Annotated in this window: 47 protein-coding genes; 34 read left to right on the top strand and 13 right to left on the bottom strand. The window is 38.7% G+C overall.

All coding sequences use genetic code 11. The features are described from left to right. The first annotated feature begins 422 nt into the window (after positions 1 to 422). From AC4GZ8_RS14280 to AC4GZ8_RS14270, 3 genes are all read left to right on the top strand, one after another. Positions 423 to 2009 carry an extracellular solute-binding protein gene (locus AC4GZ8_RS14280; protein WP_491082562.1) on the top strand — a complete coding sequence of 529 codons (1587 nt, stop codon included), beginning with the start codon at positions 423 to 425 and terminating at the stop codon, positions 2007 to 2009. Positions 2010 to 2181: 172 nt separating this feature from the next. Beyond that, entirely contained in the window at positions 2182 to 3096 is a 915-nt protein-coding gene (locus tag AC4GZ8_RS14275; protein ID WP_491082706.1) for an ABC transporter permease, read from the top strand. Positions 3097 to 3108: 12 nt separating this feature from the next. Continuing rightward, positions 3109 to 3987, top strand: coding sequence for a carbohydrate ABC transporter permease (locus AC4GZ8_RS14270; RefSeq protein ID WP_491082561.1), 879 nt, complete (start codon positions 3109 to 3111; stop codon positions 3985 to 3987). A 58-nt stretch (positions 3988 to 4045) separates the two neighbouring features. Here the strand turns inward: AC4GZ8_RS14270 and iadA are convergent, their stop codons facing one another. From iadA to treP, 5 genes are all read right to left on the bottom strand, one after another. Continuing rightward, positions 4046 to 5215, bottom strand: coding sequence for a beta-aspartyl-peptidase (gene iadA / locus AC4GZ8_RS14265; RefSeq protein WP_491082705.1), 1170 nt, complete (start codon positions 5213 to 5215; stop codon positions 4046 to 4048). An 18-nt stretch (positions 5216 to 5233) separates the two neighbouring features. Further along, positions 5234 to 6466 carry a peptidase T gene (pepT, locus tag AC4GZ8_RS14260; protein ID WP_491082560.1) on the bottom strand — a complete coding sequence of 411 codons (1233 nt, stop codon included), beginning with the start codon at positions 6464 to 6466 and terminating at the stop codon, positions 5234 to 5236. A gap of 119 nt (positions 6467 to 6585) precedes the next feature. After that, a complete protein-coding gene (treR, locus tag AC4GZ8_RS14255) occupies positions 6586 to 7305 on the bottom strand; it encodes a trehalose operon repressor (RefSeq protein WP_491082559.1) in 720 nt (239 codons plus the stop codon). Between the two features lie 78 nt (positions 7306 to 7383). Continuing rightward, positions 7384 to 9069, bottom strand: a complete 1686-nt coding sequence (gene treC, locus AC4GZ8_RS14250; RefSeq protein ID WP_491082558.1) for an alpha,alpha-phosphotrehalase — start codon at positions 9067 to 9069, stop codon at positions 7384 to 7386. A 91-nt stretch (positions 9070 to 9160) separates the two neighbouring features. Then, the gene (gene treP / locus AC4GZ8_RS14245) at positions 9161 to 10558 is read right to left on the bottom strand and encodes a PTS system trehalose-specific EIIBC component (RefSeq protein ID WP_491082557.1); all 1398 of its coding nucleotides are present in this window, start codon (positions 10556 to 10558) and stop codon (positions 9161 to 9163) included. Positions 10559 to 10776: 218 nt separating this feature from the next. On the opposite strand from treP, the gene AC4GZ8_RS14240 reads away from it, so the two are divergent. Continuing rightward, positions 10777 to 11802 (top strand): zinc chelation protein SecC, encoded by a 1026-nt coding sequence (locus AC4GZ8_RS14240; protein WP_491082555.1) that lies wholly within the window; start codon positions 10777 to 10779, stop codon positions 11800 to 11802. Positions 11803 to 11975: 173 nt separating this feature from the next. Here AC4GZ8_RS14240 and ade read toward each other — a convergent pair whose 3' ends face one another. Next, entirely contained in the window at positions 11976 to 13754 is a 1779-nt protein-coding gene (gene ade / locus AC4GZ8_RS14235) for an adenine deaminase (protein WP_491082554.1), read from the bottom strand. A 277-nt stretch (positions 13755 to 14031) separates the two neighbouring features. Here ade and AC4GZ8_RS14230 point away from each other — a divergent pair, with 277 nt between their 5' ends. From AC4GZ8_RS14230 to AC4GZ8_RS14215, 4 genes are all read left to right on the top strand, one after another. Further along, the gene (locus tag AC4GZ8_RS14230; protein ID WP_491082553.1) at positions 14032 to 14799 is read left to right on the top strand and encodes a threonine/serine exporter family protein; all 768 of its coding nucleotides are present in this window, start codon (positions 14032 to 14034) and stop codon (positions 14797 to 14799) included. Positions 14800 to 15111: 312 nt separating this feature from the next. Beyond that, positions 15112 to 15576: a threonine/serine exporter family protein gene (locus AC4GZ8_RS14225; RefSeq protein ID WP_491082552.1), complete on the top strand. Its 465-nt coding sequence runs from the start codon at positions 15112 to 15114 to the stop codon at positions 15574 to 15576. 69 nt (positions 15577 to 15645) lie between these two features. Then, positions 15646 to 16545: a formyltetrahydrofolate deformylase gene (purU, locus tag AC4GZ8_RS14220; RefSeq protein WP_491082551.1), complete on the top strand. Its 900-nt coding sequence runs from the start codon at positions 15646 to 15648 to the stop codon at positions 16543 to 16545. Positions 16546 to 17062: 517 nt separating this feature from the next. After that, the gene (locus AC4GZ8_RS14215) at positions 17063 to 17884 is read left to right on the top strand and encodes a uroporphyrinogen-III synthase (RefSeq protein ID WP_491082550.1); all 822 of its coding nucleotides are present in this window, start codon (positions 17063 to 17065) and stop codon (positions 17882 to 17884) included. A 224-nt stretch (positions 17885 to 18108) separates the two neighbouring features. Here AC4GZ8_RS14215 and AC4GZ8_RS14210 read toward each other — a convergent pair whose 3' ends face one another. Next, positions 18109 to 18570 (bottom strand): DinB family protein, encoded by a 462-nt coding sequence (locus tag AC4GZ8_RS14210; protein WP_491082549.1) that lies wholly within the window; start codon positions 18568 to 18570, stop codon positions 18109 to 18111. A 347-nt stretch (positions 18571 to 18917) separates the two neighbouring features. On the opposite strand from AC4GZ8_RS14210, the gene AC4GZ8_RS14205 reads away from it, so the two are divergent. The 7 genes from AC4GZ8_RS14205 to AC4GZ8_RS14175 all read left to right on the top strand — a co-directional run bounded on the left by AC4GZ8_RS14205 (position 18918) and on the right by AC4GZ8_RS14175 (position 26066). Continuing rightward, positions 18918 to 19931, top strand: coding sequence for a BMP family ABC transporter substrate-binding protein (locus AC4GZ8_RS14205; protein WP_491082548.1), 1014 nt, complete (start codon positions 18918 to 18920; stop codon positions 19929 to 19931). 79 nt (positions 19932 to 20010) lie between these two features. Continuing rightward, a complete protein-coding gene (locus tag AC4GZ8_RS14200; protein ID WP_491082547.1) occupies positions 20011 to 21531 on the top strand; it encodes an ABC transporter ATP-binding protein in 1521 nt (506 codons plus the stop codon). Further along, entirely contained in the window at positions 21515 to 22591 is a 1077-nt protein-coding gene (locus tag AC4GZ8_RS14195) for an ABC transporter permease (RefSeq protein ID WP_491082546.1), read from the top strand. Before AC4GZ8_RS14200 ends, AC4GZ8_RS14195 begins: the two co-directional genes overlap by 17 nt. Then, positions 22578 to 23495 carry an ABC transporter permease gene (locus tag AC4GZ8_RS14190; RefSeq protein ID WP_491082545.1) on the top strand — a complete coding sequence of 306 codons (918 nt, stop codon included), beginning with the start codon at positions 22578 to 22580 and terminating at the stop codon, positions 23493 to 23495. Before AC4GZ8_RS14195 ends, AC4GZ8_RS14190 begins: the two co-directional genes overlap by 14 nt. A gap of 68 nt (positions 23496 to 23563) precedes the next feature. Further along, on the top strand, positions 23564 to 24226 hold the full coding sequence (locus AC4GZ8_RS14185; RefSeq protein ID WP_491082544.1) for a sulfite oxidase-like oxidoreductase: 663 nt from the start codon (positions 23564 to 23566) through the stop codon (positions 24224 to 24226). Beyond that, positions 24219 to 24941: a nucleoside phosphorylase gene (locus tag AC4GZ8_RS14180; protein WP_491082543.1), complete on the top strand. Its 723-nt coding sequence runs from the start codon at positions 24219 to 24221 to the stop codon at positions 24939 to 24941. Before AC4GZ8_RS14185 ends, AC4GZ8_RS14180 begins: the two co-directional genes overlap by 8 nt. Positions 24942 to 25082: 141 nt before the next feature. Next, positions 25083 to 26066 carry an aldo/keto reductase gene (locus AC4GZ8_RS14175; protein WP_491082542.1) on the top strand — a complete coding sequence of 328 codons (984 nt, stop codon included), beginning with the start codon at positions 25083 to 25085 and terminating at the stop codon, positions 26064 to 26066. 226 nt (positions 26067 to 26292) lie between these two features. Here the strand turns inward: AC4GZ8_RS14175 and AC4GZ8_RS14170 are convergent, their stop codons facing one another. From AC4GZ8_RS14170 to AC4GZ8_RS14160, 3 genes are all read right to left on the bottom strand, one after another. Then, positions 26293 to 27501, bottom strand: a complete 1209-nt coding sequence (locus AC4GZ8_RS14170; RefSeq protein ID WP_491082541.1) for an MFS transporter — start codon at positions 27499 to 27501, stop codon at positions 26293 to 26295. Positions 27502 to 27527: 26 nt separating this feature from the next. After that, a complete protein-coding gene (locus AC4GZ8_RS14165) occupies positions 27528 to 27944 on the bottom strand; it encodes a MarR family winged helix-turn-helix transcriptional regulator (protein ID WP_491082540.1) in 417 nt (138 codons plus the stop codon). Positions 27945 to 28227: 283 nt separating this feature from the next. Further along, entirely contained in the window at positions 28228 to 29433 is a 1206-nt protein-coding gene (locus AC4GZ8_RS14160) for an MFS transporter (RefSeq protein WP_491082539.1), read from the bottom strand. Between the two features lie 431 nt (positions 29434 to 29864). Between AC4GZ8_RS14160 and nirB (AC4GZ8_RS14155) the strand changes: the two genes are divergently transcribed. The 5 genes from nirB (AC4GZ8_RS14155) to cobA all read left to right on the top strand — a co-directional run bounded on the left by nirB (AC4GZ8_RS14155) (position 29865) and on the right by cobA (position 39323). Next, entirely contained in the window at positions 29865 to 32207 is a 2343-nt protein-coding gene (gene nirB / locus AC4GZ8_RS14155; RefSeq protein WP_491082538.1) for a nitrite reductase large subunit NirB, read from the top strand. Positions 32208 to 32242: 35 nt separating this feature from the next. Then, the gene (nasC, locus tag AC4GZ8_RS14150; protein WP_491082537.1) at positions 32243 to 34375 is read left to right on the top strand and encodes an assimilatory nitrate reductase catalytic subunit NasC; all 2133 of its coding nucleotides are present in this window, start codon (positions 32243 to 32245) and stop codon (positions 34373 to 34375) included. Between the two features lie 306 nt (positions 34376 to 34681). After that, entirely contained in the window at positions 34682 to 37093 is a 2412-nt protein-coding gene (gene nirB, locus AC4GZ8_RS14145; RefSeq protein WP_491082536.1) for a nitrite reductase large subunit NirB, read from the top strand. A 420-nt stretch (positions 37094 to 37513) separates the two neighbouring features. After that, entirely contained in the window at positions 37514 to 37837 is a 324-nt protein-coding gene (nirD, locus tag AC4GZ8_RS14140; RefSeq protein WP_491082535.1) for a nitrite reductase small subunit NirD, read from the top strand. Between the two features lie 79 nt (positions 37838 to 37916). After that, positions 37917 to 39323, top strand: coding sequence for a uroporphyrinogen-III C-methyltransferase (gene cobA, locus AC4GZ8_RS14135; protein ID WP_491082534.1), 1407 nt, complete (start codon positions 37917 to 37919; stop codon positions 39321 to 39323). 296 nt (positions 39324 to 39619) lie between these two features. On the opposite strand, the gene AC4GZ8_RS14130 is transcribed toward cobA, so the two are convergent. Next, the gene (locus AC4GZ8_RS14130) at positions 39620 to 39769 is read right to left on the bottom strand and encodes a hypothetical protein (RefSeq protein WP_491082533.1); all 150 of its coding nucleotides are present in this window, start codon (positions 39767 to 39769) and stop codon (positions 39620 to 39622) included. Between the two features lie 215 nt (positions 39770 to 39984). Here AC4GZ8_RS14130 and desB point away from each other — a divergent pair, with 215 nt between their 5' ends. Then, a complete protein-coding gene (desB, locus tag AC4GZ8_RS14125; RefSeq protein ID WP_491082532.1) occupies positions 39985 to 41088 on the top strand; it encodes a Delta(10) desaturase DesB in 1104 nt (367 codons plus the stop codon). A 114-nt stretch (positions 41089 to 41202) separates the two neighbouring features. Here desB and AC4GZ8_RS14120 read toward each other — a convergent pair whose 3' ends face one another. Continuing rightward, the gene (locus AC4GZ8_RS14120) at positions 41203 to 42741 is read right to left on the bottom strand and encodes an FAD-dependent oxidoreductase (RefSeq protein ID WP_491082531.1); all 1539 of its coding nucleotides are present in this window, start codon (positions 42739 to 42741) and stop codon (positions 41203 to 41205) included. A gap of 216 nt (positions 42742 to 42957) precedes the next feature. Here AC4GZ8_RS14120 and AC4GZ8_RS14115 point away from each other — a divergent pair, with 216 nt between their 5' ends. The 6 genes from AC4GZ8_RS14115 to AC4GZ8_RS14090 all read left to right on the top strand — a co-directional run bounded on the left by AC4GZ8_RS14115 (position 42958) and on the right by AC4GZ8_RS14090 (position 47387). After that, entirely contained in the window at positions 42958 to 43308 is a 351-nt protein-coding gene (locus AC4GZ8_RS14115) for a lmo0954 family membrane protein (RefSeq protein WP_491082530.1), read from the top strand. 30 nt (positions 43309 to 43338) lie between these two features. Then, positions 43339 to 43986, top strand: coding sequence for a PspA/IM30 family protein (locus AC4GZ8_RS14110; protein WP_491082529.1), 648 nt, complete (start codon positions 43339 to 43341; stop codon positions 43984 to 43986). A gap of 133 nt (positions 43987 to 44119) precedes the next feature. Continuing rightward, positions 44120 to 44854 (top strand): cell wall-active antibiotics response protein LiaF, encoded by a 735-nt coding sequence (liaF, locus tag AC4GZ8_RS14105; protein WP_491082528.1) that lies wholly within the window; start codon positions 44120 to 44122, stop codon positions 44852 to 44854. Then, positions 44851 to 45894, top strand: coding sequence for a sensor histidine kinase (locus AC4GZ8_RS14100; protein ID WP_491082527.1), 1044 nt, complete (start codon positions 44851 to 44853; stop codon positions 45892 to 45894). Before liaF ends, AC4GZ8_RS14100 begins: the two co-directional genes overlap by 4 nt. Then, entirely contained in the window at positions 45887 to 46519 is a 633-nt protein-coding gene (locus AC4GZ8_RS14095; protein ID WP_491082526.1) for a response regulator transcription factor, read from the top strand. The genes AC4GZ8_RS14100 and AC4GZ8_RS14095 overlap by 8 nt, the downstream gene beginning before the upstream one ends. A gap of 25 nt (positions 46520 to 46544) precedes the next feature. Then, the gene (locus AC4GZ8_RS14090; RefSeq protein WP_491082525.1) at positions 46545 to 47387 is read left to right on the top strand and encodes an STAS domain-containing protein; all 843 of its coding nucleotides are present in this window, start codon (positions 46545 to 46547) and stop codon (positions 47385 to 47387) included. Between the two features lie 156 nt (positions 47388 to 47543). On the opposite strand, the gene AC4GZ8_RS14085 is transcribed toward AC4GZ8_RS14090, so the two are convergent. Further along, positions 47544 to 49091 (bottom strand): ABC-F family ATP-binding cassette domain-containing protein, encoded by a 1548-nt coding sequence (locus AC4GZ8_RS14085; RefSeq protein WP_491082524.1) that lies wholly within the window; start codon positions 49089 to 49091, stop codon positions 47544 to 47546. A 201-nt stretch (positions 49092 to 49292) separates the two neighbouring features. Here AC4GZ8_RS14085 and AC4GZ8_RS14080 point away from each other — a divergent pair, with 201 nt between their 5' ends. The 7 genes from AC4GZ8_RS14080 to qoxD all read left to right on the top strand — a co-directional run bounded on the left by AC4GZ8_RS14080 (position 49293) and on the right by qoxD (position 57330). Next, positions 49293 to 51470, top strand: coding sequence for a DNA topoisomerase III (locus AC4GZ8_RS14080; protein ID WP_491082523.1), 2178 nt, complete (start codon positions 49293 to 49295; stop codon positions 51468 to 51470). Between the two features lie 62 nt (positions 51471 to 51532). Further along, positions 51533 to 51973 carry an SRPBCC family protein gene (locus AC4GZ8_RS14075; protein WP_491082704.1) on the top strand — a complete coding sequence of 147 codons (441 nt, stop codon included), beginning with the start codon at positions 51533 to 51535 and terminating at the stop codon, positions 51971 to 51973. A gap of 257 nt (positions 51974 to 52230) precedes the next feature. Further along, positions 52231 to 53205 carry a nuclease-related domain-containing protein gene (locus AC4GZ8_RS14070; protein ID WP_491082522.1) on the top strand — a complete coding sequence of 325 codons (975 nt, stop codon included), beginning with the start codon at positions 52231 to 52233 and terminating at the stop codon, positions 53203 to 53205. A gap of 312 nt (positions 53206 to 53517) precedes the next feature. Further along, complete coding sequence (qoxA, locus tag AC4GZ8_RS14065) at positions 53518 to 54432, top strand: cytochrome aa3 quinol oxidase subunit II (protein ID WP_491082521.1); 915 nt, start codon at positions 53518 to 53520, stop codon at positions 54430 to 54432. Positions 54433 to 54500: 68 nt separating this feature from the next. Beyond that, the gene (gene qoxB, locus AC4GZ8_RS14060; protein ID WP_491082520.1) at positions 54501 to 56444 is read left to right on the top strand and encodes a cytochrome aa3 quinol oxidase subunit I; all 1944 of its coding nucleotides are present in this window, start codon (positions 54501 to 54503) and stop codon (positions 56442 to 56444) included. A 2-nt stretch (positions 56445 to 56446) separates the two neighbouring features. After that, on the top strand, positions 56447 to 57043 hold the full coding sequence (gene qoxC, locus AC4GZ8_RS14055) for a cytochrome aa3 quinol oxidase subunit III (protein ID WP_491082519.1): 597 nt from the start codon (positions 56447 to 56449) through the stop codon (positions 57041 to 57043). A gap of 2 nt (positions 57044 to 57045) precedes the next feature. Next, positions 57046 to 57330 carry a cytochrome aa3 quinol oxidase subunit IV gene (gene qoxD / locus AC4GZ8_RS14050; RefSeq protein WP_491082518.1) on the top strand — a complete coding sequence of 95 codons (285 nt, stop codon included), beginning with the start codon at positions 57046 to 57048 and terminating at the stop codon, positions 57328 to 57330. Positions 57331 to 57671: the final 341 nt, after the last annotated feature.

Below are 57671 nucleotides of genomic sequence, written 5' to 3'. Positions count from 1 at the left end.
TGTGTTGTTATAACAGTATACTAAAATCTTAATTTAAATTTTGAATATTAAAAAAATTGCAAAAATAATATTGCGTTTATTTATTGATGAATATAAAATGAAGGAGTGATTAACCCATCATAGATTGAGCTTGGATCATTGTTAAAGGGGGAATACCAATTATTTTTGAATAGTGTATATGTTGTGTATAGTACATGAACATGCTTTTGAAGAGGGGAAAAGTGATGTATTTTCGCTGCAAAAAGGATAAATGAAAATAGCAATTCATAGCTTTATAACTAAGTTTACCCAAAATACAAGTTTAATAAATTACCTTTTGTAAGCGTATACATAACTAATCGATTGCTTATTAGTGGTAAAGGGGATAAGCTGCTGCACTTAGGGGATTGGTGAGATGAATTCAAACAATAGGGGGAAAACGTATGAAAAAGGGTTTATTAGCTAGTTTGGCGATTTCATTAACTTTATCATCATTTTTAATGGCTTGTTCAAATGAAGAAGCGAGTAAAGAAGCTCAGAAAAGCGACGGTACAGGACCTTTAGAGGTTAGTCTAGCCCTAATGGGAGGGCCAAAGACTCCGAATGCATGGGTTGAAACAGCATTAGAAGAAGATTTGACGAGTCATATTGGTAGAGATGTGAATATTGAAAACGTTTTTTTACCTGGATGGGAAGAAGCAAAAACAAAGATTAATTTATTAATGAGCGACACTAGTCAGATGCCTGATGTCATGTGGCACTGGGATATGAATAAGGAGTTTCAAAGTTGGGTAAAAGCAGGTGCGGTTCAGGACATGACCCCTTATTTACAGGAAAACGGGAAAAATATTATTAATTATTACTCAAAAGAAACAATGTTTTATCATTGGGATCCAAGCGGCAAAATCTTTAGAATACCTGGAGATGTTTCCGAACCGGGTACGATGACTACTATTATTCGTAAAGACTGGTTGGAGAATTTAGGGTTGGAAGTTCCAACAACTGTAGAAGAGTATATCGATGTTTTAAAAGCATTTACACATGATGACCCTGATGGAAATGGAAAAGATGATACGTACGGACTTTCCGGGGAAAATCTATACCGAGCATTTGCTCCTTTCTTTTTAGCATACGGAGTTGACCCAGATCAATTTATGATTACAGAAGACGGTACCGTAAAATATGGTTCTACACTTCCACAGGTAAAAGAAGTATTGAAGATTTTACAAAATTTATATAAAGATGGTGTGATAGATCCTCGTATGCTATCACCAATTGAACAGGCAAAAGTAGATGAAATTATGGCTAATGGTAAAATCGGCTCGATATATCGTTGGGTAGCATTCTTTAATCCTGATTTCAATCACCATATGTCATTTAAGGCTATCAATCCAGACGGAGAGTATATGCCGATTGAGCCAATTAAAGGGCCGGATGGATTCGCTTCTGACCTGCCGGCAGATGAAATTGGCTGGTCATACTTATCTGTGACAGCTGCAGCGAAGGAACCAGGAGAAGTGGTGAAAGTTATTGATCGTATCGCATCACCTGAAACGTATAAACTTGTGACGTATGGTAAAGAAGGAGAACACTATGAAATCAAGGATGGTCAATATAAAAGCTTAGTTAATCCAGATGAAATGAACAAACTAGGATTAGGTAACTATAACTGGTATGTTCAAAGAAAAGATGAAGCAAATATCCAAAATACACCGGAAGTTATTGAATTGTTTAATAAACGAGCAGAAACTTCAATGCCGATTAGAGAGAAAACAGTATTCTTTAAAGCCATCTCTCGACCTGCTTGGACTGAATATGGAACAGATATTAATACATTAAGGGATGAAACGTTCTGGGGAATTATTTCCGGAAACTTAGATATTAGTGCATTTGATGAGTTTGTAGCGAAGTATCCTGAGCTTGGTGGAACTGAAGTAGATAAAGAAGCAAATAAGCTTTATAAAGACCAAGAGAAGGAATTTGAAGAGTTCAGCAAATGGTATGACGAAAACATTGAGACTTATAAATAAGAGATTCCGAGAGTTAAATACAACGTATCGATGAAAGGTCTAACGGCTGGCTCAGGTATCCATCATTTGAGTCAGCTGTTATCGTCTGCAAGTAAATAGTCAGGATGATGAACAGATCGGAGTGAAATACGTGGAACTTCAAAAAGAACGAAATGTCAGCACTAAAGTTGTAATGAAAACAAAAAGGGGTTTATGGAAGGACTTAAGTCGTGATAAGTATTTGTATCTTTTACTACTTCCAGGTCTTATCTACTTATTAGTGTTCAAATACTTGCCGATGTACGGGATTGTCATTGCCTTTAAAGACTATAACATTATTACAGGGATCATGAATAGCCCTTGGGTAGGATTTGAACAATTTGAAAGATTATTTCGAACGCCGGATTTTTCCCAGATCTTTTTTAATACACTCATCATCAGTGGATTAAAACTATTGATAGGCTTTCCGGCACCAATCATTTTAGCCCTATTATTAAATGAAATGCGCCATATGGTATTTAAGCGATTTACTCAATCGATCATTTATTTACCTCATTTTGTTTCTTGGGTTATCTTCGCTGGAATCATAATGACTTTTTTAAATCCAGTAGATGGATTTGTCAATCATATCATCAAAGCATTTGGTGGAGATCCTGTTAGCTTCTTAACAAGCAAAGAACATTTTCGCTCGATCTTAGTCATATCGGATGTGTATAAGGAAATGGGTTGGGGAACGATTATTTATTTAGCGGCAATGACGGGGGTGAATCCTGACCTCTATGAGGCATCACGTATGGATGGGGCCAATAAGTTTAAGCAAATGTGGCATGTCACACTTCCGTCTATACGACCTGTTATATTGATCATGCTTATATTGAGTCTCGGCAATATCCTTGAAGCAGGCTTCCTGCAAATCTATTTATTGTATAGCCCTCTTGTTTATGATGTGGCAGATGTTATTGATACATATGTTTATAGAAGAGGGATACAAGAAGCAAATTACAGTTTAGCTACAGCTGCTGGTTTATTTAAATCACTTATTGCTTTAGTGCTCATTGTTACCGCAAATAAAATTGTGAAGAAATCTGGGCAAGAAGGACTCTGGTAGGAGGTAAAAACAATGGTTGGAATGACAAGGGGAGAACGGATTTTTCTTATATGTAACTATATTTTTATGTCATTGCTAATAGTGATTATGGTCTTTCCATTTTGGTATCTTATTATGGGGTCGTTAAGTGATGCAAAGCTGGCTGCTGGAGGGGGATTGTTTCTATTACCGGCAGGGTTTTCACTAGATTCTTATACAGCCATTTTGCAAAATAACTCTTTTTTAAGTGGATTCAAAACGACTGTAATTACAACAGTGGCTGGAACGTTTTTTGGAACTTTTTTCACAGCCACAACTGCTTATGCTATATCTAAAAAGAGGCTGCGAGGAGCAAAGTTATTTTCATTTCTTATTCTTTTTACGATGTTATTTAATGGAGGGCTTATCCCGAATTATTTACTAGTAAAAGAGCTGGGGATGATGAACACATTGTGGGCGTTAATTTTGCCAAATGCGATTAGTGCCTTTAATATCTTTGTGATGACAAGCTTTTTTAGAGGGATTCCAGATACGTTAGAGGAAGTGGCGAAAATTGATGGTGCCAATGATTTAACGATTTTCTTTCGTATTGTACTGCCGTTATCAAAACCTGTGTTAGCAACAATTGGTTTGTTTATTGCTGTGTTCTACTGGAATGATTTTTTCTCAACCGTCCTTTATATTACCGACAAGGAAAATTGGCAATTGCAGGCTGTTCTAAGGGATTTAATTAGCAATACATCTCAAGTACTTCAAAGCTCAGGAACTACAATAGGATTCCAGAAAAACATCTCTGAATCGACGGTACGTATGGCAGCGATTATTGTTTCGACAATACCAATTCTTATTGTATACCCTTTCCTTCAAAAACACTTTGCTAAAGGGGCCATGATTGGGTCGATAAAAGGATAAAAGAGGCAATTTTTTTGCCTCTTTGGTAAGTTTTTTTAGACTTATTGAGAACAATAAGCTATTCAAACGTGCCTTTGACCAGCGCTACACCGTCTTTCACCATGTGCCTGCCCTTTGCCCATACTGATTGGATGTTGAGATCAGAATCTAGTAACACGACATCAGCATCCTTACCAGGCTTTAGTTCTCCTTTTTGATGAAGCTTTAAGATTTTCGCGGGATTGCTTGTTATGACGTTTAGTGCCATTTCTAAAGGAATATGTTCTTTTTGAACGGCTTCCTTAACCGCTTTAAAAAGCGTATCTACTTTGCCGAGCTTTAAGCCGACCATTTCACCCTCAGCATTAAAATCAGGAAGCCTTGCTTGTCCATCAGATGTGAAGGTAATTTGATTAATTGGGACACCAGCCTCTAGCATTCTTTTCAATCCGCGGCTGCTGGCCACTTCTCCTTCAGCAAGAAATTTAGGGATGGTACTAGTCGTAAAATCAACCCATCCTCCTTTTTTAGCATAGTCAATGCCTGCCTCGAAAAGATGTGGATTCCGGTTGATATGGGTTGGATAAAACTGCTTAATGGGCAAATCAGTAGAAGAGACCACGTCTAAAATAAGGTTCAGATGCTGACGGCTGTCCCCAACGTGGACATTGACGATTCCGGCTTTACCAGACAGCATCCCGCCAATTCTTGCAGCAGATGCAAGCTTCGCCAATTCTTCAACGGTAGGTTGTGAGGATCTGTGATCACTTATCGCGATTTCTCCAACGCCAATGATCTTATCAATTAAGATAAGATCATCTTCTATTTTGCCTGTTAGTGTTTTAACAGGAACTTGATAAGAGCCCGTATGTACATAACAAGTAATGCCTTCTTCCTCAAGTGCACGTGATTTAGCGATTAAATTTGTCATTGTACGAGTTGTTCCGTCTGTCCCAATGACCCCTACTAATGTCGTAATACCTGATAAGGTTGCATCTGTTAATTGAAGCTCAGGTGTTCTTGTTTTGTAGCTTCCTTCTCCGCCTCCGCCTGTAATGTGAACATGAGAATCGATAAATCCGGGAACAACCTTCATTTCCGATGCATCAAAAACAGTGATATCAACAAAATTTGTTGGTACGTCAATTTTATCTTTTATAAAGCCGATTTTATCGTGAACAAGAAGAATGTCCTTTTTTCCTACATAATCAGGAGCATATACGTCTCCATTTTGTATAAGTGTTAATATATGACATGCTCCTTTCTACTAGGACCTTTTTTCTAATAGCTTACAAATTTCCACAATGGTATTTGTTGCTTTTACCATATTATCCACGGAAATAAATTCAAATTTTCCATGGAAGTTTTCACCGCCTGTGAAAACATTTGGAGTTGGTAAGCCCATATAAGAAAGCTGTGAGCCATCAGTTCCACCTCGAATTGGTTCCACAATAGGTGTTATACCTAAGCTCTCCATTGCTTGATAAGCGATGTCTACTATGTATTTAACAGGTTCAATTTTGTCTTTCATATTATAATATTGGTCTTTCATTTCAAACACAATCGCTTCTTCTCCATAGACCTGCTTGAATTCATTAACAAGGTTGGTTATTGTTTGTTTTCTGGATTCAAAAATTTCCTTATCATGGTCACGGATGATGTAATGGACATTGGTTTGTTCTACATCCCCAGTGAAGGAGATAAGATGATAAAATCCCTCATAGCCTTCTGTAAATTCAGGTGATTCCATCGCTGGTAGCTTTGATTGGAAAGCCATGGCCATTTTTGCTGAATTCACCATTTTACCTTTTGCTGTCCCAGGATGAACATTATTTCCTTTAAATGTAATTTTTGCAGCAGCGGCATTAAAGCTTTCATATTGAAGCTCTCCAAGTGGACCGCCATCAATCGTGTAGGCAAAGTCTGCTCCAAATGTTTCAACATCAAACTTATGAGGACCTCTTCCAATTTCTTCGTCAGGAGTGAAGGCTACTCTGATTTTTCCATGTTTAATGTCGGGATTGGCAATAAGATAGTGCATAGCTGTCATGATTTCTGCAATCCCTGCTTTATTATCAGCCCCTAACAGAGTTTTACCATCTGTTGTAATGAGAGTATGGCCGTGATAATTTTCTAGGTTAGGAAATTGGTTCGGAGAAAGGGTGACGCCAAGCTCTTTATTAAGTGTAATGTCCCCGCCGGCATAGGAATCAATAATTTGAGGGTTTACATTTTTACCTGTAAAATCAGTTGCTGTGTCAAGATGAGCTAAAAAACCGACGGTAGGGATTTTTTTGTCTGTATTAGCAGGTAAAGTGGCCATCACATAGCCGTTCTCATCCATTGTCACATCTTCCATACCAATGCTCTTGAGTTCGTCAACTAAAAGCTCTCCTAATGTGAGTTGACCAGGTGTTGATGGACAAGTGTCATTGTTTTCATTTGATTGGGTATCGATGACAGCATAGCTTGTAAATCGCTCTATGATTTCTTTTTTCATATACAATTCCTTCCTTATTTCAGAGTTACTTTTATACTATCATGCTAGAAAGTATTCTTGCCAACTTGGAGTAAGAGTAAAATAAAAATAAGCATCGAGCAAAAAATGCCCAATGCTTGTTAAACACCGCGTCTTGCAAAGTCGATAAATTGAAATTTATCAAGGCGATGTCGTGATTCAGTATATTGAAACAAACTGGTGTTTTCTAAGTACACATAGTTTTTAACAACAACAATATGAGAGAAGCCTTCTAAATCAAGATGCTTTCTATCTTCATCTGTACAATTCTCTACAACAATTTCCTTTTTGGCAAAGCTGATATTTAAATGCAGCTGCTTTTCAAGGTACTCATAAATAGAACCTTCACAAATTTCCTTTGTAAGAGTAGGGACATATTTTTTCAAAAAATAATCCTTGTCCAAAATGATTTTTTCTCCATTTATTTCACGTGAACGAGTAACCTTCCATACCTCGTCCTTACTTGAAGCATCTAATTGTTGTTTCAAAAAATCATCAGGCTTAATAAGTCCAAAATCATGAACCGTTGTCACGACAGATTGCATTTGAAGGTTTTGGGATACTTCCTTAAAGCTCACTAGCCCTGAGATTGGAAAGTTCAACTTTTGAACATCAATCACAACAGATCCTTTACCTTTAATTTTTTGGATAAAGCCATTTTGAGATAAAAGGTTAAGAGCCTTCCGGATGGTTTCCCTGCTTGTATTATATTGAATGGTCAGATCATTTTCGGAAGGTAAAACATCACCGGGCTTTACCTCTCCGGATTTGATCTGCTTTGTTAATTCTTTATATATTGTAAGGTATTTATTTTGTCTCAAATTCATCACCATCCTTATCTTACCATGAACGCTTGAAGGATGCAGTGCATGTTAAAAGAGATCCCAGGTTGTGAAGTTCTATTTCGTTAAATGGTAAACAACAGATTCATAAGGGCGTAATGACATGTTTTCAAATGACAATTCAGTATCTTTGTAATTTGATAGCAAAATGTTTTTCTTATACCCGCTTATGTCTACATGTTGAGGTAAGACAAACGTTGCTGGCTTGTCATAAAAATTATTTATCACTAAAAGCTTCTCTGTTTCCGTAGTTCGTAAATAGGCAAAAATGGATGGATCATTTTCTAGTAACAGCTCATAATCACCAGATGTGATGATATCATACTCTTTACGTAAAGAGATTAGCTTTTGGTAATGATAAAAAATTGAATTTTCTTCAGCAACTGCTTTTTCTGCATTAATTTGTTGGTAATTATTTGCTACATCGATCCATGGAGTGCCCATAGTGAAGCCAGCGTGTTTTGAATCATTCCATTGTACAGGTGTTCTGGAATTATCACGTGATTTATGTCTCAGAATTTCAAGAATTTCTTCCTCTGACATGCCTTTTTCTTGTAAAATCTTGTACATGTTTAATGATTCAACATCACGATATTCGTCTATAGAGGTGAACTTAGGATCAGTCATCCCGAATTCCTCACCTTGATAAATATAAGGAGTCCCCTGCATCATATGAATGGTTGTAGCAAGCATCTTAGCTGATTCGTTATGAAATTCTTCATCATTTCCATAGCGGGACACTACTCTTGGTTGGTCATGGTTGCACCAGAATAAAGCGTTCCAGCCTCCACCAGCATGCATTTCTGTTTGCCAGGTTGAAAGAATTTTTTTCAACGCAAGGAAATCCATATCCCCGATTGCCCATTTCTCGCCATTCGGGTAATCAACCTTTAAGTGATGAAAATTAAAGGTCATGCTTAATTCTTCACGCTCAGGATTGGAGTATTGGATACAGTGATCAATCGTTGTTGACGACATTTCACCAACAGTCATGCTGTCATGCTTTGAAAAGACTTCACTGTTCATTTCGTGAATAAATTCATGAACGCGGGGACCGTCTGTATAGAATCTTCTTCCGTCACCAGGAGGGATTGAACCATCATCATCCGGGAAGCTTTGATCTTTTGAAATTAAGTTAATAACATCAAGTCGGAAGCCATCGACCCCTTTTTTAAACCAGAAGCTCATCATGTTGAAAACTTCTTTTCGAAGCTCCTCATTTTCCCAATTAAGATCAGCCTGTGTCACATCGAAGAGATGGAGGTAGTACTGTTCTGTTTCTTCATCATACTCCCATGCAGGACCGCCGAATTTTGATACCCAGTTTGTTGGTTCAGATCCATCTTCTCTTGGATCCTTCCAAATATAATAATCACGATAGGGACTTGTTTTGGACTTTTTAGCTTCTTTAAACCACTTGTGTTCTGTTGATGTATGGTTTACGACGATATCCATAATGACCTTAATGCCAAGCTGATGAGCTTTTTCCAGTAATTCATCAAAGTCATTCATTGTACCGTATTCCTCATGGATTGAGTAATAATCACTAATATCATAGCCATTATCTTTTTGAGGTGAAGCATAGATAGGAGTTAACCAGATAACATCAACACCAAGATTTTTTAAGTAGGTTAGCTTGCTAATAATTCCTTGCAGATCACCTACACCATTTCCGGTTGTATCACAAAAGCTTTTTGGGTAAATTTGATAAACAACTGACTTTTTCCACCAAGGATTATTCAATATAAGCACCACCGATGTATTTTTTTCTGAGTTTTTTCAATTGTTTAAATGGACATGAAAGAAAAGGGACAAAGTTGCTCATCCCTTTTTCCTAATCTTTTTTCATCTTCGCAAGAATATATGTCAAAACAAATGGTACGACGAGGACAATTCCCATTCCGATAAAGAATGAACCCCAGAATTGTGAGTCGATAGATAAGAATCCGGGTACTCCGCCAACTCCAATAGAAAATGCCTTAACACCATTAATCGAGATAAATAATCCAGCGATACCAGAGCCAATTAATGCTGCAATGAATGGGTAACGGTAACGAAGGTTAACACCAAACATCGCAGGTTCTGTAATACCAAGCCATGCTGAAATACCTGATGTTAGCGCCAAGCCCTTTTGTTTTTCTTCTTTTAAAATCAGCATCATCGCAAAAGCAGCTGAACCTTGTGCAATATTTGATAGAGCAAGCATTGGCCAGAGGAATGTACCTCCCGCATTTGCTAATTGAATATCAACTGCCAGGAACGTATGATGCATACCTGTTACAACTAATAAGGCATATAAACCACCATAGATAAGACCGCCAAGTGCAGCAAAATTGTCAAAAATCGCGATAACTCCATTTGTTAACACATTTCCCACTGCAAATGTCACAGGTCCAATCACGATGAATGAAGCAAAGCCAGTGATTAAAAGTGTTAATGGAGGAACGATTAATAATTGAAGCCCATCTGGAACACGTTTGCGTAAAAAGATTTCTACTTTGGCTAATAAGAATGATGCTACTAAAATCGGTAAAACTTGACCTTGATAGCCAATTTTTTCAACTTCTAATCCGAATAAGTTCCATGTAGGAATTTCTTCAGCTGAACCATATCCCCAAGCATTTAACAAATCAGGATGAACTAACATTAAACCAAGAACAATCCCTAGTAACGGACTTCCTCCAAAACGATTAACAGCTGACCATCCGATGAGACCAGGTAAAAAGACGAAGGCTGTATTCGCAATCAAGTTAATGATGCTGGCTAAATCTGCCCACTGCGGATGAACATCAATGAGGGATTGCTCATCATAGAAAATGCCTGGTCCTGTTAAGATGTTGTTAATTCCCATTAATAAACCAGCAGTTACAATGGCCGGGAGGATTGGAATGAAGATGTCAGCTAATGTTTTGATCGCACGCTGTATTGGATTTAAATGTTTCTCAGAAGCTTTCTTAACATCTTCCTTCGACGCCTCTCCTGCTCCAGTTTGTTGAACGAGCTCTTTATAAACTTTATCAACGGTTCCTTGACCGATAACAACTTGATATTGACCATTTGTTGAAAAAGATCCTTTTACTAGCGGAATTTCTTCTAGTGCATCTTTATTTACTTTTCCTTCATCAACCAACGCGAAGCGTAAACGAGTTACACAGTGTGTGGCTGCGGAAATATTTTCTTTTCCACCAATGGCATCAATGATTTGACTTACTTGTTTTTGATCGACACTCATTGTTTTCCCTCCTATAAGAATCATTTGACTCGGAAATAGCGTTTTCATTTCGGAGCCAATCCTCAAAATCTGTATATACAAATACCTTAACATCATAAACTTGTATATACATGTTGTCAATAAAAAATAAATCGTTTCCACCAGTTAAATTGAAATACCTCTTCATTACATGATAAAACTGAGAGAGGATCTTTGATTGAGGAAAGGAATACAAAAAAATGCTGAATTATGAAAATAGAATTAACCAATATTTACTAAAAGATGACTGTTTTCTTCAAGAGTTTATTGCTCAAACTCTTCATGACTATCCAAATAAAAAGCGTGAATGGATAAGAGTACTATTTCAAGAAGCAATACAAAACCCTGAAAAAACATCTTTACTTATGTATCTGAAAGTAGATCCCGAAGATGAAGAATTAGCCCAAATGATAATAGATGGATTGGATCTGGTCCATGATAGTATTCACCATCTATTTGTCCAATTATTACTGGAGTTTACCCCTGAAATCATCTTGAAAAACCAAAAGGTATTAGCCGGTTTTATCAATGATCAAGACTGGAACATTTATCGAGTGTTAAGAGATGGTTCCGAAGATGAGGTTTGGAGGGAGTATATGAATATCCTTACCAGACTTGAAAACGAAGACAGCTTTGATATGAACGCTTATCTTTTAGCTAAGAAGATCGCATATACATTAGTAAAAAAGAAATACATATCCAAGGATCAACTGTTGATGATGTTTGAAGCAAATAGAAAGGAAGAGTGGTTTCAATTTGACGGATATTTAGCCGTGTATATGATGGGGCTAATGGGGATGAAGGAGTCCATCGCTCAGCTTGCTTCTTTATTAACAAGGGATGATGATTTGCTGCTGGAGGAAATAGCCGAAGCGTTTATTACTTTTCAATCAGATGAAGTTGTTGATGCGGTAAAAGTGTATTTAAAAGACGAGGAAGCCAATATTTTTGCTGCCTCAATTATCGAGAATATAAAATCAGAGCATGCTATAAACGAATTGAGAAAGGCATATCATCAGGTGGAAGAAGATTTGCAGGGAAATATTTTTGAAGCTATGGTTCATCAATTATCACAAACAGCTGAACCGGAAATTAGGGATTATCTAAATAAAACTCAAGAATCACCATTAATTGATATCGACCTTCTAGCATATAGCTACTTCAAAATTCTCGAAATGGTCCATCCAAAATTAGAGATTTGGAAAGAGGCTTTATATAAGAGGTAGAGTTTGGAGTAGTGGATTAGATGTGAAGAACACCTAGGGGACTAAGATATTTAATGCTAAGGAAACTAAAAGATGATTGAACTATGGTTATGTGCTTTGACATCCAGCTCCAGCGCCTAGCCCCTCGAGGTCATAAGCCAATTTAGAATTGAAGGCAAAGAGCGCCTTCTATTCTAAATCGTCTTATGCTTGTCGGGGCTGATCAAGGCGCTTCCGCTTTTGTTAAAAAAAACACCGATATGCTTGAAATCCTTCACTTGAAAAAGCCCAAGGTCTGTAAGCTTAAGTTCAGGTATAACAGGCAGAGCCAAGAAAGACATGGTTAAAAAAGGATTAAAGTTTTTAGAAAAACCGATCTCATATAGAGCCTTGTCGATTTGCTTTAAGTTTTCATTGATTTGGATAAATGGCGTAGTTGTCATTAATCCTGATATTTCAAGTGGTAAGGAAGCAATCACTTCTCGCTCATTTACAACAACTAACCCGCCGCCCATAGCTTTTAAAGCGTCTACGGCTTTCAAAAGATCCTGATCATTTGTAGCAAGAGCAATCATGTTATGAGAGTCATGTGCGACTGTTGATGCAATCGCTCCAGATGCCAGTCCAAATCCTTTTACAATACCTAAACCGATGTTTCCGGTGGAGGTGTGCCGTTCGATCACAGCCATTTTGAGCTGATCATTTGGAATGGATGGCTGAAAATAACCATCAATTGAATCAACTTTCTCCACTACATGCTTTGTGATAATTTTATTCGGAATGATTTCAATAATATTGGCTGATGCTTCCTTTGGACATGGTATCTGGATATCATTCAGACCAATTTCTTTAATATGAATCGTATTTAGTAGGGCTGAAGGAATCATTTCCTCTTTGTAGGAAGTTTGAACACAATGGCCATTTTCAGCAATTAGTTCTCCTTTAATAAACACTTCATTAACTTTAACGGCCTCAAGGTCATCTAAAAAAACGAAATCTGCATCATATCCAGGTGCAATCGCTCCTTTTGTAACCAATCCAAAGCATTCAGCTGCATGAAGAGTTGCCATTTGGTAGGCTGTAATGGGGTCCAATCCATTCTCAATCGATAGCGAAATGTTATAGTCGATACTTCCCTCTGCTATTAAATCATCTATGTGCTTATCATCTGTAACAAACAGGCAGCGTCTAGCATTTCTTTTTGTGATAACAGGCAACAGTGCTTTTACATCCCGTGCAGCAGACCCCTCTCGCAGCATCAGATACATTCCTCTTTTTAGCCTCTCATAAGCTTCGGCAGGTGTGACACACTCATGATCAGTTTTAATCCCAGCTGTTGCGTACACATTTAAATCATCCCCTGAAATACCGGCTGCATGACCATCGATTTTTTTCCCGAGCCTATTTGCATCAGAAAGCTTCTCCATCATCATTTGCTCTTGATGAAAAACAGATGGAAAATCCATGACTTCTGCAAGACCAAGTACACTTTGTTCATGATAAAATGATTGTAAATCCTGAGCTGATAATGTCGCGCCTGCATTTTCGAATGGTGTAGCAGGTACACAGGATGGGAGCATAAAGAAAATATTTAATGGAAGATTTTTAGCAGAATCGATCATAAATTGAATGCCTGCTGAACCACTTACGTTAGCAATTTCATGCGGGTCTGTAATGACTGTTGTAACACCGTGTGGGACGACAACTTTTGAAAACTGTTGCGGAGTGACCATGGCGGATTCAATGTGAACATGACCGTCGATAAAACCGGGAGAAATATACTTTCCCTTAGCATCGATGATGTTCTCACCTTCGTATTGACCTATTCCGATGATGACTCCATCTTGGATTGCGATGTCTTCTTCGATTAACTCGCCATTGAATACATCAATGATTTTTCCGTTTTTTACAACTATATCAGCTTTTGTTTTTTTAGCCGAAGCTGCTAGTTTACTAGCAAAAGATTGATTCATTAGGATAAAACCCCTTCCAGTTGAGATTAGTACGTTTACACTTACAAGAATCTAAATGAGGGTAATAAAAAACCGCAAGAAAAAGGCGTGTGTAACTTTCTCTTTGCGGGAAATGACGGGTCTTTTATTCAGGTTTTGTATGTTTTTTATAGTTTAGAATAAATTTTAAAACATGTAACATGACGTGTCAATATAAGTTACATGAAATATTTATGATGTAAGATTTGCTTAAATAACGATTCTTCATTAAACTCATTACTAGATATTTTACAATGGGATGGTGGAGACGGTGAACAATGACCACAACCAAACCTTTGATGTGATCGAAGTGTGTTTGTTAGCTGGCAAGATTATGCTGAGGAGTGGAGCAGAAACGTATCGGGTGGAAGATACAATGATGAGAATTGCAGCAGCGTTTGGGATCGAAAATTCCCATAGCTATGTCACACCAACAGGGATTATTTTTTCAGTAAGCAGTAAAACACCGACACAGCTAGTAAGAATTGTTGATCGTTCAACAGATTTGCAAAAAGTAGCTAAGGTCAATGGAGTTTCAAGGAAAATTAGTAATGGAGAACTTTCGGTGAAAGAAGCTTATGAGCAGCTTAAGGAAATTGAGCTTGATGCCCATGCTTATCCGATTTGGTTACAGATTGGAGCTGCGTCCATTGCAAGCGGATGTTTTCTTATTATGTTTCAAGGTACTTGGTCAGATTTCCTTCCAGCAGTTATTGCAGGAGGAATCGGATTTTCAAGCTTAATTTACATACATCAGCTAGTCGAAATTAAATTTTTCGCGGAATTTTTAGCTTCTTTGCTTATTGGTTTATTATCTGTCCTTTTTGTGTTTCTCAATATTGGTACAGAGCTTGATAAAATTATTATTGGTTCTGTTATGCCGCTAGTTCCAGGATTATTGATCACGAATGCTGTAAGAGATTTAATGGCAGGCCATTTAGTATCAGGGATATCAAAGGGTGCAGAGGCGTTTTTAACTGCTTTTGCAATAGGAGCAGGTGTTGCGGTTGTGTTTTCGTTTTATTGATTCCTTTAATAGGAAAGCTTTGTGCTGCGCAAAAGTTGCTGAACGGCCGCTTCCGCATTTCAAAGGAGCTACGAGGTATAAGATTTTACGTAATATGGTGTCTAGCTTCGAAGCACAGGACGTGCAAGTGCAGTCGTTGCGACAGGACGTCGCGAAATTAGACTGCCAGCGGCCAGCGACTAGTGAACTTCACACTCTTCCTTACGATAAGTCAACATCGAATCGCTAACGCTCTTCGTGTTTCCTTTATCTCATACGGAGTGCTCCAGTTCATACGTCGCTGAACGGCCGCTTCCGCATTTCGAAGGAGGGTTGAGCTTGATTGAACAGGTTATGACAAGCTTTGTAGCATCGGCTGCATTTGGTATTATTTTCAATGCTCCCGTAAAAGCTTTATTTCGAGCCGGACTGGTTGGCATGATTGGCTGGATGATTTATACTGGCCTTTATGAATATTCGGATGATAGTGTATTTTCCTCCTTGATTGCCTCGTTTTTTATCGCTATTATTAGTCAATTTTATGCAAAGAGGCATAAAACACCCGTTATCATTTTTAATGTATCAGGAATTATCCCGTTAGTGCCGGGCGGGTTAGCTTATGATGCGATGCGGCAGGTCGTCGAAAATAATTACAATGAAGCAATCGCCCTTGCTGCTAAGGCTTTTATGATTTCCGGTTCGATAGCAATAGGATTGGTTTTATCAGAGGTGATGAATCAGATCATTCGGAAGATAAAAGTAAAGGAAAGAAACCATCTATCAGATCGTGAAGGATAAATTAGATCTTAAATATTTGGAGAGTATAATGTATAATGTTTTAATTACGAATAGAGAGGTATTTTACAGATGAATGCATTTATAAAAAATCAAATTCAACAATTTCAGGACAATAATCAAAATCGAGGTCGTTTATTAGTTAGTTGCCCGGACCAACCTGGAATTGTATCTACGATATCTAAATTTTTATTTTCACATAACGCGAATATTATTGAATCAAGTCAATATTCAACAAATCCGGAAGGCGGTACATTCTTTATCCGTATCGAGTTTGAATGTCCAAACCTGAAGGAAAAAGCTTCAGATATGGAAAATCAATTTAGCGAAATCGCGAAAGAATTTTCAATGGAATGGAAATTAACACATGTATACAATGTGAAGAAAGTAGCAATTTTCGTTTCAAAAGAGCTTCATTGCTTATTAGAGCTTTTATGGGAATGGCAAAGCGGCGATTTAATGGCAGATATCGCACTTGTGATTAGTAATCATGAGGAAGCGAGAGAAGTAGTTGAATCACTCAACATTCCGTTCTATCATATCCCGGCAAATAAAGATATTCGTGAGCAAGTAGAGGAAAAACAGCTAGGGCTATTAAAAGAATATAATATTGATTTAATTATTTTGGCTCGCTATATGCAAATTTTAACGCCTAAATTTGTTTCAGCAAATCCAAATCGAATTATCAATATCCATCATTCCTTCTTACCTGCGTTTATTGGAGCAAGACCATATGAGCGTGCATATGGACGCGGAGTAAAATTAATTGGTGCAACTTCACATTACGTCACAAATGACTTAGATGAAGGCCCGATCATTGAACAAGACATCAGCCGTGTTGATCACCGTGATGATGTTGATCGATTAAAAAAAATTGGACGATCTGTTGAACGAAGTGTATTAGCTAGAGCGGTAAAATGGCATCTGGAAGATCGGATTCTTGTTCATGAAAATAAAACAATTGTCTTCTAATTAATGAAAGAGGTTCGAACGTTTTTCGAACCTCTTTTGTGTATAGTGAAATAATTTAAGTTGCAAAAATGCAGACAAATTTTGCAAGGAAAATTAAATATTTGCAAAAAAGTGATTAGTTGCAAAAAATGTTTAATTTTACAAAATTACTGGTTCTTTTTGAACGGCTGTTTTCGTAAAGATTGTTGCTTTGAATTCTATTTTAAAAAGTTAGTGGAATGGAGCGGAAGACACTTGACTCCTGCGGGAGAAGAGGAAAGGACGAGACCCCACAGGTGAAGCCGAGGAGGCTCGGCTTCCTCCCCGGGGAATCTTGTGTCTGCAGTGCAATGGAACGAACCAGTTCTAACGTTTAAATGCTTTAATAAACAACAAAGTATACGAAAACAGCCTTTTGAATAAAAGAGAACAAGAAGCTCCCGAACCTGGAGTAAAAACCCAAGAGCCTTCATTTTACATAACGAACTTTTCAAAAAAGTGATACAATATTGGCAATAAGTTTAAGCGGAGGGACGTTATGAAGCGACTAAATGGCAAAACGATCGCCCTTGTAGGTCAGCGTAAATCTGAGGAATTAAGTAAATTAGTAGAAAACTTAGGTGGAGTGGCGTTAATACGCCCAGCGCAAGGAACTGTTTTTTTAGATGATACAAACGTTGAAAAAGAAATACATGCTCTCATTGAAGGTGACTTTGACTGGCTGATCTTTACAACAGGACTTGGAACAGACAAGCTCTATCAAACAGCTGTTGGTATAGGACTTGGTGAACAGTTCTTAGAGGCCTTAACAAAAGCAAAAATTGCAGCTAGAGGTTATAAAACAGTCAATGTCCTTAAAAAACTAGGGGTAAAACCAGATGTAAGAGATGATGATGGCAGTACGGCAGGATTGGTAAGAGAACTTAGCAAGCATTCTCTTAAAGGTTGTCGAGTGGCCTTGCAGCTCCACGGCGATCCAGCCCCTCTTCTCATTGACTGGCTGAAAGAACAAGAAGCAGACTACCGAGAAATTCTTCCATATAAGCACATTCCGCCAAAACCAGAAGTGATGGAACAGCTTGTTCGTGAAATTTTAGATGGAAAAATAGATGCCGTTAATTTTACAAGTACCCCTCAAGCTAGATTTTTAATGTCTTATGCAAAAGAACATGGTGTAGAAAAAGAACTACTAAATGCATTTTCTACAAATGTAATGGCGGTTTCTGTTGGGAAAGTGACAGCACAAGCGCTAAGAGAAGTTGGTATTACAAGAATAGTCGTTCCTGAGGAGGAACGAATGGGAAGTGCCATTATTGCTTTGGTGAATTATTATAAAAGCCTTGAAGAGGCAACAAATTAAAAAATGCCTGACATCGTAATTGGTGTCAGGCATTTTTTGTTTGCTAATAGATAATTTCTATCTAGTATTGGTGTCTAGCTCAGCGCCTAGCCCCGAAGTACAGGAAGTCGCATTTTTAGACTGCCTCTAGGGTCTAGCCACAAACGAAATGAAGACAAAGAACGTCTTCTATTCATTTGCGTCTTATTTACCCGAGGCTGACCAAGGCGCTTGGGCTGTTTTTATTAGGAACGATTCACAAAGAACGGCAAGGATTGAATTCCGAGCAAGCGGGCATATGTGAATAATTGACCCTTATGGTGAATTTCATGGTCTTTCGCGCTATCTAGTAGAATTAAACCAGGCATTTTCATTCCGGCAAATTCAACGATTGCTTCCAATTGATCGTTTGTTAATGCTTCTAATTTGGTTTTTGTTTCATTTGTTTGCGCTTCAACTAGACCTTTTAGTTCGCTAACTGTTTCAATATTGTTAGAAGGTCCAGATGGAGGAGTAAACACTCCGTTTTTTACTGTGTCTGTAAACATTTCCATTGCACCTGAGATATGTAAGACAAGCTCAGAAAGTGACATAGCTTCTTCCCACGGTTTGTAGCTTAAGTGTTGATCTTCAAAGGTATCCAGTAGTTCATGTAATACTTTGCGGTGTCTCATCCAACCTGATACGAACTCATTTATTCCTGCCATGCTTTTCATCTCCTCTAGAAAAGTAGTTTCTTCACAATTATATCCTACCAAGAGGAAATTGACCGGTAATATGCTCCATATCTTCATACATTATTGGTTGAAAAATAAAATTATTTCAGGAAAATACCTTGCATTATTTTCATTTTTCTTTAAAATAAGAAATAATTTAATTTTGCGACAAATTTAGACAAAAAGCTCTTCCTTACCAAAGGTAGAGCTTTTTGTCTAAATACGAACATTTAATTAAAAAATACAAAAAATGTTTGTGTATTATATTTATTTAAGTGAAAAACTAGTGTATATTTGTCATTAGATGAAAAAAACACGAAAAAAGAGGTGGGTATTACGTGAAAAAGTTATTTGTCTTTATTGCATTATTCACATTTCTGCTTGCTGGTTGTGGAGCGAATGAATCGACAAAGTCAGCAAGTGATCAAACAGAAAAAGCCAAGAAAATTGCCCTTGTTCTTCCAGAAAAAATTGGAGTGAACCCATTCTTCCAGCAAATGGATGATGGAGCAAAAAAGGCTGCTGAGGAATTTGGCTTTGAGTTAAAAACGATTGAATCGACAGACCATTCAGCGATTGAAGAAAATATACGTGTAGCAGTGGCGGAAGGCTATGATTTAATTATTACTTCTTCCTTTGAATCAGAGGATGCGTTAAAGAAGGTTGCAGGGGAAAATCCTGACCAACAATTTGCAATAATCGATACGACTGTTGATTTACCGAATGTACGCAGTGTGAACTTTAGAGAACATGAAGCAGCATATCTTTTAGGTGCAGCAGCAGGATTATCAACAAAAACAAACAAAGTTGGCATGGTAGCTGCAATGGATATTCCACTATTGAAAAAATGGACTGTTGCTTTTGAAGAAGGCTTAAAGTCAACAAATCCTAATGCAGAATACCTTGTGAACTATGTAGGAAGCTTTGATGACCCAGCGAAAGCGAAAGAGCTTGCTTTATTACAAGCATCAAAAGGTGCGGACTTTATTGCAGGTGCAGCAGCTGTTGGTGATCTAGGGGTTTTTGAAGCAGCAAAGGAAAAGGGATTCTATACAGCTGGACAAGATATTGATCGTACAGAGCTGGATCCAGAACATATCGTACTTTCCCAGTTAAAAGGAACTGATGCAGTAGCTTACGAAACAATCAAGGCTTTTGCTGAAGGTACGTATGAGCCAGGTGTTGTTGCGTATGGATTAAAAGAAGAGGGTGTTGGCTTAACCTACGTCACACATGAGAGTGAAACGCCATTACATGACTTTGTCGGACAAGAAGTCATTGATCAAGTAACAGCGATAAAAGAAGAGATTGTAAGTGGCAAGCTTGAAGTTAAAAATCCTTTAGAGAACTAAACAGAATAGACCATCAGAAACCGACTACAAGCTTTTTTGCAGTCGGTTTCCCATGCTTATCGGGGGGGAGGCTTTAAAAATGACGACGCGGTTAGAAATGAAAAATATGACAAAGATGTACGGAAACTTTATAGCGAATGATTCGATTTCACTTTCGCTTAAAGCAGGTGAGGTCCATGCTGTCGTTGGTGAAAACGGGGCAGGTAAAACAACCTTAATGAGAATGCTTTATGGAATGGAGCAGCCAACCTCAGGTGAAATTTTTATTGATGGCAAGCGTGTGAATTTTGCAAATCCAAACGATGCCATTAAAAATCGAATTGGTATGGTGCATCAGCATTTTATGTTGTTTCCTGATTTTACTGCTGCTGAAAACATTGTCATCGGTCATGAACCAAGGCAGGCTGGATTTTTTAATCGCAAACAAGCGACAAAACTAGTACAGGAACTAGTAGAAAAATATCAAATACCGGTAAGGCCAAACGCTAAAACGGCAGATTGTTCTGTTGGAGAACAGCAGCGTATTGAAATATTAAAGGTGCTTTATCAAGGAGCAGATATCATCATATTAGACGAGCCTTCTGCTGTGCTAACTCCAATTGAAGTCAAGGGCCTGCTGAAAACAATTCGCCAGCTAGCTGATCAAGGGAAAAGCATTATCCTCATCACACATAAGCTTCGTGAGGTAATGGAAGTAGCGGATCATATGACGGTGCTTCGAAATGGAAAAGTGACTGGAACGGTTTCAAAAGAGCAAACATCCGTTGATGAGCTAGCAAAGCTAATGGTAGGGCGTGAACTCCATGACTTGACTGAACGTGTACAAATGAATGGAGATGCGATTCTTGAAATAAAAAATGTTACAGTGCAGGAAAAGGGTAACAAGCCTCTATTAGATGATATTTCTCTAACGGTGAATCGCGGTGAAATTGTTGGGATTGCAGGTGTTTCAGGAAACGGCCAATCAGAGCTTCTTCAAGTAATATCCGGGTTGCGTTCAGTGAAAAAGGGAACCATTCATGTAGATGGAAAAGATATGACAAACCAATCTGTCCTTTCCATCCGACAAGCGGGTTTATCTCATATTCCTGAGGATCGTTATTTGTGGGGTGCTGCAAAACAAGCGACTGTTGAAGAAACTGCTCTAATGGGATATCACAAGAAACCACAATATCGTTCCTACTCTTTTTTAAGAAAAGCCCCATTCCGAAAGCTGGTTAATGGCTGGATTGAAAAATTTGAAATCAAAGCAGGCTCCCTTGAAGAAAAGGCTGGCAATTTATCAGGTGGAAATTTGCAAAAGCTTATTGTAGCAAGAGAGCTTGGTCAGGAAATGCCAATTTTGATTGCGGCAGAACCTACTCGCGGAGTCGATATCGGGGCAATGGAGTATATACATGAAGCACTTATTGAAAAGCGAAATAAAGGAGAAGCAGTTTTGCTTGTATCTTCTGAGTTAAGTGAAATTATGTCTTTATCTGATCGGATTCTGGTCATGTATGAGGGGAAAATTGTTGGAGAGGTTAATCGTCAAAACGCAACAGAGGAAGCAATTAGTGTTTTAATGGCAGGAGGAAATCACCATGAAAGTAAAAAATAGTATCGTTCAATTACTTCGCCCATTACTTCAGCCATTTATTGCAATTCTTATAGGATTAATAACAGGTGCAGTCGCCATTAGTATCGTTGGTGAGCCAGTGCTTGCCTCATATAAAGAAATGTGGAATGGTGCCTTTGGGAATTTCTATTTTTTCACCTCAACATTAGCGAGAGCAACTCCAATTATGTTGGTTGGACTAGGTGTAGCCCTAGCATTTCGTGCAGGGGTTTTTAATCTTGGTGCAGAGGGTCAAATGGTTCTTGGTGCCGTCAGTGCTGCCCTTGCAGGTGTTTATTTGCCTGGCAGTGGGAGCGGAAAAATACTCCTCGTCTTACTCGTTGGCATCATCGCTGGAGGGCTATGGTCGTTGCTAGCGGGATGGCTAGAAGCGAAGTTTAAAGTGCAATTATTAATTTCTACCTTACTTTTAAACTATATAGCTGTATTATTTGCAAGCTATTTGGTTTCAGACCCTTTTCAAGACAAAACAGGTTCGGCAGCTCTAGCACAAACCGTTATGCTTGATCAAAGTGTATGGTTGCCGAAGCTGTTTCAAGGAATGAGTGTCCACTGGGGCTTTGTAATTGCTGTTGCAGCAGCTCTGATCATGTATGTCGTGTTTCGGGCAACCTCTGCTGGATATGAGGTGAAAATGCTGGGATTTAATCCGTTTTTTGCTTCATATGGCGGTGTAGATAAGATGAAGGTGATGTTAACGAGTATGTTTATTAGTGGAGCATTATCTGGACTTGCCGGTACAGTGGAAGTGCTTGGAACTCAATATCGTTTTGTTGACGGAGCATTGACAGGACCAGGGTTAGCTTGGACAGGTTTAATGGCGACGCTTCTAGCAAACTCCCATCCTATTGGTACAGCTATTACATCCATCTTTTTAGCTGCTATTGAAACAGGAGCAATGGGAATGGAGCGAAATACGCAAGTTCCACTTGAGGTTTCTAGTATTATTCAATCGGTTCTAATCTTATTTATCTCAGCAAAAATCACGTTTAAGTGGTGGAAACGAAATTCGAAAGCGGGTGGCTCACATGGAACTTTTTGATTTAACACTATTAAGCTCAACCATTCGCATGGTAACACCGATACTCCTTGCTGCATTAGGTGGAGCATTATGTGCACGTGTAGGACTTTTTAATGTTGGATTAGAAGGGTTAGTTTTAATCGGAGCCTTCTCTGCGATCGTAGGAAATCATTTAACAGGAAGTGTGTTCCTTGGTGTTGTTTTTGCAGCAGCAATGTCATTGTTATTTTCTCTTGTTTTTGCCTTTATGACCATCCAGCTGAAATCAAATGATATCGTTGTTGGTGTTGCGATAAACTTCTTAGCTCTTGGCTTAACAACATTTGCTCTTCGGACCATATTTGATGTAAAAGGTGCTTATTATGATAAAGATATGCAGGGACTTCCTAAATGGGATATTCCCGTCATTGAAGATATACCGGTTATAGGGTCGCTTTTATCAGGCCATTCTCCGCTTGTTTATTTATCGTTTTTGGCCGCTATATTGTTATATATTTTTCTATATCGAACTGTAACAGGTTTCCGAGTGTTATCAGTAGGGATGAATCCTGTAGCAGCAAAAAGCTTAGGATTAAATGTCGGAGCACTTCAATACTTAGCGATTTCATTATCAGGCATTTTATGTGGACTGGCAGGCGCGCAGCTTTCACTCGGACAGGTGACAATGTTTACAGAAGGAATGACTGCAGGACGAGGATTTATTGCATTAGTAGCGATGATGCTTGGACAATCACACCCGATAGGCATCATCGGCTCTAGTCTTTTATTTGGCTTTATGGATGCTATGAGTATAAGACTTCAAGGCTTTTCATTGCCAACTCAATTCACGCAAATGCTCCCGTATGTCATTACAATTATTGCTATGTTCCTATTAAGAGATCGCGGCATGGGATCCCAGCAAGGTAACCAGCAGAGCGGAAGATAAAGTGAAACTTCCATCAGCGGGGGTCTTACTGCAAGTTAAGAAGGGATAAACGAGAAAGGATGGGGAAAATGAAAAAAGCAGATCGAATTAAACGGATGAAAGTACCGGCAGTTGACCCAAAGCTAGCGAAGCGATTGCCGCCTGGTCAGGTGCTAACTGAGCGTTTCCCAATTTTACACGAGGGTGATGTCCCGACATATGACATGGAAAAATGGACACTCCGAATCTTTGGAGCTGTTAATAAAGAAGTCACACTTTCTTATGACGACATCATGAACATGAAGCAATCGTCTGTGACGTGTGACATCCACTGTGTTACAAGATGGTCTCGATTTGATAACACTTTTACAGGTGTGAAATTTCAAGATTTCATGAAGGAACTAGGCCTTGAAGCAAAAGGAAAGTATGTCATGCTACATGCGGATCCTGATTATACGGCAAACTTGGCTTTATCAGACTTAGATCGAGAAGATGTATTACTCGCACATTCCTTCGAAAATGAGCCCTTAACAGATAAACATGGCTGGCCATTGCGTCTCGTTGTTCCTCATCTATATTTTTGGAAAAGTGTGAAATGGATTAGAGGAATTGAATTTATCGACGAAAACAAGGCAGGATTTTGGGAGCAAAATGGCTTCCATATAAACGGGGATCCATTTAAAGAAGAGAGATTCTCTGGTGAGGATTTGCCTATTCCAGAAGATGAATGGGAGAGAAAAGACTATGACTGATAGACTTCCTAACTTAAAAATAAATCCAGAGGAATTACCGAAGAGAATCATTGTTTGTGGTGACCCAGGTCGCGCTGAACAAATCGCTCAATGTTTAGATGGCGGACAGTTATTAGCAAAAAATAGAGAATATCATAGCTACAAAGGCAGTTGGAAAGGTGTTGAGGTGGCCGTTGTTAGTCATGGTGTCGGTTCACCTGGAGCGGCAGTCTGCTTTGAAGAGTTAATTAAAGGTGGAGCTGAAGTTCTCATTCGAGTTGGAACAGCTGGATCTTACCAAAAAGACATTCAGCCGGGACATCTTGTTATTAGTCATTCAGCGGTTAGAATGGATGGCTTAACACGCCAGCTTGTTCCTGAAGGATTCCCTGCGGTCGCAAATCGTAAAGTCGTGGACCAACTTGTACAATCTGCGTCAATGAGGCAGCAACAAGCCCATGAGGGAATCACGTTAACATTAGATGTGTTTTACACAGGTGTCGTCGAGTTCCCGCATGAGTTATACAAAAAAGCTGGAGTATTAGCGGTAGAAATGGAAAACTCAAGCCTATTTACGATTGGAGCCATTCGCGGGTTCAAGACAGGAGCAATTTTAGCCATCGACGGGTTTGCAGATGCTGATTTAAGCAATGAATATAACCCCCATACGGATGTAGTAGCAAAGGCAATTGAACAGGAAGCCCTTATTGCGTTAGATGCATTGGTGCTTGGATAGTTAGGCAGAGTGTGAGCGGATGTTCATGCTCTTTTTTCTTATTGAAAAGCAAATCAATTTTGTTAGCGCTTCATTTGTACTATAATAAAGATTGTCTAAAAATAATGGAAAACGATTTCTCAAAAGGGATGGTGGAGAAAAATGAAATATCGTCAACTTGGTGACACAGATCTTAAAATTAGTGAGTTAAGCTTTGGAACATGGGCGATTGGAGGATCATGGGGCAAGTCAGATGACACAGAGGCATTAAAAGGCCTTGAGCGTGCCATGGATGCCGGTGTAAATTTCTTTGACACAGCAGATGTTTATGGTGATGGCCATAGTGAAGAATTACTTGCAAAGGCAACAAAAGGCAAGGAAGATAAAATCTTTATTGCAACAAAATTTTGCCGTGCGGGTGACATTTTTGATCCAGAGACCTACTCTGAAAAAGCTGTGACGGCTTATTGTGAAGCAAGCTTAAAAAGACTTCAGCGCGAGGCTATCGATCTGTACCAAATTCATTGTCCGCCGATGGAGATCCTTAAAAATGGACAAGTTTTTGAAGTGCTGGACAAGCTGCAGCAACAAGGGAAAATTCGCCATTATGGTGTAAGTGTTGAGACAGTGGAGGAAGGTCTGTTTTGTTTAGACCAATCCAATGTGAAGGCACTGCAAGTTATTTTTAATATTTTCCGCCAAAAGGCCATTCCTGAATTGCTTCCACAGGCTAAGGCAAAAGGTGTTGGCTTATTAGCGCGTGTTCCATTAGCAAGTGGCTTGCTAACAGGAAAATTTACGACAAACGCTACCTTTGAGGCTGATGATCACCGTAACTTTAATAAAGATGGTGAGGCTTTTAATGTTGGAGAAACATTTGCAGGTATTGAATTTTCAAAAGGTGTTGAGTTAAGTCAGAAGCTTAACTGGATCGCTGAAGGACGCGGAAATATGGCTCGAGCAGCACTTCGCTGGATCTTAGATCATGAGGAAATTACAACGGTTATTCCTGGTTTTAAAACAGTGAAGCAAGTTGAGGATAACCTGCAAGCGACAGAAGTTCCTTCATTTAGTGAAGCGGAACTAAAAAAATTAACTGATTTTTATGCAGAAGAGATACATCCGAATATTCGCGGGGTTTACTAAACTAAAAGGATAGAATCTTCTATCCTTTTTTGATAATGTCTGGGGGAAATTGTCTAATGCTAGTGTTGCTGGAAAATTTGCAAAAAATAGAAAAACTGCAAAATTAACAAAATAACTGCAAAATTATCTCCAAAAGTTGCAAAAATAGGCCATGATCGAAGTAAGATATATCCAGTTAAAATAAAAAGCTGCTTACCAATACCGGTAAGCAGCATTTCCATCTACCTTATAAGCTTGATTCCTTTATCTCCACAGCAGAAGCAGATATTTTTTTTCGATTTTGCACGAATTTATACATAAATAAAGCGATTATTAAAAATAACCCAGCTAGAAGATAAAGAGTTTCATAGCCTAATTGAGCAGCAACGATTCCGAGCACAAAGGACCCGGCAGCGATACCTGAATCAAAAAGAGTAAAGAATGTTGCGGTTGCATGCGCACTTCTGTTGTGTTCAGTCGATTGAACCGCCAAGGTTTGGAAGCAAGGGACGATGGTTCCATAACCTAATCCGATGAAAGCACCTGCTAAAAGAAACATGAAAGTAGTGCTTGTAATACTTAATAATAAAAGTCCGACCATAAAAAAGCCTAGCGCGGGATAAATAACAATATTTGGCCCTTTTGTATCAAATAATCTGCCGCTAAAAGGTCTAGATACGATCATGACAACCGCAAAGACAACGAAAAAGTAGCTCGCCGCATCTAATAACTTCAATTCATTGGCGTACATTGAAATAAAGGATAATACACTTGAATACGTAAATGCGACTAAGCTTCCTACCAATGCAATCGGCAGTGCTTTTCCGTCTAATAAATCCTGTAACTGAAGTCGTTTCTTTTCGACCGGAGCCGTTCTAGTTACTTCTTTTACTTTACAAAACGCTGTAAACAATACACCAATTGTAATAAAGGATGCAAAAATGAAGAAAAGGGTTGTAAACGATGTATATTGTAAAAGGGTAAGTGCGAGAAAAGGTCCGCAAACAACAGCGAAGTTCGTTGACATGACAAAATAACCAAGTCCTTCCCCGCGTCTTTTCATCGGTACAATATCAGCAGCAATTGCACCAGTAGCGGTTGTAGCAATGCTGAACCATATCCCATGAACAAAACGTAATACAAGAAGCAATGCATAATTGTCGATCCATAAATACATAAATGAGCAGATGGTGAATAAGATCATGCTAATCATTAACATTCGTTTTTTTCCAAAATCCTGAAGAAGTTTACCGGAAAAAGGACGAACGAAAATAGCAGATAATAAGAAAATCGTGACAATTAGTCCGCCATCAACACTCGATCGGCCTAAATCATTAACAACATAAATGGGTAATGAAGTGAGTAATCCATAAAAGGCAAGAAATATAAAGAAGTTGCTTAGAAAGATACTGATAAATCCTTGTGTCCATATCGGTTGTTTTTCTGTTTGATTCATATAAAGTAATTCCTCCTTACTTTCATTTAGTTTGGCCCAAGCTTTTTCAAAAGGTTATATAAAAGTTCTTGTTCTTCATTTGTTAAGCTGGCGACCATGTCTTGTTCAAAATCCCTCACATCTTGTTCAACCAAAGGAAGAAGCTCAATTGCTTTTTCTGTAAGGGAGACAAGTCTTTCACGCTTGTCGCTTCCAGGTGTACGTTTTACTAAGTCTCTTTCCTCTAATTTAAGGAGTGTTCTTGTAACTGTTGGTGCTTCAACATTTAGATATCGCCAAATTTCACTTTGTGTCATAGGACCGTGTGACTTTAAACAGTAAAGAATAGACCACTGTGAGCTGTATAGTTCATGCTTTTGTAAGTATTCATTAACTTCCTTTGTCATATGTCGGGTTTTTTGATACAGCATATGAAATAGCTTATTTGTATTGATCAATGTCATCACCTCAATTTGTTTACCTAAGTAATGATTAATTATTTACCTAGGTAAATAACCGCTTATACTAAGATACCAGAAATTTTCATTTTGTAAAGAGACAAGTTTTTGCCTTCTAATAGAGAAAACCCGCCGATTGGCGAGCTTGTAATGGTGAAGTGTGATGTTTAGTTCCCCTTATACTTTAAACGTTAAATTGGCTGCTACGCCGAATAATCTTCCACACTGACAATTTAATGTAAAATAAAAACCCTAGCCACAATGTGACTAGAGCAAGAAGAAACAACGATTAAATTTTCACTGCATCTCCCTTTACTTTCCAAGACTTCTTCCAAGAATGACTTACATAAAGTAAGATCGAAAATGCAACTAATGCAACGATTGAAAACGTGATGAATCCAGAAGCATATGAGCCTGTCATTTCTTTCAGCGTCCCTAAGATATTTGGTAAGAAGAATCCGCCGATCCCGCCAGCAGCTCCGACAATACCTGTGATCATCCCGATTTCCTTTTGGAAACGTTGTGGAACTAATTGGAATACAGCGCCATTTCCCATTCCTAAGCACATCATTCCAATGAAAAGTAATACGGTGATAGCAAATAGTGGAGGCAATTGACTAACTCCAAACATACAAATGGCAACACCAATAAATAAGAAGGATAATACTTTTACTCCGCCAACTTTATCAGAAATAAATCCTCCAACTGGTCTGAAGAAGCTTCCTGCCGCAACACATAATGTGACGAAATCTCCGGCTTGGACAGAAGATAACTTGTATTCATCAACAAAGAACATACTTAAAAAGCTTGATAAGCCGACAAATCCACCGAAGGTTACACTATATAAAATACAGAAAAACCAAGTATCTTTATGTGCAAATACTTTAAAGTAGTTTCTGAGCGGTTGAGGTGCAGGCTGTGATGGTGCATCTTTCGCTAAAAAGATGAAGATAAGAAACGTTATGAATAATGGAATAAGAGCAAATCCCATTGTAATATGCCATCCGAAATGTTCGGCTAAACGCGGACCAAATAATGTGGCAAAAAGTGTACCGCTATTTCCGGCACCTGCGATTCCCATTGCTAGACCTTGTAAATGGGGTGGATACCATCTGCTGGCCATTGGGAGAGCAACGGCAAAGCTTGCGCCAGATACCCCTAATAAAATCCCGATCATATACAATTCAGGCAATGTATTTCCAGCAAATAATCCCCATAGTAATGGGATAGCCGTTAATGTCATCCCCAAGATAGCTGTTCGTTTTGGACCAAAGCGATCAGTTAAGATTCCTAAAATGATACGGAAGAACGAACCGGCAAGAATCGGGATGGCAACAATTAACCCCTTTTGAGCTGGGGATAAGCCGAACTCTTCGGTAATAAATACTCCTAGGGCCCCAAGTATAACCCAGATCATAAAACTGACATCAAAATACAAGAAAGAGGAAAATAGTGTCTTTGGATGACCACTAGTTTTCAAATCAGATATTTTCATTGTAAATCTCCTTTCAATTGCTATTCGATTTGTTTTCATATTCTGTCTCGTTGTATGTCGCTTATTATAGAGGGCAAAAAAGTAGTAGAAAAGATACTTGTAAGCAAATGTGACGTGGAAAAATAAAATTAATTAACATGATTTAAGTGAGAAAAAGTATATAAGTAGAAACTAAGAATTCTTGTTAGGAAATCTAACAAGAATAATTTTCTGTGAAGAAATATATGAAATAATGGATTTATTCAAAAAAGGTCTGACGATTTAGGAATGATACAATTTTGTACTTAGTTCAGGTGTCTAGCCCCAGCGCCTAGCCTCTCGAGTTATAAGTTATTTTGGAATTGAAGGCAAAAAACACCTTCTGTTTCAATTCTTCTTATGCTAGTCGGGGGCTGATCAAGGTGCTTGAGCTTTTCCTAAGGGAGGTTAACATGAAGCAGAGATTGGTAGTAATCGGTAATGGAATGGCGGGAGTCCGATGTATAGAAGAAATATTAAAACAAGATACAGATCTATACGATATAACAATCGTTGGAAGTGAACCTCACGCCAATTATAATCGCATCCTATTATCATCCGTTCTACAAGGTGAGACGACATTTCCTGAGATTACAATTAATGACATAGAATGGTATAAAAAACACCAGATTACATTATATTCTGGTGAAACTGCCACAATAATTGATTCAAAGCTAAAAGTGATTACGACAGATAAAAATCGATTCATTCCTTTTGATAAATTAATTTTAGCCACAGGATCATCTCCTTTTGTTCTTCCTCTTCCTGGAGTAGAAAAGCCGGGAGTTGTCACATTCCGGACCATTGAGGACTGTAAAGGAATACTTGAGGCATCTAAACAGTTCAAAAAGGCAATTGTGATCGGGGGAGGAGTATTAGGTCTAGAAGCGGCAAGGGGTTTGTTAAATTTAGGGTTAAATGTAACAGTTGTTCACAATACAGATTATTTGATGCAACGTCAGCTGGATGCTAAGGCATCTCGTATGCTTCAAAAACAACTTGAACAGCAAGGTATTCGGTGTCTTTTAGGAAAAGTAACGAAAGAAATTTGTGGAACAGACAGAGTGGAGGAAGTGGAATTTACAGATGGTACGAAGATAAAAGCGGAGCTTGTTGTGATGTCTGTTGGGGTTGTTCCGAATATTAGCTTGGCTAAGGAATCTGGTATTCTCACAAATAGAGGGATTGTCGTAAATGACTTTATGGAAACGAGTATCCCGGATATTTACGCGGTTGGTGAATGTGTTGAGCATAATGGAGTTGTCTACGGTCTTGTAAAACCACTTTATGAGCAAGGGAAAGTGCTGGCTAAGTCTATTTGTGGAAAACCAGTAGATGGCTACAAAGGTTCTGTTTTATCTACGAGTTTAAAAGTACCGGGAATTGATCTATTTTCGGTCGGTGAATTTGAAGAAGATGAATCGACCAAAACATTAACGATGTTAAATGAAGTAGAAGATATCTATAAAAAACTTGTTCTTCAAGGAGATATTATTGTCGGTGCGGTCCTTTATGGGGAAACAAGAGAGCAATCAAAAGTGCTGGACATGATTGTGAAAAGAAAGCATGTGAGTGACGAGGATAAACGCAGTCTTCTGCACTCGATAGACAATGGAGCTTCATCGGTCAAATCAATGAAGCTATCGGAAATGATTTGTAACTGCAATGGAGTAACAAAAGGGGCCATTATGGAAGCTGTTCAGCAGCAAGGGTTAACAACCGTGAAAGAAGTCAAGCAGTGTACGAAGGCGTCGAGCTCATGCGGAGGGTGTAAGTTACTTTTAACTGACTTAGTAAACTATATTCATAGTGATGAATGTGATGAAATTATTGAGCATAAGTCGCTATGCTCATGTACAACACTCACAGAGGATGAGGTTGTTTTACAAATTCAACAACGAAATCTTACATCATTGCAGGAGGTTTTTGGTGAACTTGCTTGGCGCACAATGGAAGGGTGCTCTAGCTGTGTACCGGCCATTCGTTATTATCTATCTATGATTTATCCGGAGCGTGACGGAATAGATCAATCTATGAATTCACTTGAAGAAATGAGGGTGAAAAAGCTAAGGGATGGTACTTACGCAATCATACCGCAGCTTTTTGGAGGCAAAATGACCTCTGAAGATTTGAAAAAACTAGCAAATGTGATGGAGAGATATCACATTGGAGACGTTGGGATCACGCCTGAACAGCGGATTCAATTAAAAGGGGTTAAACAGGAAAACATTCATGCTGTTTCCTCTGAATTAAGATTAAGTCCTGTGACAGCCAATACGGTTCGCCATATTAACACATATTTTAGTGAAAAAGACTGTCAATGCGAGACAAATGATCGATCTCTTACGCTCTCGATCGAATTAGAAAAAGAGTTGGAGTTTTTATTAACACCTCATAAGCTTGTGATCAGTGTGTCTGGATGCAAGCATAAAGAAGTTGATATGAGAACAAAGGATATCTGTATAGTAGGTGCTGACAGAGGCTGGGAAATCTTTGTGGGAGGAAGTTTATCTCCTTCTTTGAAACAGGGAGAGCTTTTCACGGTAGCAGCCCATGAAGAAAGGGCAAAGCAAATGATTTGCGGGCTTATCCAATATTACAGAGAAACAGCCAATTATTTAGAACAACTAGGAGATTGGGTTGAGCGAGTGGGGATGATTCATATTCGCGAGGTTCTCTTTGAGGATTCATTATGTGAGCAGCTTGTTCAGCGGTTGGAAGCAGAGCTGCATTCTTATACTGAGAAATCGTTATAAAAATAAAAGATTAATAGGATAAGAGGTGATGTACCTTGACCGATCTGTTATTAAAATATTTCCGAACGAAGCAACAAGAGGTTCAATCCGAGAAAGTGTATGATACGCAATGTCCATTTTGCAGTATGCAATGCAAAATGCAGTTAATCGAACAGTCTGTCGTTTCGAGAAAAACCTACAAAACGATAGGGAAAGATAACCCGACGACACAGGGGCGGCTTTGTATTAAAGGGATGAATGCCCACCAGCATCCATTCCATCAAGATCGTGTTCTCCATCCATTACGAAAAGTGAATGGAGAGTTCGTACGTATCTCGTGGGAAGATGCGCTTTTGCATATAAAGAAACAGGTCGAGGAAATACAAGCAGTTGATGGTCATGAAGCGTTATCTATTTACGGGAGTGCTTCGATTACAAATGAAGAAGCTTATATACTAGGGAAGTTTGCTAGAGTTGGATTAAAGACTCCGTATATTGATTATAATGGGCGTCTGTGTATGTCAGCTGCAGCAACGGCGGCTAATCAAACATTTGGCTTGGATCGTGGGTTGACGAACTCTTTAAAAGAAGTTCCCTTTACAAGAGTAATCATATTGGCGGGAACAAATATTGCTGAATGTCAGCCGACGATTATGCCTTACTTTGAAAAAGCGAAGGAAAATGGTGCTTATATTATTGCGATCGATCCGAGAGAAACCCCGACAACACAATTGGCTGATTTGCATCTTAAGGTAAAACCCGGGATGGATGCAGCGTTGGCGAATGGATTTTTGAAGGTCATCGTAGAGGAAAACCTAGTAGATGAAGCCTTTGTAAAAGAACGTGCAAATGGATTTGAAGAGGTAAGAGACTATGTTCATTCATTGTCGTTAGATGAGATTTCAGATCTGACGGGTGTTCCGCTTGACCAAATCAAAACAGCAGCAACGAAATTTGCCTCTGAAGAATCTGGAATGCTTTTCACAGCAAGAGGGGTTGAGCAGCAAATAGACGGAACTGCTGCGGTGAGGAATCTCTTGAACTTTGTTATCGCAACAGGAAAAATTGGAAAGCCGTATTCTGGCTATGGGGCGATAACAGGACAAGGGAACGGACAAGGAGCAAGGGAGCACGGGCAGAAGGCCGATCAATTACCTGGATACCGATTAATTGAAAATGAAGACCATCGTGCACATGTTGCGAAAGTGTGGGGAATTGACAAAGATGAGTTGCCGAGAAAAGGTGTTTCAGCATACGAGATGTTTCAGAAAATGAATGATGGAGAGATCACGGGGATGTTTCTTGTATGTTCTAACCCTGTTGTTTCTAATCCGAATGCAACCTTTGTCAAGCAAGCTCTGAAGAAATTAAAATTTTTAGTAGCAGTTGATATGTTTATATCTGAAACAGCTAAGTTTGCGGACTTAATTTTGCCAGCATCCTCTTATTTAGAAGACGAAGGAACAATGACAAATGTTGAGGGGCGGGTCACACTGCGTGAAGCAAGTCGCCCGTGTCCTGGTGAGGCAAAGAATGATTGGCAAATCATTTGTGAAATTGCAAAAGTTTTAGGGAAAGAAACATACTTCCCTTACAAAAAAGCAGAAGATATCTTTAATGAATTAAGAGAAGCAAGCAGAGGAGGTATTGCTGACTACTATGGAATTACCTATGACCGCATACGAAAAGAGCAGGGAATTTTATGGCCGTGTCCTGAATTAAATCATCAAGGTACAGAACGGCTTTTTGAACATTCATTTGCAACACCTGATGGAAAGGCGAACTTAATCCCTGTGTCAAACACATCTGAAATACCGAAAGGAAAGCCCTGTGATGATTATCCATTGTACTTAACAACTGGCAGAATCATGTCACATTACTTAACGGGAGTACAAACGCGTAAAAGTGCAGCGCTGGCGGCGAGGAATTTTGAGTCTTATCTTGAAATACATCCTGAAACAGCTAGAAAATATGAAATTGAACCAGATAGTCTTGTAGCTGTATCCTCAAAACGGGGGAAAATTAAAGTAAGAAGTAAAATATCTGAAAAAATTAGACAAGACACAGTGTTTGTCCCGTTTCATTGGGCAGAAGATCAAAATGTGAATATGCTTGTTGGAGAGGACTTAGATCCATCGTGTAAAATGCCTGGGTTTAAGGTCAGCACGGTAAATGTTAAACAAATATAAGAACGATAGGGAAATCGGTTAGTAGCCGGTTTCTCTTTTTTTATCGCTTGGAAATTATAAATTAGCAACTGTGGATGAGTGTTTCGGCACCAACTCAGAAGTACAGGATGTAAAAGTGCAGTCGTGAAGATCGATGTCACGACTTTTAGACTGCCCTATGCTTATTGAGGCTAATCAAGGCGCTTGCGCTTTTATTCTAATGTGAAAATTATAAACAAAACCATGTTAGAAAAGCTAACATATATATAAAATATTTCATTTAACCGTGATATAGTGAAAGAAACTTTCCAAGGGGAGGCAATTTACTTGAATAAAAAGAAGCTTGTGTTAGTAGGAAACGGAATGGCTGGAGTTAGAGCAATTGAAGAAATTTTAAAAATATCTAAGGATGCGTTCGAAATCACGATTTTCGGAACGGAACCACATCCGAATTACAATAGAATCCTATTATCGAAGGTTTTACAAGGTGATACAGAAGTAAAAGATATCACGCTAAATGACTGGAATTGGTATGAAGAGAATAATATCACCCTTTATACTGGTGAAACGGTAACGAAGATCGATTCAGATATGAAGGTTGTTCGTTCTGACAAAGGAAGAATTGTACCATATGACGAGGTTATTATTGCCACAGGCTCTGTTCCATTTATCCTTCCTCTTCCTGGTGCGGATAAAGAAGGGGTAACAGCGTTTCGTGATATTAAGGATACAGACATTATGCTTGAAGCTTCTAAAAAGTATAAGAAGGCAGCCGTAATTGGCGGAGGATTATTAGGATTGGAGGCAGCCCGCGGACTTCTAAACTTAGGGATGGATGTTTCTGTTATCCACATTGCTCCAACCCTTATGGAGCGTCAATTAGATGAAACAGCGGGTAAGCTTCTTCAAAAAGAGCTGGAAAAGCAAGGGATGAAATTTTTATTAGAAGCTAATACAGCTGAGATTTACGGGGAAGATCGTGTAGAAGGATTAAAGTTTAAGGATGGAAGTCAACTTGAGGCAGATTTAGTCGTCATGGCGGTTGGGATTAAACCAAATATTTCACTAGCGGTAGAAAGCGGTCTTGATGTCAATAGAGGGATTGTCGTAAATGACTTTTTACAAACGAATATTCCTAACGTATATGCTGTCGGTGAATGTGCAGAGCATAATGGGATTCCATACGGTTTAGTAGCCCCATTATATGAACAAGGAAAGGTATTAGCTAAGCATATCTGTGGAGAAGAAACAGAAGGGTATAAGGGTTCTGTTTTATCGACTCAATTAAAGGTATCTGGTGTAGAGGTATTTTCAGCAGGTGACTTTATGGATGGAGATGACAAGAAGTCTCTAAAAATATTCGATGAACAAGATGGCATCTACAAAAAGATCGTGTTGAAAGGAAATAAAATTGTTGGAGCAGTTTTATTTGGTGATAGCAAGGAAGGTAGCCGCCTATTCTCGATGATTAAGAAGGAAGCGGATATTTCTGATACTGAAAAAATCAGCATTCTTCAGCCAATTGGAGAAGAAGCAGGTGAAAGCTTAGTTGCCTCAATGCCTGATGATGAAATTATTTGCGGATGTAACGGTGTTTCTAAAGGAACGATTGTTGAGGCGATCAAAGAAAAAGGATGTACAACAGTTGATGCTATTAAGGGCTGTACAAGTGCTTCCCGTTCTTGTGGGGGATGTAAGCCGTTAGTTGCTGATGTTCTTCAATATACACTTGGCTCTGATTTTGATGCATCTGCTCAAAAAGAAGCGATCTGTGGTTGTACAACATTATCACGTGATGAAGTGGTAGAAGAAATTCGTGCAAAAGGATTAAAACATATTAAGGAAGTCATGAATGTACTTGGATGGGAAACAGAGGGCTGCTCAAAATGTCGTCCGGCTCTTAACTATTACTTGGGAATGGTGAACCCAACAGGATATGAAGATGAAAGAGAATCCCGCTTTGTAAATGAGAGAATGCATGCGAATATTCAAAAGGATGGAACGTACTCAGTTGTCCCTAGAATGTATGGCGGTATAACAAATGCTAGTGAATTACGCCGTATTGCAGACGTTGTCGAGAAGTATGAAATTCCATTAGTCAAAGTAACAGGCGGACAGCGTATTGACCTTTTCGGCGTGAAAAAGGATGATCTGCCGAAAGTATGGCAGGATTTAGATATGAATTCTGGTTATGCCTACGGAAAATCATTACGTACTGTAAAAACATGTGTTGGTGAAACATTCTGTCGTTTTGGAACACAGGATTCAATGGGCTTAGGTGTTCGTCTTGAAAAGAAATTTGAAGGCTTGCAAACACCTCATAAAGTAAAAATGGCTGTCTCCGCTTGTCCGAGAAGCTGTGCAGAATCTGGCTTTAAGGATATTGGATTCATTGGAATCGATGGAGGATGGGAAATCTACGTCGGCGGTAATGGCGGTACACATGTACGTGGCGGAGATTTATTATACAAAGTAAAAACAGATGACGAGGCAATGGAAATCACAGGTGCATATCTACAATATTACCGTGAAACAGCTAACTACTTAGAGCGTACATCTGCATGGATTGAACGCGTAGGCTTAGCTCATGTCCAATCGGTACTAGATGATAAACAGAAGCGTATCGAGTTAAACGAACGCATGGACGAAACACTATCTGTTTATAAAGATCCTTGGAAAGAGATTATTGAAGATAAGAAAACAACGAAAGAATTATTTGAGACAGTGGGGATGTCATAAGCTGAATTTAATTTTCTTTTTAACCAAAGGCTGTTTTCTAAATGATTGTTGTTTTTGAATAGTTTCTTTGCAAAAAGACTGTTTAGGTTGATTTCTGCGGAAGGTGCGAGACTCCTGTATGGAAATGCGGAAGCGCCTGTTTAGCCCCGACAAGCATAAGACGCTCTTGAATAGAAGACGTTCTTTGTCTTCAATTCAAGAGTGGCTTATGACTCGAGGGGCTAGGCGCTGGAGCAAGACACTGGAGTAGCGGGACAGGTGAGACCCCGCAGACGCTGTGCGTCGAGGAGGCTCACCGCCCGACCCACGGAAAGCGAGCAACCTGTAGCGGAAATCAACCATCACCAACACTAGTTAAAAAACAACTAAGTTTGCGTAAACAACCATTTATCGAAATATTCCGTCAAGGAGGAAAAGGACATGAAGGAATTAACAAAAACAAAGGTATATGTAGGAGCATTAACTGATTTGCCTGAACGAGTAGGAAAAACGGTTATACTAGAAAAGGATAAGGAAGTAGCAGTCTTTAAGCTTTCAAACGGCCATGTAAAAGCTGTGGAAAATAAATGTCCCCACAAAGGCGGAGTGCTAAGCGAAGGAATCGTGAGTGGCGAACATGTATTTTGCCCCATGCATGACTGGAAAATCTGCCTTGAAGATGGAAAAGTGCAAGAACCAGATTTTGGCTGTGTGAAAACATATGAAACAGTTATTGATGATGGTGAGGTATTTCTGTTAGTTTAATGTAAGAAGGATAAAACGAAAGTAAGAGAACAATCTTCCCTTACTTAAATATCGAATAAAGTTAAGGGAGGACGAGGGAATGAGTGTAGGAAAAGTATATCTGGTTGGAGCGGGCCCTGGAGACCGTGAATTAATCACTGTTAAAGGAAGGGAAGCTATTAAAAAGGCGGATGTTATTCTCTATGACCGACTAGTGAATTTTTCCCTTCTTGATGACGCTCCACCACATTGTGAACTAATTTATTGCGGAAAGCTTCCGACTCGACATTTTATGAGACAACATGAGATTAATGCGACCTTAGTTAGAAAGGCAATCGCAGGTCACACAGTTGTGAGGCTTAAGGGTGGAGATCCGAGTGTTTTCGGCAGAGTGGGTGAGGAAGCGGAAGAATTAGCTTTACATCAGATTCCATATGAAATTGTTCCAGGAATAACTTCAGGAATAGCTGCACCTTTATATGCTGGGATTCCTGTGACACATCGTGATTATGCAGGATCATTTGCTGTCGTCACAGCCCATGACAAATCAAAAAATGGCAAACCGGATATTGATTGGGAAGGTCTAGCCAGAGGTGTCCAAACAATTGCGTTTTATATGGGCGTTTCAAACTTAGAGCATATTTGTGAAAATCTTATTCAATACGGTAAATCGCCTGATACGCCTGTCATCATTATTCGATGGGGAACATGGAGCCGCCAACAAAGCGTAGTCGGAACACTTTCTACAATTGTAGAGAAGGTTCGTGAAGCAAAGATAGAAAATCCGGCCATTACATTAGTGGGAGATATTGTTTCAACAAGAGATAAGGTAAAATGGTTTGAAAACCGCCCATTATTTGGCAAGCAAATTCTCTATGTTCGAGGAAAAGCTGAGGATGAAAATCGTGTAAGAGAAATGATGAGTCAAGGGGCAGATGTGATTGAATTTCCGAGATGGATCGTGAAAGAAAAAAATCTCGCTCCATCTGTCATCAATCAACTTACATCATATGAACGCATGGTATTTTTATCAAAAGAAAGTGTGGAGGCCTTTTTCCATCAGGTAAAAGAAAATAAAATAGACATACGCCACATTCAGGCAAAGCTTTATGGGCAGAACATCTTAGCGGTCGCAAAGCTTGAAGAAAAAGGATTATACGCAGAGCATGTTGATCAAATGGATCATCAAGGCAGTCTTTTGGTTATCGGTTCTGAAGAACAGAAGAAGGAAAGTATCGCAGACTTTGCCGCTGTATATGAAGCCGTCATCGATGAGAGATATGAAACCATTATAAGCAGATCATTAGAAGATGCAAACATAACAACGATTGTGTTTTCTTCAAAGGAAGCTGTAGAGCTATTTATGGAAAAAGGTTCCCAGTATGGGATTTCCCCGAAAGCATTAGAGAATTCGGTGGAAATGATGTGTGAAACCGCAGAAGCACGTGAGGCATTAGAAAAGTATGGTTTTTCAAAAGTGAAGTCTGAGGGAGAAATCCTTATATAATTAGTTAGCAGTCCAATTTGCAGCGCAATTGGGCTGCTTTTTTTGCGTTTTTAGGGAAAATTGGACAAGTAAGTGGAAGTGAAACGGGGTCATAGGGTTTATGAAGGACAAAATATGGGAAAGAAAAGCGAGAAAAGATCTTTATATGGGGACAAAATAGGAGAGAGAAAAATGAGAAAAGTCCTTCATAAATGGTATGAAGGACGAAAATAGCTAAATCATAGAGTGAACTGTTCTCTTTAAAAACATTATGAAGGACAAAACTTATAAATCAATGAACTTCAGGAATGAAAATATTAATACTCGATTTCTTCATAATCCTTTGGTTGTGGTAGAGGTTGATCTGGAAGGGTAATGTTATATTCTGAAAGGGCTTCAGACTTTCTTTGATAAACTTTTCCTTTGTAGGATTGTGGTTGGTTCTTTTCATTATGTTCTCTTTTCATGCTGAGTCATCTCCTTATCATGATGTTGTTTTTAGCTTATCCATTATGAAGGGGAACATGAAGGTTATGAGTATTTTTTTATTGTTAAAAATTCACACATAATGTGTGGAAACATTTTGTGTGAGGGGAAAAATTTCTCAAATTCTTACATCTGATTAGGGTACTTTGGTACATACTAGAAACGAATTCGTTTGATCGATGGAGGGAATAAAAAAATGAAAGAGCTTCACACTTTTGCATGGTATGCAGCACGAATAGCTCCTAAATTACCAAAAAAAGCATTCAAGCCTGTTCCGGGACGCCTTTGGGGAGGGTTAGCTTACTTATTGATTGTTGTTGCCGGGTTTTTAACGATTGGACTATTTCAGCTAAACCTATTTGTTCAATTAGCAATTGCTTTTGTTTTAGGCACAAGCTTTGCAGCGATGGGTTTTCTTGGCCATGAAATTCTACATGGTACAGTAGTGCGAAAGCCGTGGCTTCGTGATTTCTTAGGTGCAATTGCCTTCTGGCCACTAAGTACTGGACCAAGGCTGTGGAGAAAATGGCATAATCTCACACACCATGTCCATACACAACATGAGGAGCATGATCCGGATTCATGGCCGACGCTAGAAAGGCTTTCTAGAACTAAATTTTTACGATGGGTTTATCGATTGCCACACGGTGTCCGAGCATTTGCTAGCTTTAGCTCATTAACGATCATGTTTTCATTGCACTCAGCTAAAATGTTCTTTGCCTACTTAAAGGAATTTAATCCAAAACATCGCCGCTTAGTGTGGATACAGATGGTATTGCCTTGGGTATTTTGGATCTCCCTTCTATTTATTATGGGACCCTATAAATGGTTATTTGCTTTTTTCCTCCCGTTGTTAATTGCAAATGCGATTGTCATGGGTTATATCTCGACCAATCATCGTTTAAATCCGATCACAGATGTGAATGATCCTCTGGAAAATAGCTTAACCGTAACTGTTCCAAAGTGGGTAGATATTTTACACTTTAATTTTTCATACCATACAGAACATCACCTTTTTCCGGGTATGAGCTCAAAGTATTATCCACTTGTAAAAGAGCATATAAAAAGTATGTGGCCGGAACGCTATCATGAAATGCCGCTAAGTAAAGCGTTAGTTGCACTCTGGAAAACACCGCGAGTTTATTTCGAGGGAAATAAATTAATTGATCCTAAACGAGGACATGTATATGACACGCTAGGACATGGATTAGATATCTCGAATATTACTTATCGAAAAATCAGTACAGAGAATACGCTAGTTCGAATTATAAAACGTTCAAATGTAAAGTTTGAAAAATGAATGCAGAATAGGGACATTTCCAGGCGAGAATGGATATGTCCCTATTTTTGATTGGTTATCATTTCTGTTTTTATATGCAAGCAAACAAAAAAGCCAGAATCTCTGGCTTATTTTTTACATATCCACTCTCTTCAAAGGCTTTTTGGCAGGACCTTCTAATACGTCACCTGTTACCGAATATCTCGATCCATGGCAAGGGCAATCCCAAGAACGGTCACCACTATTCCATTCTACTTCACAGCCCATATGCGTACAGGTTGTGTCAACAAGGTTAATATTTCCGTCCTTATCTTTATAGCAGCCGGCTCTTTTGCCATTCACAACTACGACTGAGCCTTCATCATTGCCAACATCTTCAATGCGCTTATCAGCAATATCGATTTTCCCTTCAATTAGATGGCCGGCCACATCGAGGTTTTGCATAAGGAATTTTTTAATGCTTGGATCCGCATAAAAGCGTGATGGGCTATAAAGCTCTTGGTATGGATTGTCTTGTTCTAATACAAGGTCTGCAAGCAGTTTGGCAGCAGCTGTTGAGTTAGACATACCCCATTTTCGGTATCCTGTTGCAACAAGAATGTTTGGCTTATTTGAAGTAATTGCTCCAACATAAGGTACTTTATCTAGTGTATACAAATCTTGTGCAGACCATCTATATTTGATTTCTTCGATACCTAACACGTTTTCTGCAAATTGCTCAAGGGCTTTGTAGTGCTTGTAAGTCGATGTCCCTTGACCAGTTTTATGGCCGTCCCCACTAACTAATATTAATTTTTCCCCGTTCATTGGCGTATATCTCAAAGAACGAGTTGGAGAATCAGCACTATAATACATACCGCCCGGGAAATCTTGTTTTGCAAGAATACCTAATACATAGGAACGTTCTGCATGTAAACGCGAAAAGTAAAATCCTTTTCCGTCAAAGAAAGGAAAGTGAGAGCAGGAAATCGCGTATTTACAGGTAACTCGCCGTCCTTCACGTGTAATGACCATCGGCTTTGGTGTTGTTTCATCTATGTTGATAGCAGTCGTTTGCTCATAGATCTCTCCGCCGGACTTTACGATTTCATCAACGAGCACTTTTAGGTATTTTAGAGGGTGGAACTGCCCTTGTGACTTCATGACGACAGCACCTTTCACATCAATTGAGAAAGGGATGCTCTCAACATATTCACTATGTATACCAAGTTTTTGGTAAGCCTCGTACTCTTTTATTACTTTTCGGGCATATTGATCACTAACTGCATAAATATAGGCATCTTCTTCCGTTAGATCACATTCAATTTGATGTTCCTTCACGATTTGTCGAACAAATTCAAGTGCATCAGTATTCGCCTGGTAATATTGCTTCGCTTTTTCTTCTCCCATATGCTGAATAAACTCATCATAAATCAAACCATGCTGGGCTGTGATTTTAGCGGTCGTATGTCCCGTCGTACCATTTAGAATTTGATCAGCTTCCAAAATAGCGACTTTCATCCCTTGTTTTGAAAGCAGGTATGCGGTCGTTATTCCTGTTATCCCTCCTCCGACGATTGCAACATCCACTTCTGTATCAATCGTTAAAGGAGAAAAAGTATGAACCTGGGTAGACTCTCTCCAAAATGGCTCTGGTTCATAAGGCATCTTTCCTTGTGGAAATTCTTCTGTCATCGAATGACCTCCTCTGATTCACATTACTGCATTCTTATTCATTTTTTCCCATTTAAGGTAAAAACATGTATACAGTTGGTCCAAATCATTAGAGCCTGATGCTCCCTACATCTCAAGCCTTAGATGAAAATAAAGCTGCGGCTCGTTTTGAGGAATTGGAAATGTAGATAAGATAAAGACATAGAAACTGTTAGAAAAAGAAAAGGAGGAAAAAAGATGAAGAAGTTTGGTTATGTATTACTTGGTGGAGTGGCAGTTATGGTGTTGCTATCAAATCTTGCACCAATGATTGCTTTAGGTATAAGCCTCCTCATCATGTATTATGCGTACAAAGGCTTTTTAAAGACTAATTCAACGTTTACAAAGGTCATTTGTGCAATCGTTGGAGTCATTGCATTGTTTGCCTCAGCTTCCAACCTGCCAGCCATTTTAGGGTTTGTTGCAATCTACGTATTATATGTAGTTTATAAAAACTGGAACAAATCATCTAAAAAGATAGAAGAAAAAAATGACGATCCATTCACTAATTTTGAAAAAGAATGGAATGAACTAAAAGGTCATTTATAAAAAAACAAAACCGATAAGGAGAGATTTACTATGGCAAATATTTTTACAAGATTAAAGGAAACCATTGCAGCAGATTTACATGAGGCATTAGATCAAAAAGAACAAAAAAATCCAATTGCAGTCTTAAATCATTATTTAAGACAATGTGAAAATGAAACAGAAAAAGTACGTAAGCTTGTTGAAAGACAATATCTATTAAAAGATGAATTCAATCGTGAATTCAATGAGGCGGTTCATTTAGCAGAAAAGCGTAAACATCAGGCTGAGATTGCTCTTAAAGCAGGGGAAACAGAGCTTTATGAATTTGCGTTAAAAGAACAAACTCATTATGAAGAAAGAGTTGCACGTTTAGAAGAGTCGCGTCAGCAAACAACACGTCAACTTGAAGAGCTTGAACAAAAGTATGAAGAAATGAAGCATAAAGTAAAGGATATGCACATAAAAAGAATGGAATTGATGGGCAGAGAAAACATTGCACGAGCGAATCATCGTATGAATAAAATTGTTGATCAAGGAAGCTTTTCAACAAAAGCCTTTACACGCTTTGAAGAAATGGAAAGCTATCTTGACCGCCTAGAGCAAAAGGTTAACCAAGATTATCACCGCAGCACAATCGACGCCAGAATTGCTCAATTAGAAAAACAATTAAAAACTGAAGAAACAAATGCAATATCATAAGACAACATGGTATTCTAAAAAGGCGTAGGGTCTCTACCCCTTATTTATACTATCGAAAGGTATTGATAGTATAAGAAAAACTTCGAGTTCTCTCCAATGATTACTCTTCATTAAAAAGGAAGGAGGATACCACATGCTAAAAAATATAAATTCAGATTATTTAAATTGGATCATTTTAATAGGAAGTCTCCTCCTTCTATTCGAAGTGTTATTTTTTAACGGTGGATTAATTGTCACCTTTCTCCTCTCGATCGGAAGCATATATTTAGGTCGTAAATGGCGACCTCGTTTTCTGGGAAAAGTATTGTATTGGGGCGGATGGATCTGGCTTGTTGTTACTGTCCTCAATATGATTACGTTGCGCTATTTTTTATTTGTTTTGATTATTTACCTTATTGTCCAGTTCTATCAACAACAAAAAAATCCTAAGCAGATAAAACCGGTTATTACCGAGCCAAAAGAAATAGATAGCAACGGTCATTTTATTCATCGAAAAAAAATATTTGAAAATAAGATTTTTTCTAGCCAAAAATCACCTGAATATGCATATGAATGGAATGATATTAATATTCAAGTCGGTGTAGGAAATACAGTAATAGATTTAAGTGATACGGTTTTACCAAAGGGAGAAGCAGTGATTTGCATTCGAAGCTTAGTTGGCAATGTTCAAATTTTGATTCCTTATGAAATGGAGGTCCATATCCATCATTCAGTGATGGTGGGAGCTATCACCATTTTCCAGGAAGAGGAACAGAAAGTAGTCAATGAAACGGTTCTGTATGAAACAGCTCAATATAAAGAAGCTGATCAAAAGATCAAGCTCTTCACTTCAGCTATTTCAGGAAAGCTTGAGGTGAAAAGAGCATGAGTATACTTCAGCGGCAAATTATCAGCAGCGCTATTTTTACGCTTATTCTATTTGTTCTTTTTTCTCTGCTGTTTTTTATGGCATTTCCTTTACATGAATGGGGAGAATTATGGAGTCGTAAAGTGATGGACTTACCATTCATTTATATTGTACCAAGTATTAGTATTTTAGCGGGTGTATGCTTCGGGTTTGTTTCTGGATTTGCTTGGAAAAAAAATCTTCGTTCCATTGATCTTGACATTCAAGAGATTGCAAAAGGGCGGCCAATACCTTCCGAACAACATCCATTACCAGATATTCAAGAAATAAAAACGAAGTTAACAAAAATCCAAAAACAAATGCTGGAGCAAACAAAACTATCGCAAAAGCTAGCAAATGAAAAGGCAGAGGATCAGGAAAAGAGAGTTCAGGAAATGGTTTCCCAGGAAAGAAACCGATTAGCTAGAGAGCTGCATGATTCAGTGAGTCAACAGTTATTTGCTGCATCAATGATGATGTCAGCTGTGACAGAATCGAAACCTCTAACAGATGATTGGGAGACAAAACAGTTAAAACTAATTGAAGCAACAATTCATCAATCACAGCTCGAAATGAGAGCATTATTACTTCATTTACGTCCTGCTGCTTTAAAGGGAAAATCACTTCAAGAAGGAATTCAAGAGCTCCTAGTAGAACTTATGCAAAAGGTAACAATGAACATAAAATGGAAGGTAGAACCGATTCCGTTAGACAAAGGGGTCGAGGACCATCTATTTCGAATCTTACAAGAATCTGTTTCTAATACACTCCGCCATGCGAAAGCGACAACATTAGATGTTCTCCTTATAAAAAGAGATGAATTTGTCATTATGCGTGTGACAGATGATGGAATAGGGTTTGAACATGAAGAAAAAACAGGATCCTATGGATTGCAAAATATGTATGAACGGGCGTTAGAGATTGGCGGCACGATGAAAATCGTTAGTTTGAAAAACAAAGGGACACGATTAGAGGTGAAAGTCCCAATTCTTGCAGAAGAGTGTGGTGAAGAAAATGATTAAAGTAGTATTTGTCGACGATCATGAAATGGTCCGAATCGGGGTTTCGTCATATCTATCCGCACAGCCCGATATTGAAGTGATCGGAGAAGCAGATAATGGACGTAAAGGTGTGGAATTATGTCTAGAGCTTCGTCCAGATGTGATTTTAATGGACTTAGTCATGAAGGAAATGGATGGAATTGAAGCAACAAAGGAAATTATGAGCGCATGGCCAGAGGCAAAAATTATTATCGTCACAAGCTTTCTTGATGATGAAAAGGTCTATCCAGCTCTTGAAGCAGGTGCAACAAGCTATCTGCTAAAAACGTCAAAAGCAAGCGAAATTGCCAACGCAGTTCGAGCGACCTTTCATGGTCAATCTATTTTAGAGCCTGAGGTTACGGGAAAAATGATGATGAAAATGCGCCAAAAGGACGCGGTTCATCCTCATGACCAGTTGACTTCAAGAGAAATGGAAATCCTAATGCTTATGGCCGAAGGAAAAACAAATCAGGAAATTGCCGACGAATTATTTATTGCCCTAAAGACAGCAAAAACACATGTTAGCAATATATTAAGTAAGTTAGATGTACAGGATCGAACACAAGCAGTTATTTACGCATTTAAGCATTCACTTGTTAAGTAAAACAAATTGGGGGAGAGGCAACCAAATGCATAGAAATAGAAAGCTATATGAATACCTTGTGAAAAACTCCTGGCAAATGACAGAGGATTGGTTCAGTATGGTGGAGGACGATGATCCTAACTCCGTTTATTCAACGAAAGACCCTCATGTTATTCAAACATTAAAAGAGCAAAATCAAGATTATTTTCTTCATCTACATAGACTTTTTAATGAAGAAGAAGGAAAGTTTTTCAGTGAATTTACGAAGTGGTCAGAGGAATTAGCAAGAGACCAAAAACATTTGGACACACCTGTGCATTATGTTGTAAGAGAATTTTCAAGAACACAAGAAGTTTATTTAACATACATAAAAAACTTCTACAAACAAAATATCGAGACAGTTGATATTGACCAACTATTCCTTTGGTGTGAAAAGGTAAGAAAGATCTTCAATTTATCCATTTATATTTATATTGATGAAGCCCATAAAAACACGATGAAACAGATTGCGGCACAAAAGCAAGTGATTAACGAACTGAGTGCACCCGTTATTTTTCTTCAAAATAAAACAGCTCTGCTTCCGTTAATTGGAGATATTGACACGGCAAGAGCTAAGCTAGTGTTAGAAAATACCTTAAAGCAATGCGCAAATCTAGAGGTCGAATACTTATGTATAGATTTATCGGGTGTCATCATTATCGACACAATGGTTGCGCATGAACTATTTGGTCTAATCAGAGCACTAAAATTACTAGGGATTTCTACGATTTTATCGGGAATTCGACCTGAAATTGCCCAAACTGCGATCCAGCTCGGCATTGATTTTGGTGAGATTAAAACAACTGCTTCGTTAGCAAATGCTTTAGAACAATTGAATGCATATACGTAAAAAACGCAGATCATTTCGATACTGCGTTTTTATTTTTTGTTTAGCATAAACTATAAAATGCCGGTACTGTGGATAAGTGCACGAAAGGTAAGGATTAGTTTAGTGTCTAGCTCCAGGCGCCATCGGCTCGCCTTATGCTTGTCGCCTGGAGCTTTTCTAATTATTAGCCCATTCTTCGATATCCCAAATTTTTGTTACCCAATCTTCATAAAAATCAGGTTCATGGCATACGAGCACAACGGTACCTTTATAGGCTTTAATCGCACGCTTTAACTCTTCCTTAGCCACAACATCAAGGTGGTTTGTCGGCTCATCAAATAGCAGCCAGTTGCTTTCATTCATTTGCAATTTACATAAGCGGACTTTTGCCTGCTCCCCACCGCTCAGTTGTGTTAAAGGACGTGAAATATGCTCGTTTTTCAATCCGGCACGTGCAAGCAATGCTCGAACCTGATGCTGATCTAAATGCGGAAATGCGTTCCACACATCATCAATCGGTGTGATCGAATCTGCTTTTACCTCTTGTTCAAAATAAGACGGGAACAAGAAATCACCACGGTTAACAGTTCCGCCCAGAGGTTCAATTTTCCCTAGGATTGTTTTTAATAGTGTTGATTTACCAATCCCATTACAACCGACAATAGCGATCTTTTCACCACGCTCGATCGTCATAGTTAATTTAGGTAATAGTGGCTTGTCATACCCGATTTCAAGATCCTTTGCTTCGAATACGAAACGACTGCTGCCTCTTGATTCCTTAAATTCAAAGGTTGGCTTAATCGCTGATTCAGGGCGATCAATTCGTTCAATTCGATCAAGCTGCTTTTGACGGCTTTTTGCTCGACCGGTTGTTGAATAACGCGCTTTATTTTTTGCGATAAATTCTTCCTGCTTTTTAATGAATTCTCTTTGTTTCTCATAGGCTTGTAAGTGTTGATTTTTATTTATCTCCGCAAGCTCTAAGAACTTTTCATATGTCGCTGTATAGCGAGTAAGCTTTGAAAATTCTAAATGGAAGATCACGTTGGAAACACCATTCATAAACTCTGTATCATGTGAGATTAAGAGAAATGCATGTGGATAGTCTCTTAAATATCCACTTAACCAACGAATATGTTCAACGTCCAGATAGTTAGTAGGCTCATCTAGTAAAAGCACATCAGGCTGCTCAAGTAAAAGCTTCGCAAGTAACACCTTTGTACGCTGCCCGCCGCTTAGTGCAGAAACGTCACGATCAAGTCCAATTGCATCCAGCCCTAATCCGCGAGCAGTTTCTTCAACTTTCATATCTAATTGATAGAAGCCGCCCGCATCAAGGAGATCTTGGATTTCTGCCATTTTTTCTAGTAATTCCTCAAGCTCCTCAGGGGTAGCTGTCGCCATTTTATCTGTTACTTCATTTAATTGTTTTTCCTGTTCAAATAATGGTAGAAACGCATCATTTAAAATATCACGAATCGTTTTTCCTTTTGTTAAAACAGTATGCTGATCAAGGTAGCCATAGCGAACTCCTGGAGTCCATTCAACACGACCTGTGTCATGTATAAGCTGCCCTGTAATAATATTCATCATCGTAGATTTCCCTACGCCATTTGCCCCAACAAGACCAACACGCTCACCAGCTAATAAGCGAAGTGATACGTCTTTAAATAATGTACGATCACCAAAGCTATGACTAAGATTATCGATTGTTAATAGACTCATATTCTTTTAACCCTCCAAGAGTAAAACAGTTTCTTGCATCATTCTACTACTGATTGAATGAATATGCTACTGGTAAAAGTGGGACAAGGAAACTGTCCTTTGGAACAGGGGGACAGGTCCCTTGTCCCAACAAACATATTAGATTTACGAAACAATAACAACTATAATAGAAAAAGAATGTGGTTACGAAAGGATGTTATTATGAGTAAAACAGTCGTTCTAGCTGAAAAACCCTCTGTTGGAAGAGACCTGGCTAGAGTGTTACATTGTCATAAAAAAGGAAATGGCTTTCTCGAAGGAGATCAATATATTGTCACGTGGGCGCTTGGGCACCTTGTGACATTAGCAGATCCAGAAAGCTATGGAGATCAATATAAATCTTGGCGTTTAGAAGATTTACCAATGCTGCCCTCGCCTCTTAAACTGGTTGTCATTAAAAAGACAGGCAAGCAATTTCAAGCTGTCAAATCACAGCTTTTGCGCAAGGATGTTCGTGACATCGTCATTGCAACAGATGCCGGGCGTGAAGGTGAGCTGGTGGCGCGTTGGATTTTAGAAAAGGCCCGCGTAAATAAGCCGATTAAAAGACTTTGGATTTCATCTGTCACAGATAAAGCGATTAAAGAAGGCTTCCGAAAGCTAAAAAGCGGAAAAGAATATGAAAATCTGTACGCATCTGCTGTTGCAAGAGCAGAAGCAGACTGGATCGTTGGCTTAAATGCAACACGTGCGCTCACAACGAAATTCAATGCGCAGCTATCTTCGGGTCGTGTTCAGACGCCAACATTAGCAATGATTGCTCAACGAGAGGAAGAAATCCGCAATTTTAAGCCTAAAAAATACTATGGAATAAAAGCCGTATCAGAGCAAGGACTGTCATTTACATGGCAGGATCCTAAAACAAAAGATACAAAAACATTCGATATGGAAAATATTTACAAAAACCTTAATCAGCTAAAGGGGAAAGGCGCAAAGATCGTAAATGTGAAAGTTACACCTAAAAAGACATACTCACCTGCACTTTACGATTTAACTGAGCTGCAACGTGATGCGAATAAGCGTTTTGGCTACTCTGCAAAAGAAACACTTTCCATCATGCAGAAGCTTTATGAACAGCATAAGGTGTTAACGTACCCGCGAACAGATTCACGCTATATCACGAGCGATATCGTTCCAACTTTAAAGGATCGCCTTGAAGCATGCCGAATCAAGCCATACGCATCAGCGATTGCGAAAATTTTAAGCAAGCCTATTAAAGCGAATAAATCATTTGTAGATGACCAAAAGGTATCAGATCACCACGCGATTATCCCGACAGAAGAATCGGTTCCATTAAGTGCGCTAACAGATAAAGAACGTAAAATCTATGACCTTGTTGTCAAACGTTTTGTTGCGGTTCTTTCACCTGCGTATCAATATGAACAAACTGTTGTGACAGCGATAATTGGGGAAGAATCATTTTTTGCTAAAGGGAAACGCGTGATTTCACTTGGCTGGAAAGAAGTGTACAGTGATCATGATGACGAGGACAGTGAAGATGATCAAACACTTCCTGCTCTAACGGAGGGAGACGCTTTAGCGATTAGGTCGATCTCCAAAACATCTGGTGAAACAAAGCCTCCAGCTCGATTTAATGAGGCAACACTACTATCTGCTATGGAAAACCCAACAAAGTATATGGCAGGGGAAAGCAAGGACTTAATTAAAACAATCGGTGAGACAGGCGGACTCGGAACCGTTGCAACAAGAGCCGATATTATTGAAAAACTGTATAGTAGTTTCCTTATTGAGAAAAAAGGCAAAGAAATCCATATAACGTCAAAAGGCAAACAACTTCTGAACTTAGTCCCAGATGAATTAAAGTCACCTGTTCTCACAGCAGAATGGGAGCAAAAGCTTACGAAAATTTCAAAAGGGGCTCTAGCAAAAACAGCCTTTTTAAATGAAATGAAGCAGTATGCTAAAGAAGTTGTAAATGAAATTAAAAATAGTGAACAAAAATTCAAGCACGACAATATAACAGGAAGTAAATGTCCTGAGTGTGGCAAGCTGATGCTGGAGGTAAACGGGAAAAAAGGCAAAATGCATGTTTGTCAGGACCGTGAATGCGGCTATAAAAAAGGGATTTCAAAAGTCACCAATGCCCGCTGTCCAAACTGTCATAAAAAGCTCGAGCTCAGAGGCCAAGGAGAAGGTCAAATCTTTGTCTGCAAGTGCGGACATCGAGAAAAAATGTCAACCTTCCAAGAAAGACGAAAAAAGAACCAAAATAGCAAAGTATCAAAACGAGAAGTCGCAAACTACATGAAAAAACAAGAAGATAACTTTTCAAACAACGCATTAGCTGATGCATTAGCAAAGCTGAATTTGAAAGAATAAACATCTTATGTGTGAAACATTAAAGATAAGGAAGATCAAACGTGCCAATTATTAAAACAGATATGTTTATTTATGCACCGCGCGACATTTGCTTTGACGTTGCGCGTGATATCGATATTCATACCGAGTCCACAAGCCAAACCAATGAACGTGCCATCGGAGGTGTCACAAGCGGTCTCATCGGCTTAAACGAAACTGTCACCTGGGAAGCTGTCCACTTTGGGGTTAAGCAAAACCTAACTGTCCGGATCACAGAATTCGACTTCCCTAATCGATTCGTTGATGAAATGGAAAAAGGAGCCTTCAAACGCTTCTACCACGTCCATGAATTTATCGAAAAACAAACCGGAACCCTTATGGTCGACACCTTTGATTACACCTCCCCCTTCGGCATCATTGGAAGGCTTGCCGACCGACTGTTTTTAGAGCAGTATATGAAAGAATTTTTGATTAAGAGAAATCGGTATATAAAGAAGATTGCTGAAGAGAGAGTGGGCCGCTGAATGCGGCCCTTTTTGAATATGGGGTAGTATCAAAAACTTGGTTGATTAGCGAATTTTGACGAATTTTGTCAGTTGATCGATTAATTGGTAAAGTTGATAGATTTTCGTAAGAAGTTGATAGATTATTCCTTAAAGTTGAAAGATTTTTAGTAAAAGTTGATAGATAATCTAGCTCGCTTCAAAATTTTAAATAAAATTAGAGGAAATACTCGAGTTTTATCGAAAAATATAGGGATCAAATAAGAGGAGATGAGCCAATGATTGTGAAAAAGAGGGAAATTCCTCGTAGAATTTTGCAGTTACAAGCATTATTAGGTAGATTACCGGCAGGTCATCCTAAGTTTAATGAGTTTAAGGAACAATTATCTAAGAGATTAGCAGGGTATAAAGGAGAGAAAGCTATTGATTATCAACTATCGGGCGTTTTAGAGAAGGAAATATTCATTTTTAATGATTTGCGTTTAAAGGATTCAGAAAAGTACTTTCAAATTGATTCTCTAATATTGGCGAGATCTTATATTATCTTACTAGAAATAAAAAATATAAAAGGAACGATTTACTTTGACTCAAAATTTCATCAATTAATTCGTAGCCTAGATGGTATAGAGTCGGCCTTTCAAGATCCAATTACTCAATCCCTAAGACATAAAGAACAGATGAAGAATTGGTTAAAAAAATACTCTTTTTCCGATATACCGGTTATCCCCCTTGTTGTAATAAGTAATTCTAATACCCTTATCCGAACAGCCTCAAATGATTTAAATCACCTTAGTGACATGATTGTCAATGCCCTCTTCCTTCCTACAAAGTTACAAAAAATTCATCAATTGTATAAGCGACCTGTACTAACTGAAAAGGAAATGAAAAAATTATTAAGACAAATTAAAAAGGGACATATAGAAGAGGAATTTTCAATTCTAGAATCATTTTCTTTAAATAAAGGTGACATACAAAAAGGAGTGAAATGTCCAAAATGCAAGTCATTACCAATGACTAGAGTATATGCATCCTGGCTTTGTCCTAAATGTGAACATAAAGCAAAAGCCCTTCATCTAAATGCTTTAGAGGATTATCTTCTATTATTTGGGCAGGAAATAACAAATCAGAAATTAAGAGATTTTCTATGTATAGATTCTAACGCCTTAGCTACACGAATATTAAAGTCCGTTGGTTCTTCTACGAAAGGATCTACAAAAGATAGGGTTTATTTTCTATCCCTAAATCAGAAGTAACAATCTCCAATGAATAAGTTCTCCTCCCATGTAAGCAATATCTTTTCCAAAAAAGTGAACGTTTTATGATAAAAATATTACAAAATCGTGATCAAGCGTTGAACGTTGCATGACACTTCCGTAAAAAAGTAACTTTTAGGTTCGTCCTCTGCTATGATGTGGGTAATAGATATTGTGGAACCATACGTATGAATTTTTACGTATGTGCATTTCTTCACAATAGCAATTCACAACTTTTAAACTACATGTTAGTCAATCTAACTATAGTATAGATCCTAGTGAGTCTATGCGCGTAAAGAAAGGAGTACTTTTATGAAATTAAAATGGTCTTTGTTTGCAATTATTTTAACAATTGCTACCGTTTTATCTGGATGTGAGCCATTATTGGTTTTAGATCCAAAGGGGCCACAGGCTGAAAGGCTAGCAAGTGACATCCTATTATCAATGGGTATTATGCTATTTATTGTTCTTGCTGTATTTGGACTTTTAATTTACATGCTAGTAAAATACCGTGCTTCTAAGCAGCCGGATGATTATGAGCCGCCTCATATTCATGGAAATGTATGGGTTGAAGCAATTTGTGTAGGGATTCCAATTTTAATTGTTGCTTATCTTTCTTTTGTGTCTGTTCAAAGTAACTATATTGTTGAGGCAAAACCAGAAGGTTACGAGGATAAAGAGCCTTTAGTTGTTTATGCGTCATCTTCTAACTGGAAATGGCATTTTAGCTATCCAGAAGAAAATATTGAGACAGTTAATTACTTATATATACCGACAGATCGTCCGCTTGAATTTAAGCTATACTCACACGGACCAATTACAAGCTTCTGGATTCCACAGCTTGGTGGGCAAAAGTATGCGATGAATGATCATATTACAACCCTTCATCTTGCTGCAGATGCACCAGGTGAATATTTGGGACGTAACTCTAACTTTAGTGGGGAAGGCTTTGCTGAAAACACATTTAATGTAACGGCAATGTCTCAGAAGGATTTTGATGAGTGGGTTGATGAAGTAAAAGAAACAGCTGACCCGATTACAGAGGAAGAATTCTCGAAATTATTAGAGCCAGGACACCTTGGACAGTTAACATACACTGGGACTCATTTAGACTTCTCACCACCAAATGAACATCATCATGGTGGGGAAGAAGAAGCTTCTGACTCAGAAGAAGAGACAGAGGAATCACATGAGGATCATTCAGATCATGAACACATGAATCACTAAGAAGAAAAACTGGACCGTTCACGTTTTTTCTTACCAAATAATTAATTTCCGAAAGGAGTCACAATCGTATGGATTTCTTTGATCGTTTTGCCGTGCCTCATCCAAGTTTTGCGATCTATGCATCGATGGTTGCGATTGGTTTAACTGTAATTGCAATCCTTGCAGGCTTAACTTATTTCAAAAAATGGGGTTACTTGTGGCGTGAGTGGTTAACAACGGTTGACCATAAACGTATCGGTATTATGTATTTAATTTCTGCTTTAGTTATGTTATTCCGCGGTGGGGTCGACGCAATTATGTTGCGTGCACAGCTTGCCGTTCCTGATAATACTTTACTAGATTCACAGCATTATAATGAGATTTTTACAACTCACGGGGTTGTAATGATTCTCTTTATGGCAATGCCATTTATCATGTTCTTCATGAACTTGGTTGTTCCGCTGCAAATTGGAGCGCGTGATGTTGCATTTCCACGTCTTAATGCACTAAGCTTCTGGTTGTTCTTTATGGGAGCTATGTTATTTAACATTTCATTCGTTGTCGGTGGATCACCTGACGCAGGTTGGACTTCGTATTTCCCGCTGGCAAGTGAGGAATTCAGTAAGTCTGTTGGTACGAATTATTATATGATTGCGATACAGATCGCCGGGATCGGTACCTTGCTTACGGGTATTAACTTTATAACGACAATCATGAAAATGAGAGCACCTGGTATGACTTTAATGAAAATGCCTATGTTCACATGGTCAGCTCTTATTGCGAACTTAATCATCGTTTTTGCTTTCCCTGTATTAACAGTAGCATTAGCGATGGGAACAATGGACCGTCTATTTGGAACACATTTCTTTACGCTGGATAATGGCGGTATGGATATGCTTTGGGCGAACCTGTTCTGGGTTTGGGGACATCCTGAAGTATACATCTTAATTTTACCGGCATTCGGTCTTTACAGTGAGATCATTTCAACATTCTCCGGCCGTAACCTATACGGTTACAAGTCAATGGTTTGGTCAATGGTCATTATCTCACTTCTATCATTCTTAGTATGGGCTCATCACTTCTTTACAATGGGTCAAGGTGCGTTTACAAACAGTATCTTCTCAGTTACAACAATGGCGATTGCCGTACCAACTGGGGTTAAGATCTTTAACTGGTTATTTACGTTACGTAAAGGTAAAATTCGTTTTACAACACCAATGTTGTATTCAATTTTATTTATTCCGTTATTTACATTAGGCGGGGTAACAGGGGTTATGCTTGCGATGTCTGCGGCTGACTACCAATACCATAATACAATGTTCTTAGTTGCTCACTTCCACAATGTTATTATTCCTGGTGTAGTGTATGCTATGCTTGCAGGTTTAACCTATTATTGGCCAAAAATGTTCGGCTTTATGTTGAACGAAAGAATTGGGAAATGGACAGCTTGGTTGCTTTCTATCGGTTTCGTCCTAGCATTTATTCCAATGTATATTACTGGTTTAGACGGTCAAGTACGTCGTAGCTTCACATATTCAGAAGCAACTGGATTTGGACCATTAAACATGGTTTCATTTATCGGTGCCGGAATTATGATGATCGGTTTTGCGTTAATTGTATATAACATCTATTACAGCATTCGTTATGCGCCAAGAAATATCGGTGCAGATCCATGGGATGCACGTACGCTTGAGTGGGCTACACACACTCCAGTTCCTGAGTATAACTTTGCTATTGTACCGGAAGTAAAATCTAGTGAAGCATTCTGGGATGCGAAGAAACATGGTCATGAATTATTCAAAGGTGACATTGAAAAAATTCATATGCCTAACAACAGTGGCATGCCTTTCATTATGAGTTGTTTCTTCTTTGTATGGGGCTTCTCGCTGATCTTTAGCTTATGGATTCCGGCAATTATTACAACGATTGGAATTTTCGTATTTATGACTCTTCGTTCTTTCGAAAAAGATCATGGTCGATATATTCCTGTCAAAGAAATTGAAGAAACAGAATCAGAATTGCGAGGTGCTTAAACTTGAAAATTGATAACTCGCTTCCACTTGAATATAGTACAGAAGAAAATCGATTAAAGATTTTTGGGTTTTGGATTTTCTTAGGGGCGGAAATCATGCTTTTCGCAACACTTTTCGCAACCTATTTTACGTTATATAATCGTACAGGATCAGGCCCAGACGGAGCAGAAATTTTCGTTATCACTCCTGTTATCCTTGAAACATTCTTACTTTTAACAAGTAGTTTTACGATCGGTCTTGGTATCCACGCCATGCGTCTTGGCAGAGAAAAGGCCATGATTAATTTCTTTATTGTGACACTCATTCTTGGGTTAGGATTCTTAGGTATTGAGATCTATGAATTTATCCATTATGCTCATGAAGGAGCAGGCATTGGAGCAAGTGCCTTTACGTCAATCTTATTAACGACGTTAGGAACGCACGGTGCCCACGTAACTCTCGGGTTTTTCTGGGGATTATTTATTGTGATGCAAGTGAAAAAGCGTGGATTAACGCCAGAAACAGCGAATAAGTCGTTTATCTTTTCACTATATTGGCACTTCCTAGATGTAGTTTGGATCTTTATCTTCAGCTTCATCTATCTGAAAGGAATGATGTAAACATGAGCGAATTATTTCCGCTTAAACAAGTTATGGGATTTGTTTTTTCATTAGTCCTGACAGTCGTTGCACTTGGTGTTTACTTCTTTGATATGTCGTTTCAAGTAGGGATGACTGTACTTCTTGTGACAGCATTCTTACAAGCTGGTCTTCAGCTGGTTGTCTTTATGCACGCAGGAGAAACTGAGGACAAAGCGGCAATTTACACAAACATCTATTACGGTGTCATCATTGCATTAGTGACTATTTTTGGTACATTACTAGCAATGGTATGGGATATGGGCTAAAAGAAGGCTAAATTTACTAACTTTGTTGTTAAAGAAAAGTATTGTGCATAGTTGATTGCAGCTCCAGGATGCTCGCTTTCCGTGGGGCGTACGGTGAGCTTCCTCGGCGCAAGCGCCTGTGGGATCTCACCTGTCACGCTGCTCCCACTGGAGTCTCGCACCTTCCGCTTCAATCAACCTAATATTTTTTTATCTAAAGAAACTGGCTAAATAGCAACAATCTATTAGAAATGAGTTAGGATTAAAAAAGGGTATGACTCCATGACAGAGTCATACCCTTTTTGGTGCGCCTGGCATGGGTGCAATCTATAGGGTGAGAGTCCCGAACTGTGAAGGCAGAA

The sequence above is a fragment of the Metabacillus sp. RB-C-LZQ-3-1 genome (genome assembly GCF_058315175.1).
This window is presented reverse-complemented; position numbering and strand designations above follow the sequence as displayed.

Coding starts and splice junctions, on each gene's coding strand:
- AC4GZ8_RS14085 (WP_491082524.1), bottom strand. CDS start 49,091: ATGAGTCTATTAACAATCGATAATCTTAGTCATAGCTTTGGTGATCGT.
- AC4GZ8_RS14095 (WP_491082526.1), top strand. CDS start 45,887: ATGATTAAAGTAGTATTTGTCGACGATCATGAAATGGTCCGAATCGGG.
- AC4GZ8_RS14165 (WP_491082540.1), bottom strand. CDS start 27,944: ATGACATTGATCAATACAAATAAGCTATTTCATATGCTGTATCAAAAA.
- liaF (WP_491082528.1), top strand. CDS start 44,120: ATGCTAAAAAATATAAATTCAGATTATTTAAATTGGATCATTTTAATA.
- desB (WP_491082532.1), top strand. CDS start 39,985: ATGAAAGAGCTTCACACTTTTGCATGGTATGCAGCACGAATAGCTCCT.
- qoxA (WP_491082521.1), top strand. CDS start 53,518: ATGAAATTAAAATGGTCTTTGTTTGCAATTATTTTAACAATTGCTACC.
- purU (WP_491082551.1), top strand. CDS start 15,646: ATGAATGCATTTATAAAAAATCAAATTCAACAATTTCAGGACAATAAT.
- AC4GZ8_RS14120 (WP_491082531.1), bottom strand. CDS start 42,741: ATGACAGAAGAATTTCCACAAGGAAAGATGCCTTATGAACCAGAGCCA.
- AC4GZ8_RS14130 (WP_491082533.1), bottom strand. CDS start 39,769: ATGAAAAGAGAACATAATGAAAAGAACCAACCACAATCCTACAAAGGA.
- cobA (WP_491082534.1), top strand. CDS start 37,917: ATGAGTGTAGGAAAAGTATATCTGGTTGGAGCGGGCCCTGGAGACCGT.
- AC4GZ8_RS14110 (WP_491082529.1), top strand. CDS start 43,339: ATGGCAAATATTTTTACAAGATTAAAGGAAACCATTGCAGCAGATTTA.
- AC4GZ8_RS14070 (WP_491082522.1), top strand. CDS start 52,231: ATGATTGTGAAAAAGAGGGAAATTCCTCGTAGAATTTTGCAGTTACAA.
- ade (WP_491082554.1), bottom strand. CDS start 13,754: ATGAATCAATCTTTTGCTAGTAAACTAGCAGCTTCGGCTAAAAAAACA.
- AC4GZ8_RS14210 (WP_491082549.1), bottom strand. CDS start 18,570: ATGGCAGGAATAAATGAGTTCGTATCAGGTTGGATGAGACACCGCAAA.
- AC4GZ8_RS14195 (WP_491082546.1), top strand. CDS start 21,515: ATGAAAGTAAAAAATAGTATCGTTCAATTACTTCGCCCATTACTTCAG.
- qoxB (WP_491082520.1), top strand. CDS start 54,501: ATGGATTTCTTTGATCGTTTTGCCGTGCCTCATCCAAGTTTTGCGATC.
- qoxD (WP_491082518.1), top strand. CDS start 57,046: ATGAGCGAATTATTTCCGCTTAAACAAGTTATGGGATTTGTTTTTTCA.
- AC4GZ8_RS14190 (WP_491082545.1), top strand. CDS start 22,578: ATGGAACTTTTTGATTTAACACTATTAAGCTCAACCATTCGCATGGTA.
- treP (WP_491082557.1), bottom strand. CDS start 10,558: ATGAGTGTCGATCAAAAACAAGTAAGTCAAATCATTGATGCCATTGGT.
- pepT (WP_491082560.1), bottom strand. CDS start 6,466: ATGAAAAAAGAAATCATAGAGCGATTTACAAGCTATGCTGTCATCGAT.
- AC4GZ8_RS14075 (WP_491082704.1), top strand. CDS start 51,533: ATGTTTATTTATGCACCGCGCGACATTTGCTTTGACGTTGCGCGTGAT.
- AC4GZ8_RS14230 (WP_491082553.1), top strand. CDS start 14,032: ATGGTGGAGACGGTGAACAATGACCACAACCAAACCTTTGATGTGATC.
- AC4GZ8_RS14115 (WP_491082530.1), top strand. CDS start 42,958: ATGAAGAAGTTTGGTTATGTATTACTTGGTGGAGTGGCAGTTATGGTG.
- AC4GZ8_RS14090 (WP_491082525.1), top strand. CDS start 46,545: ATGCATAGAAATAGAAAGCTATATGAATACCTTGTGAAAAACTCCTGG.
- AC4GZ8_RS14280 (WP_491082562.1), top strand. CDS start 423: ATGAAAAAGGGTTTATTAGCTAGTTTGGCGATTTCATTAACTTTATCA.
- AC4GZ8_RS14185 (WP_491082544.1), top strand. CDS start 23,564: ATGAAAAAAGCAGATCGAATTAAACGGATGAAAGTACCGGCAGTTGAC.
- nirD (WP_491082535.1), top strand. CDS start 37,514: ATGAAGGAATTAACAAAAACAAAGGTATATGTAGGAGCATTAACTGAT.
- AC4GZ8_RS14200 (WP_491082547.1), top strand. CDS start 20,011: ATGACGACGCGGTTAGAAATGAAAAATATGACAAAGATGTACGGAAAC.
- AC4GZ8_RS14175 (WP_491082542.1), top strand. CDS start 25,083: ATGAAATATCGTCAACTTGGTGACACAGATCTTAAAATTAGTGAGTTA.
- AC4GZ8_RS14080 (WP_491082523.1), top strand. CDS start 49,293: ATGAGTAAAACAGTCGTTCTAGCTGAAAAACCCTCTGTTGGAAGAGAC.
- AC4GZ8_RS14270 (WP_491082561.1), top strand. CDS start 3,109: ATGGTTGGAATGACAAGGGGAGAACGGATTTTTCTTATATGTAACTAT.
- nirB (WP_491082538.1), top strand. CDS start 29,865: ATGAAGCAGAGATTGGTAGTAATCGGTAATGGAATGGCGGGAGTCCGA.
- AC4GZ8_RS14240 (WP_491082555.1), top strand. CDS start 10,777: ATGCTGAATTATGAAAATAGAATTAACCAATATTTACTAAAAGATGAC.
- AC4GZ8_RS14215 (WP_491082550.1), top strand. CDS start 17,063: ATGAAGCGACTAAATGGCAAAACGATCGCCCTTGTAGGTCAGCGTAAA.
- AC4GZ8_RS14275 (WP_491082706.1), top strand. CDS start 2,182: ATGAAAACAAAAAGGGGTTTATGGAAGGACTTAAGTCGTGATAAGTAT.
- AC4GZ8_RS14100 (WP_491082527.1), top strand. CDS start 44,851: ATGAGTATACTTCAGCGGCAAATTATCAGCAGCGCTATTTTTACGCTT.
- AC4GZ8_RS14160 (WP_491082539.1), bottom strand. CDS start 29,433: ATGAAAATATCTGATTTGAAAACTAGTGGTCATCCAAAGACACTATTT.
- AC4GZ8_RS14180 (WP_491082543.1), top strand. CDS start 24,219: ATGACTGATAGACTTCCTAACTTAAAAATAAATCCAGAGGAATTACCG.
- AC4GZ8_RS14170 (WP_491082541.1), bottom strand. CDS start 27,501: ATGAATCAAACAGAAAAACAACCGATATGGACACAAGGATTTATCAGT.